The organism is Turicimonas sp. TL08 (assembly GCF_054660695.1).
The window spans coordinates 57,672-115,342 of record NZ_BAAGDP010000006.1; the positions used below are offsets into that span (position 1 = coordinate 57,672).

The 57,671-nt window shown below is 44.4% G+C and carries 52 protein-coding genes (2 of these 52 cut by a window edge); 15 read left to right on the forward strand and 37 right to left on the reverse strand.

From position 1 onward, the window contains the following. The 3 genes from ACYQ4O_RS04495 to ACYQ4O_RS04505 form a co-directional block, all read left to right on the forward strand. Window positions 1–173 carry the final stretch of an ABC transporter permease gene (locus ACYQ4O_RS04495; RefSeq protein WP_460174871.1) on the forward strand. It extends 1,048 nt beyond the left edge of the window, so 173 of the gene's 1,221 nt are visible here — the last part of the coding sequence; the start codon falls outside the window, past its left edge; the stop codon is at window positions 171–173. 353 nt (window positions 174–526) lie between these two features. Then, a complete protein-coding gene (locus ACYQ4O_RS04500) occupies window positions 527–787 on the forward strand; it encodes a hypothetical protein (protein WP_460174872.1) in 261 nt (86 codons plus the stop codon). Window positions 788–885: 98 nt separating this feature from the next. After that, the gene (locus ACYQ4O_RS04505) at window positions 886–1,164 is read left to right on the forward strand and encodes a hypothetical protein (RefSeq protein WP_460174873.1); all 279 of its coding nucleotides are present in this window, start codon (window positions 886–888) and stop codon (window positions 1,162–1,164) included. A 191-nt stretch (window positions 1,165–1,355) separates the two neighbouring features. Here ACYQ4O_RS04505 and rimO read toward each other — a convergent pair whose 3' ends face one another. The 5 genes from rimO to ACYQ4O_RS04530 are packed head-to-tail and all read right to left on the reverse strand — an operon-like array spanning window position 1,356 to window position 5,588. Further along, window positions 1,356–2,690 (reverse strand): 30S ribosomal protein S12 methylthiotransferase RimO, encoded by a 1,335-nt coding sequence (gene rimO, locus ACYQ4O_RS04510; RefSeq protein WP_460174874.1) that lies wholly within the window; start codon window positions 2,688–2,690, stop codon window positions 1,356–1,358. A gap of 7 nt (window positions 2,691–2,697) precedes the next feature. Further along, window positions 2,698–3,033, reverse strand: a complete 336-nt coding sequence (locus tag ACYQ4O_RS04515; RefSeq protein WP_460174875.1) for a rhodanese-like domain-containing protein — start codon at window positions 3,031–3,033, stop codon at window positions 2,698–2,700. Beyond that, window positions 3,026–3,616, reverse strand: coding sequence for a hypothetical protein (locus ACYQ4O_RS04520; RefSeq protein WP_460174876.1), 591 nt, complete (start codon window positions 3,614–3,616; stop codon window positions 3,026–3,028). The genes ACYQ4O_RS04515 and ACYQ4O_RS04520 overlap by 8 nt, the downstream gene beginning before the upstream one ends. Continuing rightward, on the reverse strand, window positions 3,591–4,373 hold the full coding sequence (pgeF, locus tag ACYQ4O_RS04525) for a peptidoglycan editing factor PgeF (protein WP_460174877.1): 783 nt from the start codon (window positions 4,371–4,373) through the stop codon (window positions 3,591–3,593). Before pgeF ends, ACYQ4O_RS04520 begins: the two co-directional genes overlap by 26 nt. A gap of 6 nt (window positions 4,374–4,379) precedes the next feature. Continuing rightward, window positions 4,380–5,588 carry an RluA family pseudouridine synthase gene (locus ACYQ4O_RS04530; RefSeq protein ID WP_460174878.1) on the reverse strand — a complete coding sequence of 403 codons (1,209 nt, stop codon included), beginning with the start codon at window positions 5,586–5,588 and terminating at the stop codon, window positions 4,380–4,382. Between ACYQ4O_RS04530 and ACYQ4O_RS04535 the strand changes: the two genes are divergently transcribed. After that, window positions 5,589–6,410, forward strand: coding sequence for an outer membrane protein assembly factor BamD (locus ACYQ4O_RS04535; RefSeq protein ID WP_460174879.1), 822 nt, complete (start codon window positions 5,589–5,591; stop codon window positions 6,408–6,410). Window positions 6,411–6,428: 18 nt separating this feature from the next. Continuing rightward, window positions 6,429–7,010: a hypothetical protein gene (locus tag ACYQ4O_RS04540; protein ID WP_308513888.1), complete on the forward strand. Its 582-nt coding sequence runs from the start codon at window positions 6,429–6,431 to the stop codon at window positions 7,008–7,010. 3 nt (window positions 7,011–7,013) lie between these two features. Here the strand turns inward: ACYQ4O_RS04540 and ACYQ4O_RS04545 are convergent, their stop codons facing one another. The 5 genes from ACYQ4O_RS04545 to ACYQ4O_RS04565 all read right to left on the reverse strand — a co-directional run bounded on the left by ACYQ4O_RS04545 (window position 7,014) and on the right by ACYQ4O_RS04565 (window position 15,596). Next, the gene (locus ACYQ4O_RS04545; protein WP_460174880.1) at window positions 7,014–9,035 is read right to left on the reverse strand and encodes an ATP-dependent DNA helicase; all 2,022 of its coding nucleotides are present in this window, start codon (window positions 9,033–9,035) and stop codon (window positions 7,014–7,016) included. Between the two features lie 128 nt (window positions 9,036–9,163). Then, window positions 9,164–9,988, reverse strand: a complete 825-nt coding sequence (locus ACYQ4O_RS04550) for a hypothetical protein (RefSeq protein WP_460174881.1) — start codon at window positions 9,986–9,988, stop codon at window positions 9,164–9,166. A 5-nt stretch (window positions 9,989–9,993) separates the two neighbouring features. Continuing rightward, a complete protein-coding gene (gene lpdA, locus ACYQ4O_RS04555; RefSeq protein WP_460174882.1) occupies window positions 9,994–11,424 on the reverse strand; it encodes a dihydrolipoyl dehydrogenase in 1,431 nt (476 codons plus the stop codon). Window positions 11,425–11,433: 9 nt separating this feature from the next. Beyond that, on the reverse strand, window positions 11,434–12,708 hold the full coding sequence (gene odhB, locus ACYQ4O_RS04560; RefSeq protein ID WP_460174883.1) for a 2-oxoglutarate dehydrogenase complex dihydrolipoyllysine-residue succinyltransferase: 1,275 nt from the start codon (window positions 12,706–12,708) through the stop codon (window positions 11,434–11,436). Between the two features lie 38 nt (window positions 12,709–12,746). Continuing rightward, window positions 12,747–15,596 carry a 2-oxoglutarate dehydrogenase E1 component gene (locus ACYQ4O_RS04565; protein WP_460174884.1) on the reverse strand — a complete coding sequence of 950 codons (2,850 nt, stop codon included), beginning with the start codon at window positions 15,594–15,596 and terminating at the stop codon, window positions 12,747–12,749. 330 nt (window positions 15,597–15,926) lie between these two features. On the opposite strand from ACYQ4O_RS04565, the gene ACYQ4O_RS04570 reads away from it, so the two are divergent. From ACYQ4O_RS04570 to ACYQ4O_RS04590, 5 genes are all read left to right on the forward strand, one after another. After that, window positions 15,927–16,829 carry a ZIP family metal transporter gene (locus ACYQ4O_RS04570; protein WP_308513894.1) on the forward strand — a complete coding sequence of 301 codons (903 nt, stop codon included), beginning with the start codon at window positions 15,927–15,929 and terminating at the stop codon, window positions 16,827–16,829. A gap of 140 nt (window positions 16,830–16,969) precedes the next feature. After that, complete coding sequence (locus ACYQ4O_RS04575; RefSeq protein ID WP_460174885.1) at window positions 16,970–17,245, forward strand: type II toxin-antitoxin system RelB/DinJ family antitoxin; 276 nt, start codon at window positions 16,970–16,972, stop codon at window positions 17,243–17,245. Continuing rightward, complete coding sequence (locus tag ACYQ4O_RS04580) at window positions 17,235–17,513, forward strand: type II toxin-antitoxin system YafQ family toxin (protein WP_460174916.1); 279 nt, start codon at window positions 17,235–17,237, stop codon at window positions 17,511–17,513. Before ACYQ4O_RS04575 ends, ACYQ4O_RS04580 begins: the two co-directional genes overlap by 11 nt. Window positions 17,514–17,984: 471 nt before the next feature. Next, a complete protein-coding gene (locus tag ACYQ4O_RS04585) occupies window positions 17,985–18,974 on the forward strand; it encodes a malate dehydrogenase (protein WP_460174886.1) in 990 nt (329 codons plus the stop codon). Window positions 18,975–19,049: 75 nt separating this feature from the next. Continuing rightward, window positions 19,050–19,472: a putative toxin-antitoxin system toxin component, PIN family gene (locus ACYQ4O_RS04590; RefSeq protein ID WP_460174887.1), complete on the forward strand. Its 423-nt coding sequence runs from the start codon at window positions 19,050–19,052 to the stop codon at window positions 19,470–19,472. Here ACYQ4O_RS04590 and nagZ read toward each other — a convergent pair. From nagZ to ACYQ4O_RS04695, 21 genes are all read right to left on the reverse strand, one after another. Further along, window positions 19,464–20,534, reverse strand: a complete 1,071-nt coding sequence (gene nagZ / locus ACYQ4O_RS04595; protein ID WP_308513898.1) for a beta-N-acetylhexosaminidase — start codon at window positions 20,532–20,534, stop codon at window positions 19,464–19,466. The two genes, ACYQ4O_RS04590 and nagZ, sit on opposite strands and share 9 nt — an antisense overlap. Then, complete coding sequence (acpS, locus tag ACYQ4O_RS04600; protein ID WP_308513899.1) at window positions 20,527–20,928, reverse strand: holo-ACP synthase; 402 nt, start codon at window positions 20,926–20,928, stop codon at window positions 20,527–20,529. Before acpS ends, nagZ begins: the two co-directional genes overlap by 8 nt. Then, window positions 20,925–21,446: a DUF805 domain-containing protein gene (locus ACYQ4O_RS04605; RefSeq protein WP_308513900.1), complete on the reverse strand. Its 522-nt coding sequence runs from the start codon at window positions 21,444–21,446 to the stop codon at window positions 20,925–20,927. Before ACYQ4O_RS04605 ends, acpS begins: the two co-directional genes overlap by 4 nt. 4 nt (window positions 21,447–21,450) lie before the next feature. Next, entirely contained in the window at window positions 21,451–22,149 is a 699-nt protein-coding gene (gene recO / locus ACYQ4O_RS04610) for a DNA repair protein RecO (RefSeq protein WP_460174888.1), read from the reverse strand. After that, entirely contained in the window at window positions 22,142–23,041 is a 900-nt protein-coding gene (era, locus tag ACYQ4O_RS04615) for a GTPase Era (RefSeq protein WP_308513902.1), read from the reverse strand. The genes recO and era overlap by 8 nt, the downstream gene beginning before the upstream one ends. Window positions 23,042–23,053: 12 nt before the next feature. After that, window positions 23,054–23,734 carry a ribonuclease III gene (gene rnc / locus ACYQ4O_RS04620; RefSeq protein WP_308513903.1) on the reverse strand — a complete coding sequence of 227 codons (681 nt, stop codon included), beginning with the start codon at window positions 23,732–23,734 and terminating at the stop codon, window positions 23,054–23,056. A gap of 11 nt (window positions 23,735–23,745) precedes the next feature. Beyond that, the gene (gene lepB, locus ACYQ4O_RS04625; protein WP_460174889.1) at window positions 23,746–24,636 is read right to left on the reverse strand and encodes a signal peptidase I; all 891 of its coding nucleotides are present in this window, start codon (window positions 24,634–24,636) and stop codon (window positions 23,746–23,748) included. A 12-nt stretch (window positions 24,637–24,648) separates the two neighbouring features. Then, a complete protein-coding gene (lepA, locus tag ACYQ4O_RS04630; protein WP_460174890.1) occupies window positions 24,649–26,442 on the reverse strand; it encodes a translation elongation factor 4 in 1,794 nt (597 codons plus the stop codon). 135 nt (window positions 26,443–26,577) lie between these two features. Beyond that, a complete protein-coding gene (gene fabF / locus ACYQ4O_RS04635; protein WP_308513906.1) occupies window positions 26,578–27,804 on the reverse strand; it encodes a beta-ketoacyl-ACP synthase II in 1,227 nt (408 codons plus the stop codon). A gap of 28 nt (window positions 27,805–27,832) precedes the next feature. Continuing rightward, complete coding sequence (gene acpP / locus ACYQ4O_RS04640; protein ID WP_066591548.1) at window positions 27,833–28,072, reverse strand: acyl carrier protein; 240 nt, start codon at window positions 28,070–28,072, stop codon at window positions 27,833–27,835. A gap of 199 nt (window positions 28,073–28,271) precedes the next feature. Next, on the reverse strand, window positions 28,272–29,036 hold the full coding sequence (fabG, locus tag ACYQ4O_RS04645) for a 3-oxoacyl-ACP reductase FabG (RefSeq protein WP_308513907.1): 765 nt from the start codon (window positions 29,034–29,036) through the stop codon (window positions 28,272–28,274). Between the two features lies 1 nt (window position 29,037). Continuing rightward, a complete protein-coding gene (gene fabD / locus ACYQ4O_RS04650; RefSeq protein ID WP_460174891.1) occupies window positions 29,038–29,982 on the reverse strand; it encodes an ACP S-malonyltransferase in 945 nt (314 codons plus the stop codon). Between the two features lie 10 nt (window positions 29,983–29,992). Then, window positions 29,993–30,979, reverse strand: coding sequence for a beta-ketoacyl-ACP synthase III (locus ACYQ4O_RS04655; protein ID WP_460174892.1), 987 nt, complete (start codon window positions 30,977–30,979; stop codon window positions 29,993–29,995). A gap of 473 nt (window positions 30,980–31,452) precedes the next feature. Then, window positions 31,453–31,641 (reverse strand): 50S ribosomal protein L32, encoded by a 189-nt coding sequence (rpmF, locus tag ACYQ4O_RS04660; protein WP_066591541.1) that lies wholly within the window; start codon window positions 31,639–31,641, stop codon window positions 31,453–31,455. 369 nt (window positions 31,642–32,010) lie between these two features. After that, window positions 32,011–34,722, reverse strand: coding sequence for an autotransporter outer membrane beta-barrel domain-containing protein (locus tag ACYQ4O_RS04665; RefSeq protein WP_460174893.1), 2,712 nt, complete (start codon window positions 34,720–34,722; stop codon window positions 32,011–32,013). After that, window positions 34,697–35,212 (reverse strand): hypothetical protein, encoded by a 516-nt coding sequence (locus tag ACYQ4O_RS04670; RefSeq protein ID WP_460174894.1) that lies wholly within the window; start codon window positions 35,210–35,212, stop codon window positions 34,697–34,699. Before ACYQ4O_RS04670 ends, ACYQ4O_RS04665 begins: the two co-directional genes overlap by 26 nt. Further along, on the reverse strand, window positions 35,196–35,456 hold the full coding sequence (locus ACYQ4O_RS04675) for a hypothetical protein (protein WP_460174895.1): 261 nt from the start codon (window positions 35,454–35,456) through the stop codon (window positions 35,196–35,198). Before ACYQ4O_RS04675 ends, ACYQ4O_RS04670 begins: the two co-directional genes overlap by 17 nt. A 158-nt stretch (window positions 35,457–35,614) precedes the next feature. Continuing rightward, window positions 35,615–35,899 carry a hypothetical protein gene (locus ACYQ4O_RS04680; protein ID WP_460174896.1) on the reverse strand — a complete coding sequence of 95 codons (285 nt, stop codon included), beginning with the start codon at window positions 35,897–35,899 and terminating at the stop codon, window positions 35,615–35,617. Then, a complete protein-coding gene (locus ACYQ4O_RS04685) occupies window positions 35,896–36,375 on the reverse strand; it encodes a peptidase associated/transthyretin-like domain-containing protein (RefSeq protein ID WP_460174897.1) in 480 nt (159 codons plus the stop codon). Before ACYQ4O_RS04685 ends, ACYQ4O_RS04680 begins: the two co-directional genes overlap by 4 nt. An 80-nt stretch (window positions 36,376–36,455) precedes the next feature. Next, a complete protein-coding gene (locus ACYQ4O_RS04690; RefSeq protein WP_460174898.1) occupies window positions 36,456–40,784 on the reverse strand; it encodes an autotransporter outer membrane beta-barrel domain-containing protein in 4,329 nt (1,442 codons plus the stop codon). A gap of 1,342 nt (window positions 40,785–42,126) precedes the next feature. Next, window positions 42,127–42,648, reverse strand: coding sequence for a YceD family protein (locus tag ACYQ4O_RS04695; RefSeq protein ID WP_460174899.1), 522 nt, complete (start codon window positions 42,646–42,648; stop codon window positions 42,127–42,129). 65 nt (window positions 42,649–42,713) lie between these two features. Between ACYQ4O_RS04695 and ACYQ4O_RS04700 the strand changes: the two genes are divergently transcribed. Together ACYQ4O_RS04700 and ACYQ4O_RS04705 are read left to right on the forward strand one after the other, a co-directional pair. Then, window positions 42,714–43,310: a Maf family protein gene (locus tag ACYQ4O_RS04700; RefSeq protein WP_460174900.1), complete on the forward strand. Its 597-nt coding sequence runs from the start codon at window positions 42,714–42,716 to the stop codon at window positions 43,308–43,310. Between the two features lie 9 nt (window positions 43,311–43,319). Next, window positions 43,320–44,054, forward strand: a complete 735-nt coding sequence (locus ACYQ4O_RS04705; protein WP_308514255.1) for an SAM-dependent methyltransferase — start codon at window positions 43,320–43,322, stop codon at window positions 44,052–44,054. A 33-nt stretch (window positions 44,055–44,087) separates the two neighbouring features. On the opposite strand, the gene ACYQ4O_RS04710 is transcribed toward ACYQ4O_RS04705, so the two are convergent. Then, window positions 44,088–44,744 carry an HAD family hydrolase gene (locus tag ACYQ4O_RS04710; RefSeq protein WP_308514253.1) on the reverse strand — a complete coding sequence of 219 codons (657 nt, stop codon included), beginning with the start codon at window positions 44,742–44,744 and terminating at the stop codon, window positions 44,088–44,090. Then, window positions 44,734–45,876 carry an RluA family pseudouridine synthase gene (locus ACYQ4O_RS04715; protein ID WP_460174901.1) on the reverse strand — a complete coding sequence of 381 codons (1,143 nt, stop codon included), beginning with the start codon at window positions 45,874–45,876 and terminating at the stop codon, window positions 44,734–44,736. Before ACYQ4O_RS04715 ends, ACYQ4O_RS04710 begins: the two co-directional genes overlap by 11 nt. Window positions 45,877–46,142: 266 nt before the next feature. Here ACYQ4O_RS04715 and ACYQ4O_RS04720 point away from each other — a divergent pair, with 266 nt between their 5' ends. Both ACYQ4O_RS04720 and ACYQ4O_RS04725 read left to right on the forward strand, forming a co-directional pair. Continuing rightward, the gene (locus tag ACYQ4O_RS04720; RefSeq protein ID WP_308514251.1) at window positions 46,143–46,265 is read left to right on the forward strand and encodes a hypothetical protein; all 123 of its coding nucleotides are present in this window, start codon (window positions 46,143–46,145) and stop codon (window positions 46,263–46,265) included. Between the two features lie 230 nt (window positions 46,266–46,495). Next, on the forward strand, window positions 46,496–49,600 hold the full coding sequence (locus ACYQ4O_RS04725) for an Rne/Rng family ribonuclease (RefSeq protein ID WP_460174902.1): 3,105 nt from the start codon (window positions 46,496–46,498) through the stop codon (window positions 49,598–49,600). Between the two features lie 121 nt (window positions 49,601–49,721). On the opposite strand, the gene ACYQ4O_RS04730 is transcribed toward ACYQ4O_RS04725, so the two are convergent. Both ACYQ4O_RS04730 and ACYQ4O_RS04735 read right to left on the reverse strand, forming a co-directional pair. After that, window positions 49,722–49,847, reverse strand: coding sequence for a hypothetical protein (locus ACYQ4O_RS04730; protein ID WP_460174903.1), 126 nt, complete (start codon window positions 49,845–49,847; stop codon window positions 49,722–49,724). Between the two features lie 106 nt (window positions 49,848–49,953). After that, complete coding sequence (locus ACYQ4O_RS04735; protein WP_460174904.1) at window positions 49,954–51,174, reverse strand: AAA family ATPase; 1,221 nt, start codon at window positions 51,172–51,174, stop codon at window positions 49,954–49,956. 201 nt (window positions 51,175–51,375) lie between these two features. Here ACYQ4O_RS04735 and ACYQ4O_RS04740 point away from each other — a divergent pair, with 201 nt between their 5' ends. Next, a complete protein-coding gene (locus tag ACYQ4O_RS04740) occupies window positions 51,376–54,651 on the forward strand; it encodes a S8 family serine peptidase (protein WP_460174905.1) in 3,276 nt (1,091 codons plus the stop codon). Between the two features lie 65 nt (window positions 54,652–54,716). Here ACYQ4O_RS04740 and ACYQ4O_RS04745 read toward each other — a convergent pair whose 3' ends face one another. Then, entirely contained in the window at window positions 54,717–56,318 is a 1,602-nt protein-coding gene (locus ACYQ4O_RS04745) for an AAA family ATPase (RefSeq protein ID WP_460174906.1), read from the reverse strand. Between the two features lie 184 nt (window positions 56,319–56,502). Then, window positions 56,503–57,671, reverse strand: the 3' portion of a protein-coding gene (locus ACYQ4O_RS04750) for an inorganic phosphate transporter (RefSeq protein ID WP_308514246.1). Its footprint extends 1,120 nt past the window's final position; the window shows 1,169 of its 2,289 coding nt (coding positions 1,121–2,289); the start codon falls outside the window, past its right edge — the gene reads right to left on this strand; the stop codon is at window positions 56,503–56,505.

Here is a 57,671-nt window from a genome sequence, read left to right on the forward strand (position 1 = left end):
GTGCCTCAATTGGACAAATCATGCCTCACTTGCTCCACTTATTTGGCCTGGCTGTGTTTTATTTGACCATTGCTTATTTAATTGCCCGAACCTACCGCAACGACTACCAAGTCATCAGCAGTCCGTACTCTTTGAAAACCGTCAAAGAACAGACTGTTCTTTCAACTAAATAATTTAACTTACGACACCAAAATAATTAGGCGGAGATAAGCTCGAAAACATACTCTCCGAACTTAAATTCCTTGTCCTAAATTATTTTTTAGTAATGCGAAGCACCTCGCTGGTAGTAAACATCCTCACGGCAAGAGAAGCATGATTGACCTTTCTCCGGTATTTCTCTACATTTTGTATATAAGAGGGTGGCATTCTTGCTGGCATCGTCATTGTTTGCAGTCCCATCGTCTCTCGCATTTTCACTATGTTTCCTTGGTAGGCAGGTAAGAGATTTTTAGTACCGAGGTTAGAGGAGAAAAAAAACTGCTGAAGGAACGTACGTCGGTATAATTCAGTTCCTGTAGGAGTACTTATGAGTAAGGATATGACTATGCATTTTATGACAAGTGCAAGCTTTCCATCTTTAGGAATGCCGAGTATCTGCACACCTCCGTACCGTAAACTTGCCTTTGAGGCAAAACCTGCTGGACTAAATAAAACAAAAACTCACGCCGAGCGCCGTCACACGCCTAATAAAGAAACTAGAGAAACCATTGAAAAAGCTCTTCGAGGTGAAGATGTCTATGGACCTTTTAAAACGTATAAAGAGATGATGGCTTTCTTAGATGCTTAAGTCCTTGTACAGCCTCAGGCCCTCCCAGAAATACATCTTAGAGCACCTGACCATTCCTTTCTGATGTCATACTCGGCTCAACTACAGGAACTTCAAAAATGGTTAGAGACGGCCTCTTTTTAGTAAGAATGTACGGTGAAAAACATGATGACCACTGGGCCTTAATGTCTTTGGATTTTGGCGTTGCCGCACAAGGTAAAACTGTTGAAGAGGCCCTTTCACGGCTTGATGAGCAGATGAAAGAATATATTTATGACGTTACTGTGGGAGAAGATAAAGAGTTTGAAAAAGAGCTTCTGTCTCGCAAAGCCCCCTTAGAATTTTTTGTTAAATACAAGTGTTCTGCCGCCTTATTGGGCTTTCTATGCATTGTCTAATCACAGCTATCAGAATCATTCAGAAGAGAAGAAAATACTTTTACCTTGCTTGGTCGGCACTCATAAACAAATCGAAAGAAGAAGCCGAAAGTAGTTTCGAAAAACCATCTCACGCCTTATCACCTTTAAAATCCTGAGGAATGCCGAAGGTAAAGAAAAGTTCCTCCAAAATCTTTCTGCCCGAGAATACTTTATTTTTTCAACGATGCGTACAAGTCGAAATCATCTGAATCCTCGACTACGACTTCAACCATGTCTCCTGGTTTAACTTCCGGCTTTCCTTCAATGTAAGTAACACCGTCAATTTCCGGAGCCTGGAATTCAGAACGAGCGACAGCCACATCATTTTCCTCATCGTATTCATCTACGAGGACCTTAAGTGTCTTTCCGACGTGCTTCTTCTGAACTTCTCTGGAAATATCCGCCTGAAGCGCCATCAATCTTTCGCGTCTCTCTTCTCTAACTTCTTGCGGCAAAGCACCGGGCAGTTCATTAGCGGCAGCCCCTTCAATCGGTGAATAGGCAAAAGCGCCGACACAATCCAATTTGGCTTCTTTTAAGAAATCGAGGAGATACTCGAACTCTTCTTCCGTTTCACCCGGGAAACCGGTAATGAAGGTGGAACGAATGGCTATTTCAGGACAAATCTTTCTCCATGCTTCAATTCTTTCCAAGTTCTTTTCGCTGCCCGGTCTTTTCATTGCTTTCAGTACGCGAGGATGGGCATGCTGAAACGGAACATCCAGATAAGGAAGAATTTTCTTTTCCGACATCAAGCCGACCCACTCGTCTACGGAAGGATAGGGATAAACATAATGCGGCCTTACCCAAACTCCAAGCTTGGCAAGCTCTTCGAAAAGCACATTAATTTTGGTTTTAACGGCTCGTCCGCCGATAAAGTCCAATTTATATTTAACATCGACCCCGTAGGCGGCAGTATCCTGAGCAATCACGATTAACTCTTTAACACCATCTTTAACCAAATTCTCGGCCTCACGAAGAATAGAGCCGATTGGTCTGGAGACTAATTTTCCGCGAAGAGACGGGATGATACAGAAAGAGCAATGATGATTGCATCCTTCCGATATTTTCAAATACGCATAATGCTTCGGCGTTAAAAGAATTCCGCCGCCGGGAACTAAACTGTCAAACGCTTCATGCGGGGGAGGAAGATTTTCATGAACCATAGCCAACACTTTGTCGGTTTCTTCCGGGCCCGTTACTCCCAACAATTTAGGGAACCTGAGCGCAACAAAGTTGCCTTCTTCGGTTTTCTTACTGCCTAAACAGCCCGTGACGATAACTTTACCGTTTTCCGCCAAAGCCTCTTGAATAGCTTCTAGAGACTCTTGAACCGCTGAATCAATAAAGCCGCAAGTATTGACGATTACCAAATCAGAATCTTGGTAAGTGGAACCGATAGCGTAGCCTTCAGCGCGGAGAACCGTGACAATTCTTTGACTGTCTACCAAGTTTTTAGGGCAGCCTAAAGAGACAAAACCAATGCGGGGGATTCTTCTTGTCATTTATAAGTTACTTTACTAATGGTTTATTAAGGGTCTTGGCGGCGTCTTCATAACCTCCTAAGTTCTTAACATTTTTGTATCCGTTCTTCTCAAGGATGTCCTTAACGGCTTCGGCACGTCTGCCGGAACGGCAATAAACCAAGACGGTGTCGTCCGGCTTGATATTGAAACTCTTAAACTTCTGCAAAAAATCAGGAGAATAGTAGTCATCGACGAGAGCACCCTCAATCTTCCCTGTCTGATTAACTTCAGGCAAAGATCTGACATCCAAAATATATTCTCCGGCCTGTGCGCTCATACAAATTCCAAGTGTAAATAAGACAATTGATAATTTCTTAATCATAGTTAGTCCTGCTTTGTGCAACGTATTGCTCAACTAACGTGAGCACTTGTTTAAATTCATTCTGGGTCGTGAACAGATAGAGCTTTCCCTTCAGACCGGCCTGTACGACAATCTTGTTGAGATTAGGATTTGCTCGGACGGAAACAATATCTTTCCATTCGAATTCTCTACTACGAGAAGAGTGTTTGTTCATATAAAAGTTATGACGAACTCCGAACAAAGATAAAAAAAGACTGATTACCAGATCTACCTCAGTATAGAGCGGGCAAGCCGATTGTCTGAATTCGGAATAAACGCCGAATTTGTCAATTCGATAAAAGATTTGACGGTGCGGCTTAAGGATCAAAATAATCGCGCAGATAAGAAATGCCAAAAAAGGCAAAATCACGAGAACCCAAGGGCTATCTAACATCAGGTCAGGATCGACTGCATATAAAAAGGCCACAGCGCCGACAAACGCTGCAGTTCCCAAAGCCCAGTCAACAAATTTCAGCTGCTTAAAGGCTGGCTGAACGTAATACCATTGGAATTCTTGAAAATCTTCCTGGTTTGCGGTCTTATTGTTTGTAGATGACTGCGCCATGTCTTCCCGTTACTTTATCTCGCCTATAACTATAAAATCTATCGGGATCACCGTATGTACTTAATCCCGAATCATAGACTTCGTTTACGCCTGCAAGTTTAAGGGTTTCGGAGGCTAAACCCGAGAAATTCAAAAGAAAACCTTTCTGATCCGGAATAAAGTATTTATCGGCAAAGGGAGCCAATTCGCTCTTCAAAAAGATGTCTTTAACATCCTGCTGGACCACAAAATTCTCGGCATCGAGGCACGGACCAATCCAAGCCATGATTTCGATCGAGGGAGAACTTAACTTTTCCTTCATTTTCCTGACGGATTCTTGAATCACGCCTGCGGCCAATCCTTTCCAACCGGCGTGGCAGGCACAAACGATCTCTCCGTCTTTTGAACACAAAAGAATCGGCAGACAATCTGCGGTCATTACAACACATCCGATATTGGGTTTAGTTGTAAAACATGCATCCGCATCTTCGGCGTCAGAGACAATTTCATCGGCTTCCAACACTCTTGCGGAGTGAACTTGATTAAGGAACCTCAGATCCTTGCATCCGAGACTTTCTACGATTTCACGATTTTTTCTGACACAGTAGGGACTGTCGCCGACATGTTTTCCTAAATTCAAACCGTTAAATCCGTCAGCACCGCCGTAAGCACCGGCAGAAACTCCTCCGTTTCTGGAAGTGAAAAAAGCTTTAACGTTGCCCGGAGCGGGCCAATTTGGCTCGATCAGTTCAATCGAAGGTTTTTGAAAATTACTCATAGAACTTTAGTCCTTTCTCTTTTCTATTTTCCAGACGGAATAATCAGTTGTATCTTCTTCGTCTCCGAAATCAAAATCATCCCAGGAGGAAATACGTCCCACGGCTTCTTCGTTCGGTGCGAATTCATCGGCTTCGGGATCCAAGACAACAACCGGATCGCCGAAAACTTCCGTCGGTCTGTCCCAAGGGCCAAATCCTAATTCATCCATCACATCGGTAAAGTCCTGCGGCGGCTCGGCAAACCATTCCATCACCTCCCCGGTGACCGGATGAACAAGCCCTAACCTGCTGGCGTGCAATGCTTGGCGATTAAACTGCGAGACCTTAGTTCCATCATCTTTCGGAACCGGAAGTCTATTACGATACAAAGGATCTCCGATCAACGGGAACCCGATGGATTCCATATGAACTCTGATTTGGTGCGTTCTGCCGGTCTGCAGGCGGCAGGCAACCCAAGAGTAAGGCTTGCCGTTGACTTCAGTAAACTGAACGAGTTTTTCTCGGGTAAGAGCGTGCTTGGCCCGTGCAGACTTACCGACAACAAACTTAATCGGGTTTCGCGGGTCTCGTTCGATTGAAGCATCAATAATTTTATCGACAGGAGCGCGTCCTCGTGTCAAAGCCCAATACTCTCTTTTTACGGTTCTTTCTTGGAGCTGTTTAACTAAGCTCAGTTGGGCTTGTTCAGTTTTAGCAACCACCATTAAACCGGAAGTTTCTCTGTCCAAACGATGGACTACACCGGCTCTCGGTAGTTTAGAGAAAGATTCGTTATAGGCAAGCAGGCCGTTAACCAACGTATCATTCCAGTGGCCCGTTGCCGGGTGAACAACTAAACCTGCCGGCTTATTGATGACGAGGATTGAATCGTCCTCGTAGACAATGTCTAAATCCATCGGAGTCGGTGTAAACGGACAGTCCTCCGGACGGCTTTTAACCGTAACGTCAACCTGCTGGCCTAAAAGCAGCTTTTGTTTGGGCTTGGAAACACTTTCACCGTCAACTAAAACGTCCCCTTCTTCGATGACGGTTTTAAGCCGTGAGCGTGAAAAATCCGGATAGCGGGAACTCAAAACCTTATCAATACGTTCTCCGTCTTCTTCTATAGAGACGACAAAAGAGAATTTTTTGTCGGTTTCTTGTTCGAGCTCCTCGACATCCTCCTCGTACTGGCTATAATCCAAGGAACTAAAATTATTATGTGGTTCTGACATATGTCATCCTTAAAATCAACTTTTAAGCGCACTCTCTTAACGATTGCGATGGGTTCCGTTATTCTAACCACTGCTTCATGCAGTTGGCTTAATTCCATTGAGGATCCGACTGAAGGCTGGTCTGCGGACAAGTTATATGTTGAGGGCAGAGACAATCTGAATGAAGGCAACTGGGAAACGGCCCGCGACTACTACCAAAAATTGGAAGCACGCTACCCGTTCGGCAAGTATGCCCAGCAAGCTCAGATTGAGACTGCTTACTCTTATTTCCGTGAAAGAGAAATGTCACAGGCCATTATTGCCTGCGATCGTTTCCTTAGACAGTATCCTGATCATCCTCTCTCCCCTTACGCAATGTACATCAAAGGCGTTGCTACATTGGACGAAGATGACGGATGGATGAATTGGCTGACAAAACAAGACCTCTCCAAACGAGATGCTCAAGCTGCCAGAGATGCGTTCGATATTTTCAAAGAATTGGTTGAACGTTTCCCGCACAGCCGTTATGCCAATGACGCCAGAGAACGCATGTATGAATTGATTCATGCGCAGGCACAGTATGAAATCAATACTGCAATGTATTACTACAAGCGGCATGCATATATTGCGGCCATCAACCGCTGCCAAACCGTGCTAAACGACTTCCAAAGCACCGACCAAGCTGAAGAAGCATTACAAATTATGAAAGACAGTTACAAAGCGCTCGGAATGGAAGGTAAAGTCAAAGACATTGAGCGTATTATTGAGGCCAATAAAAATCGTCCCTCCAAGAAGACTGTGCAGCACGTTATTCAGGCACCGCAAGTGGAGGCCCCGCAGTAATTTCTCTTAGGATTGTTGATGAAGGTTAACGTCAAGGCCCTTATTTCTATTCCCTTTATCATTTCGGCGGCTGTCGCCATGACCGGCTGCCGAACAGTCCCGCAGAATCCTCAGGAAATGACGTGCGAGGATCTCAATTATCTTGCCGATGAAGCCGTTGAAGCCAAAGGCGTACCCTTCTTTTTATCACAGCTCCAATATCCCGGTGACTGGCGTACTTGTTCCGAAACGCCTGAGTACATCGATTGGATTAAAAACGAGAGCCGCAGACGCATTCATCATGCCGGCAAAGACTGGGGCGAACTAGTCATGCTCCGCTATTTTGCCAAAGACACTCATCAGGAAGAATACAAAGTGCGAGCCGTCCTGGAAGAATGTCTGAAGCCAAAACCGAGCAAAGAAATCACTCTGCACTTCAGCGAACTGCATCCTGACGCCAACGACAAACCTTTCACGGTTGAAGCCAACTTAACAGGTCAAAGACCTCAGGATAAAGCCGCCCGTATTCTTTGCGGCTACGAAACTTATCCGGCCAAATCAAAGACTGACGACATGGCCGCACGTTGGAAAAGCTGTCAAATCAAAGGAAAACCCGAGTAAAGCTTAAAGCTTAACTTCAGCGATTTTGTCCTGTTTCTCGAGATTCATTTCTTCGAGAAATGCAAGTGCGTTCTCTAGTCTTGCAGTACGGGCAAAATCAGGAAGGCTGTTCCAAATCATTGAGCCATAGCTCTTAGTCAGAAGACGCTTATCGCAAATAATAAGCATGCCTCGGTCGTTCCGATCTCGAATAAGACGCCCGGCTCCCTGTTTTAACAGAGTAATCGCTTCGGGAAGGAAAAGTTCCCGGAAGTGATTTCTATTCTGACTCTTAAGCCAATTAGTCTTGCCTTTAATAACCGGATCATCCGGCGGCGGGAACGGAATCTTATCAATAATGACCATCGAAAGTGCTTCGCCTTTAATGTCCACACCTTCCCAGAAACTCATAGAACCAACCAAAACCGCATTGCCGTGCTCTTTGAACTGACGGATCAATTCGTTCTTCGGAGCATCGTTTTGCACCAGAATCGGAATGGTTTCATTGGCTCTTTCCACCTGAACCTTTAAAGCATCAGAAATCTTCTGCACGGCCCGAAGCGTTGTACAAAGAACAAAAGCTCGGCCTCGGTTTTTCTGAAGCAGAGGCCAAATCTTTTCTGCAACCTCATCGGAAAAATATGGTGCATTCGGTTCCGGAATTTCCGTGGGGACGTAAAGCATGCCTTGAGAAGCGTAGTGGAAAGGACTTTCCCAGCTGTGAGTTTCCGCATCTTCCAAGCCCATATCGTCCGTGAAGTGGTGAAAATCATTTTCCACGGACAATGTGGCAGAAGTCAAAATCCACGGCTTGTTCATCTCCTGCCTGTATTGCCTGAACTTATCGGCATAGGAAAGTTTGGTATCCGAGAATGTCACATTCTTGGGCGTCAGATTGAACCATTTTATAGAGAACTCATCGGGCTTTCTATCTTTCTTAACGGTCTCTTTTAGAGCTTTTTCCCAATAGTTAAGCTTTTCGAGAATCTCCTCTCCGGTTTTTACGGCTAAGGTAATTTCTTCGTTGTCCTGAGCGAATTTTTTCAGCGCCTCAATAAACCCTTGAAGCCCTAAAGCTAGTTTTTGGATAGGCTCGGCCATTAAAAAAGCATCGGTAAACTCATCCAAAGACTTCTTTGATTCTTCTTCCGCTCCAAGTATGGTTGCTTTTAAGCGGACATCGTTGCAGCGATTAAAGATTTTTGTCTGATAGTCTTTCCACTCATCTCCCTTCGGCACCAAACGAGCTGCCGTAACATAAGCATCTTGGGCGAAGTTTTTTACTTCAGACATTGAGATACTTTCTGAGAAGAAACTTGTTGCGATGCCCGGTAATTGGTGAGCCTCGTCAAAAATAACCATATCGAAATCAGGAAGAAAGTCCACGAAGTCTTGGTCATTGAGCTCCATGTCAGCCAAGAACAAATGATGGTTGATGATGAGGACGTCTGCTTCGCGGGCTTTTTCTCTGGCCTTCATCACGAAGCAGTTTTCGTAGTCCGGACAGTTTTTGCCGATACAGTTTTCAGAAGTACTAGTAACGGCGCGCCAAATGCCCGAGCTTTCCGGGACCGTTGTGATGTCGCTTCTTTCTCCGGTTTTCGTGATTTGCACGAATTTTTTTATTTCGAGCAAATGCGCCAGTTCTTCTCTTGTCGTGCTGGCGTTTTCAACCATCGCATGTTCGAAACGAGAGAGACAGATGTAGTTGGCACGACCCTTTAAAACGGCAATTTTTGCCCCGACGCCAAGGGCTGTCAGCACGGCGGGGACGTCTTTCTCAAAAAGCTGGTCCTGAAGCGTTTTTCCGGCCGTCGAAATCAAAACTTTTCCCCCATGGATAATGCAGGGAACAAGGTATGCAAAAGTCTTCCCGGTTCCCGTACCGGCTTCCACAACTAAGCTTTGCTTTTTTTCCAACGAATCTGCAACGGCTTTAGAGAATTCGATCTGCGATTGTCTGGGGGTATATCCTTCGGTTACATGAGCAAGACAACCGTCCGAAGCAAAGACCTTCTCAACTTCTGCTTTTAATGTTTTATCCATGGACATCTCCTAGGAGAGGAATTTTAACATTGAGGATTTTCTGAAGTTGTCACAGTTTTTTGACAGCAAAAAAGCCATGCCGGCATTTGGATTTCGTTCTGTCAGCATGGCTCTTAATCGTTTGAATTTTAAGGCTTAAGGCTGTTCATGAGGCTCTTTTGATTTTGCTCTTCTCTAAGCTTTAACTGGCGCTCGTATTCTTTAGCCCTTTCGGCTCTCTTCTTCGCGTTTTCAAGTTTGCGCTGTTCGATGGCCTTTCGGCGTTCTTCGCGCGCCGCTTCTCTTTCCTGTTCATCCATGGAAGGAGGCGACGGCTGATTGGCTTCACGCTCTTCTATACGCTCCTGACGCTTTTGTTCTCTTTCAGCAAAAGCCTGTTCATTAGCCTGCTGCTCTTCCGGTGTGATTACCCTCGGCTTAGCCGTGGGAGCGTGACCGGAAGACTTTCTGTCGGGCAAAGGACGCTCAACCTTCGAATCAACGGTCTGGACGCCGGACAAATCGATATCACTGTCAGGCTCGTCGGAAACCGGCTTAGCGGCCCGAGAATTCTTGATGATGGCTTCCTGTCGGGCAACCCACTCTTTGCGCTGTTCTTCTTTAGCGAGACGAGCAGTTCTGGCTTCGTTGGATTTTTTTACTCGAACGAAATCACGAGCAGTTAACCAAACGGATTTGGCTTCGGCCTTCTTTTCTCTGACGAGACGACTGTTGTCAATGAGACAGGAATTAACAAAAAATTTACGGTAGCAAAGCTTATCCTCCTGTTCTTTCCATGCATCCAGCTCTTTGATTTCCTTTTTGTAGGCCTCAATCACCTCGTCAGCTACAGCTTCAGAAGTAATCGATTGGGGCGGGAAACGTTCCGAGAACGAGATAGGATTCAGCTCAACCGCCAAGGAGGCCGAGGATAAACCCGCCAGTAAAGTCAAAATAATGAATTTCTGTCTCATGTTGTTTAAATGTTAATCGCACCTTTGTTTACAGCAAGGGCCGCTTCTTTGACTGTCTCACTGAAAGAAGGATGTGCCTGACAGATAAGGGCCAAATCTTCGGCAGCCGCACGGAAGGCCATGGCTTGCGCAGCTTGAGCGATTAATTCGCCGGCACAGACGCCGACGATATGGACACCCAACAGCTCATCCGTTTTAGCATCAGCCAAGATCTTAACAAAACCTTCGGTCTCGTCGGATGCTCGGGCTCTTCCATTTGCCGCAAACGGCACTTGACCGGTTTTATATTCTTTTCCTTCGGCCTTGAGCTGCTGCTCTGTCTTACCGATCCAAGCGATTTCAGGTTCAGTGTAAATCACTGACGGAATCAGCCCTAAATCGACGTGGGCCTTTCGGCCGATAATGCGTTCAGCTACTGCCACACCCTCTTCTTCTGCCTTATGAGCAAGCATCGGACCTCTTACGACGTCACCGATTGCCCAGACACCCGGCAGATTAGTCCTGCATTCATCATCTACCTCGATAAAGCCGCGGTCATCCAACTTCAAACCGACTGCCGGTCCGTCAAGAGTTGCGGTGTTCGGAACACGACCGATAGAAACGATAAGTTTTTCAACCCACATTTCCTGAAGCTTGCCTTCGGAATCTTTGTAAGTGACGCTGACTCGGTTATCTTCGGTTTCAACTTTTTCAATGCGGACGCCGAACTGCATCTTGAGACCTTCTTTGGTGAAGATCTTCAGGGCTTCCTTAGAGACGGCAGAGTCAGCCATAGAAAGCAGTGAAGGCACAGCTTCCAAGATACGCACTTCAGAACCTAAGCGGTTCCAGACGCTTCCCATTTCCAAACCTATGACGCCGGCGCCGATAATACCTAAGTTCTTCGGAACTTCCGTCAAAGACAAAGCTCCTTCATTAGAAAGAATAAGTTTTTCATCGAACGGGACACCCGGAAGCTGACGGGGAACACTGCCTGCAGCAATGATGACATTGCGGGCAACTATGCGCTCATTAATCGGCTCTCCTACCGCAAGAACATAACCGTCGTCGCATTGGCTGACGAAAGATCCTCTGGCGTTGAAAAACTCGATTTTGTTCTTCTTAAAAAGATAAAGAATGCCGTCATTGGTCTGACGAATCACTTTGTCTTTTCTTGCCATCATCTTGGCTACGTCAATGGCCGGTTCACCGACCGTAATACCGTGGACTGCGGCTTCCTCTTTAATTTTTTCAAACAAGCCGCTGCTTGCCAGCAAAGCTTTGGACGGAATACATCCGACGTTAGTGCAAGTACCGCCGGGAGCAGCTTTTCCATCTTTTTTCCACTCGTCAATGACACAGACCTTCAATCCGAGCTGAGCAGACCGGATGGCTGCTACGTATCCGCCGGGACCTGCGCCGATAACGGCAACATCAAAAACTTTCATTTCAGACATCTCAACTCCTTAGATATCAAGCAGCAAGCGAGCCGGATCTTCCAAAGCATCCTTCATGGCAACCAAAGCTAAAACAGCTTCCCTGCCGTCGATGATTCTATGGTCATAAGACAGAGCAAAATAGTTCATCGGACGAATCACAATCTCACCGTTTTCAACGACCGGGCGCTGTTTAGTGGCGTGAATGCCGAGAATAGCTGACTGCGGAGGATTGATAATCGGAGTTGAGAAAAGAGAACCGAATACGCCGCCGTTAGAAATGGTAAATGTTCCTCCGGTCAGTTCACTTAACTCGAGTTTACCGCTGGCCGCACGCTTAGCGAAATCAGCGATTTGACGTTCAATCTGTGCAAAGCTCAATTGGTCTGCGTCTCTGAGAACAGGAACAACCAAACCGCGCGGAGAACCGACGGCTACACCGATGTCGATGTAGTTATGGTAAATGATGTCGCTGCCTTCAACGGAAGCATTAATAATCGGATACTGCTGAAGGGCGTAAACGGCAGCCTTCACGAAGAAACTCATGAAGCCTAGTTTGATGCCGTATTTTTTCTCAAAGCTTTCTTTGTATTTTGCTCTGAGAGCCATTACCGGTCCGAGATTAACTTCATTGAATGTCGTCAAAATAGCAGCGTCGGACTGAGATTTAACCAAACGCTCGGCAACTCTGGCACGAAGTCGGGACATCGGAACGCGCTTTTCCTCACGCAGAGAAGAAGGCTGAGCAGAGACGATGCTTTGCGGTGCGGGAGACTGCACTTGTACCGGTTTAGCGGCAGGCTGCGGATGCGTGTTTCGAACGTCTTCTTTCGTAATTCTTCCGCCTTTGCCTGAACCCACAACGTCAGCCGGATTCAAGCCTAAATTTGCCATCATCTTGGCTGCGGAAGGCATAACTTTAACGGACGGCGCGGTAGTTTCGGCTGCAGCGGCAACTGCAGCTGCGGCGGGTGCTGTTGGCTGAGGAGCCGGTGACTGTTGGATCGGTGCCGGCTGCTGAGGAGCAGCTTGTTTCGGAGCAGAATCTTCTGCGGAAGCAGCTGCAGAGGTATCAATAGTTGCCAGCAGCTGACCGCCTGTTACGGAAGCACCATTGCCCTGCTGAATGGAAACGAGCACGCCGGATTCCGGTGCGGGAACTTCCATCACAATTTTGTCGGTTTCGATTTCAATCAGCACTTCATCTGCGCTGACACGGTCCCCTACTTTCTTTTTCCATTCAATCAAACTTGCTTCGGAAACAGACTCTGAAAGTTCAGGAACGACTACTTCAATAATGGCCATAAATATTTCTCCACTAACTGGAATTTTTAAACTGTTCGCTATTTGATTTGAATAAGACCTTTCAGAGGTCCGAAAGCATCCGACAGCAGTGTCTTAAGCTGCTCAATATGCTTGCTGGCATATCCGACGGCAGGCGACGAAGAGGATGGACGTCCTGCATAGCCCAGACGGCAGCCGACATTCATCGCAGCCAAAATTCTCTGCTGAATATAGGACCAAGCGCCCTGATTCTGCGGTTCATCCTGAACCCAAACTACTTCGTTCACATTCGGATATTTTTCGAATTGGCTGTTGAGTTCTAATTGATTAAACGGATAAAGCTGCTCGATTCTGATAATCGCTACGTTGTAAGCAGCAAGTTCCTGACGGCGTTTTGCCAACTCATAGTAGACCTTGCCGGTGCAAAGCAGAATTCGGGTGACGGAATTTCTGTCGAGATCTTCAATTTCTCCGATAATTTCTTTGAATTTACCCTCAGAAAGTTCCTGCATCGGAGATGTTGCGGCTTTGTTTCTCAACAAGCTCTTGGGGGAGAATACGATCAAAGGCTTGCGTGTTCTGCCGACCATCTGACGTCTTAACAGATGGAAAATCTGAGCTGCGGTTGTCGGCTGAGCGATAACCATATTGTCGTCGGCTGCCAACTGCAGATATCTTTCTACACGAGCCGATGAGTGTTCCGGTCCCTGACCTTCATATCCGTGAGGAAGAAGCATTGTCAGACCGGATTTTCTACCCCACTTGGCTTCGCCGGAACTGATGAATTGGTCGATAACTACCTGGGCACCGTTTGCGAAATCCCCGAACTGCGCTTCCCAAATAGTCAGGCATTCAGGAGCCGCACCAGAATAACCGTATTCAAAACCTAATACAGCTTCTTCAGACAAGATGGAATCGATAACGGTGAATCTTCCCTGAGTAGGAGACAAATGTTCCAGCGGAATCCAAATACCCGTATCCCAAGTACCGCGGTTTTGATCATGCCAAACAGCGTGTCTGTGCATGAAAGTACTTCTTCCGGCATCTTCACCGGAGACACGGACGGAATAACCGCCGGTCAGCAATGTGGCAAAAGCCAAATGCTCCGCCAAGCCCCAATCGACGTTAATCAATCCGTCTTTCATAGAGCGGCGGTCCGTGAGAACTTTTTCCAAAAGCGGATGAACTTTGAAGTTTTCCGGTTCGGTCGTTATGATTTCCGCCAATCTCTTTAATTCTTGAACCGGGACGGCGGTATGAACACGGTCCTGCAAAGAGCCGTTATATCGTGACCAGTTGACGGTATGAGATGTTTTTGCAGAAATGGAAGGAGCAAATTCTTGGATGGTTCCCTCTTCCAGCTGTCTGCGGTAATCAGCAACAAAAGCTTTTGCTTCGTCTTCTGTAATCACACCTTGAGTAACCAGTTTTTCAGCGTAAACAGCTCTAGTACCGGGGTGAGCAGCTACCTTGCTGTACATCAAAGGCTGGGTGAGCGACGGGGTATCTTGTTCGTTGTGGCCTAATCTTCTGAAGCAGACGATATCAACAAATACATCTTTATGGAAAGTGTTTCTGAATTCCATGGCCAGACGTGTTGCCATCACTACTGCTTCCGCGTCATCGCCGTTAACGTGAATGACAGGAGCCTCAATTAATTTAGCCGGGTCAGTGCAGTAAGTCATCGAACCTTTGTCGCGCGGATCGGATGTTGTAAAGCCAATCTGGTTGTTGATGACCAAGTGAATTGTTCCGCCCGTACCGTAACCTCGAGTATCGGCAAGGTTCAAAGTTTCCATGACCACGCCTTGGCCTGCGAATGCGGCGTCACCATGAACCAATACGCCTAAAACTTTCAAGCCTTTCGGGTCGTTGAGTCTGTCTTGGCGAGCACGGACACTTCCCATCGCCACCGGATCAACGATTTCCAAGTGAGAAGGATTAAACGCCAAGGCTAAATGAATCGGGCCGTTCTTAGTAACGACGTTGCTGGAGAAGCCGTTGTGGTATTTCACGTCACCTGCAGTCAAATCGCTGCTGGCGTATTTCCCTTCGAATTCTGAGAAAAGTTCTTTGGGAGACTTACCGAGAGTGTTGACCAAAACGTTCAATCGGCCGCGGTGAGCCATACCGATAACCATTTCTTCGATACCGTATTCTGCGGCTTGTTCTACGACAGCATCCATCGACACGATGAAGCTTTCACCGCCTTCCAAGGAGAAGCGCTTCTGACCGACGTACTTAGTATGGAGATATCTTTCCAACCCTTCGGCGGCTGTCAGTTTTTCAAGAATCTTTTTCTTTTCGAGGGCCTGATAGTTCGGAGTTGAACGAGTACTTTCAATCCTTTCTTCCCACCATTGTCTGATAGCCGGATCGGAAACGTACATAAACTCATATCCAACCGTACCGCAGTAGGTTTGACGCAGAGCATCTAAGATCTCGCGAAGCGTCATCTTTTCGGAGCCGAAGAAAGTATTAGCGGCGGAGAAAGTGACGTTCATATCGGCTTCGGTCAATCCGTAAAAAGCCGGTTCCAATTCCGGCACTTTCGGCAATTCTTTTCTTCTTAGCGGATCCAATACGGCTCTTCTGGAGCCTAAAAAGCGATATGCACTGATTAAAGACTGAACTGCAACCTGTTTACGGGCGATTTCCAATTCACCGTCGGAATGGCCGACAACACCGGAAACTCGTTTCTGAGCCAATGCGGCGATGATGGGGGTATGGGCCACATCATGAGTCCCGAGTTTGCCGTCAGAAGCAGGAGAATTTTGCAAGTTATCAAAGAATTGACGCCATTTATCGTCAACAGAGGAAGGATCTTCGAGATAGTTCTCATAGAGCTCTTCAACATACGGCGCGTTGCTTCCAAAGAGATACGAGGTTTCTTGTAAATCTTTTATCAATTTTTTCACCTTTTAGGCACTTCGCAAAGTGCATTGGGTACGAGAAATAAGGCCTGCTAAATTCGATCAATTATAGACGTCAGGTAATTTAGAGAAAACATTTTTATGAACTGCCTTTGCCCATGTCTTCTCTCTTTTGCAGGATAGTTTCTTTCTATTCATGACTTAATACCTGAGCTATCTCACTCCAAGTAACCTTACACTTTAAGAATAAATTTATTAGAACATTCTGGTATTTCTCTTTCTTCAAGTTTATTCCCAGAATATGGATTTGCCGTTCGCACAATAGGCGTGCGAAATTATGATTTCTAAAGATAGGAGGAGTTTGGAATGTCTCAGCAGCTCACAGTCCGAGAGTATGCACAAAAGCATAAAATTTGGGCGGCAACCATCATATTTTTGACCGTTCTTGTGATGTTTTTCTGTCTTCAAGGACTGTACCAGATGGTTTTTCTACATTCCAAACCTGTTCTTTATGCGTTTACTGCAGGAATGGTAGGGTTCCTTGCTACATCCATCGGCTCCTTGCCCGGATTCTTTTTGAATAAACTGAATCTAAAAACTGAAAATGTCATGCTCGGAACTTCCGCAGGCATGATGCTGGCTGCGGCTATCTTTTCTCTTCTCCTTCCAAGTATTGAAGCCAGCGACAAGCTATTTCAAAACCATACGATTGCCATGCTTTGGGTCATCTTCGGCATGTTCCTGGGCGTCTTTATGCTTTTAGGCATTCATGCAATCACACCGCACGAGCATCTCACTACCGGTAAAGAAGGCCCTGAAATGAATGTCAATGCCGGGATCTGGCTTTTCGTACTTGCCATCATTATTCACAATGTTCCGGAAGGTCTGGCCTTAGGTATTTCTTTTGCGGCTGAGGATACCGACATCGGGATTCCATTTACAGCGGCTATCGCCCTTCAAGATATGCCGGAAGGACTTGCCGTAGTTCTTGCGTTATGCCGCACAGGCATTTCCAGACTCAAGGCAGTCAGCGTCGGTGTTCTCTCCGGACTTATGGAACCTATCGGAGCATTATTGGGAGTGAGTCTTACTTCTCAGCTCGGTTATGTTTATCCGCTTGGTTTAGCTCTATCCGCAGGAGCCATGATTTTTGTAGTTTCTCACGAAGTTATTCCGGAAACACATAAGAGCGGACAGCAACTGTCAGCTACCTTCGGCATTATGGTCGGTTTCTGCCTGTTAATGCTAGTTGAACAGATGTTTGATTAATGTTTTAGTTCTCCTGCCTCTTTTAAGTGCCCTTCTCTAGTGAATCATCCTCGGATTATGCTTCATATGGTTTCACTAATATTCTTCCTTCCTTTCTCCTTTATGATTGTGTACGCAAACTGACCATCGAAGGATAAATAATGTCTTCTAGTTTTCTAAAAGTGCGTCTTGATGAAGATTTGAAAAAAGAGGCAAGCGACCTCTCAAAGAGCATGGGGCTTACAATTTCCGAGGCAGTCAGAATGTTTCTAGTCACTTTTGTAAAAGATCAAAAAGTTCCTTTTGATATAGAAAAACCTAACAAAAAAACGATTAAAGCATTGAAAGACGCTGAGGAAGGAAGAACGACTCGATACGCTTCGTTTACTGATTTAGTTAAGGAAGTTGACCAAAAACTAGAAAACGATAAATGCTGAACCAGGGAATCACCAATTCTTTCAAGAAGATTTGAAAACTTGCCGACGACGAATTTTAGGTATTCAAAAGCTTGACTATATTTTTCAAAAACTTCTTCAAGAGGAAGACGCCTCTTTGTTTAAAGATCTTGCAGTTATTGGAAATTGGACCAATGATCGAGAACTTCACATTCAAGCTGACTGGCTTCTGATATACAGAAAGACCCCCGAGGGAATCATTGCAGTGCGTACCGGAAGTCATGCAGATCTTTTTGAAAAACATCACTAAGGCTCTCAAATCAAACATAAAACCGTTTATTAAAAAGCAGTGTCCAGCGTGTTTTAACCATCAGAAAAGAGGAAATACTTTCGTAACTTTCCTTCATTTCAGCAGATGAACTTTGGAACGAAATTCAAAAATCCTTCGAAAGTTTTACTTCGTTCCTATCTTTCTTCTTTGGAGCAAAAACGAGCAAAATGCGTTCTTCAAAGACGGTGCTTCCTCGCGTTTTCTCAATATCTGAAAAATACGATTTATTACCAAGAAGGTGCACATCATTGAAAAATAGAAAATTAAATAATGCAAGACAGAGGAGGTGTAATTTTCTTCAGGCTGTTTTGTTTTATTGGATAGGACACGGTCGATTCACTCGTCCTGGAGAGCACATTAATTAATTTATCTCAACATTCTTTTTTGATCGGATTGCGTTTTATTATTAATAGATTATCCAACGAATTTAAGAAAAAGGATGCTTCACAAATGAAAAAACCTGTCAAAGTTGTTGTGACCGGTGCAGCCGGCCAAATTGGCTATTCTCTTTTATTTAGAATCGGCGCCGGAGATATGCTCGGTATGGATCAGCCTGTTGATCTGTGCATGCTTGAAAGAAATACAGAAAGCTCTATGAAAGCCGCCAAGGGCGTCAAGATGGAATTAGATGACTGTGCTTTCCCATTGCTTAACAGCATTACTTCAACTCCTGACCTTAAAGAAGCATTCAAAGACGCACAAATCGCTTTGTTAGTCGGCGCCCGTCCCAGAACTAAGGATATGAACCGTTCCGACCTCCTCAATGCCAACGCTCAGATTTTCATTGAACAAGGCCGAGCCATCAACAACTATGCTGACAGAAACATTAAAGTTTTAGTTGTCGGAAATCCTGCTAATACGAATGCCTACATCGCCCGTAAGTGCGCTCCGGACATCAATCCGAAGAACTTCACAGCCATGATGAGATTGGACCACAACCGTTCTTTGACTCAGTTGGCTCAAAAGACCGGCTGCAAAGTTACAGATATTGAAAAATTCTGTGTTTGGGGCAACCACGGCAATACCATGTATCCGGATATCACTAACGCATTGATCGCCGGCACGAAAGCTGAAGACTTGATCCCGACTGACTGGTATCTCGACTACTTCATCCCGACAGTAGCTTCCAGAGGAAGCGCAATTATCGAAGCCCGCGGGCACTCTTCCGCAGCTTCCGCCGCTAATGCCGCTATCGACCATATCCATGACTGGGTTTTAGGCACAGGCGACAAATGGCAGACGATGGCAGTTCCCTCCAACGGCGAATACGGTATTCCCGAAGGCTTGTGCTTCGGGATGCCGGTAACCTGCAACAACGGCGACTACGAAGTTGTTAAAGGTCTTCAATTGACAGACTTCGAACGCGAACATATTCTTCAGAACGTTAAAGCTCTGGAAGCAGAAAGAGCTGTTGTAGATGAGCTCATCGCCAAAGCTTAATTAATTCATTGTCACAAAGCCCGGCTCAGCCCGGGCTTTGTCTTTGAGAAGAAAAGAAATAAAGGAAGGAACAAAATGAATGTAGTTTTAGACACAAACTTTATTCTGGATGTTTACTTCTTTAAGAACAAAACTGCTGTCAGCTTATTTAATCAGCTGGAAAAAGCAGGAGCCAGTTTCTATAGAAACACCGCTACTATTGACGAACTTAAACACGTCTTGGATAGGGAAGAGTTTTCTAAAGGAAACGCGTCTCGGGCTGAAATCTTGGACAATTGGTCTGCCGCCAGCATCAATTTTGAGTCTCCGTCGCCATCGTCATTAAAGTGCCGCGATCCTTTAGATCAAAAATTCATTGACTTGGCAGGCTCGGTTGCTCCGAGTTATCTCATCAGCAAAGACAAAGATATTCTGAGACTTCGAAGAAAAGCCTCCAAACTCAGAATAAAGTTTAGGAGGCCCGATGAATTCACAACTTTCTGTAAGCTGTCAGATTGATTGATTCGAATCCTTCTTGGCTAATTCAGCGTTAAAGTCATTGATAAGCTTTACGCAAGCCTGATAATTTGAACTCAACACCAACCCTTCTCTGCTTGGGAATTTGCCTTTAGGCTGCAGGCGTCCGAGTCTTTCATCAAAGAGTTTAGTTCTAATCCAACGCTGGTTGCTCAGTACTTTTGAAACTCCTTCCGGATCGTTGCAGATTAGAACCATATCGCATCCGGCAGACAAAGCTGCCTCGCAGCGCGCCGTAATATCTCCGACTTCTGCAGCGCCCTTCATGGAAAGGTCATCGCTAAAAATCAAGCCGTTAAAGCCTAACCTTCCTCTTAACTCGTCTTTGAGCCACTTCTTAGAGAAGCCCGCTGGCGAAGAATCTACTTGCGGATACACCACGTGTGCAGGCATAACGGAAGTCAGCAGCGTACCTAAAGACTGATAAGGAGCTTCGTCGTTGCTTCTGATATCAGAAAGAGGTCTGTCGTCTTCAGGCAATTCAATGTGAGAATCTGCCTTGGCATAGCCGTGACCGGGGAAATGCTTGCCGCAATTGGCCATCCCGGCTTCTGCCATACCGCAAATTAAAGCCGTGGAAAGAATGGAGACAACCTTCGGATTTCTGTGGAAAGAACGGTTGCCGATAACGGTGCTTTGTCCGTAGTCCAAATCCAAACATGGAGCAAAAGTAAAGTCAACTTCGCATGCACGAAGCTCAGCTGCCATAACCAGACCACAGGCGCCTGTCAAGGCATGGGCTCTTTGCGGATCGGTGTCATACAGCTCACCTAAAGACTTCATGGACGGAATCTGAGTAAATCCTTGACGGAATCGTTGGATTCTTCCGCCTTCATGATCCACTCCTATCAACAGCGGCGGATTCCTTAAAGCATGAATATCATGGGTTAAAGTTCGAAGCTGCTCGATATTTTCAAAGTTTCGGGTAAATAGAATGACCATCCCGACAAGAGGATGCTGAAGGGTTTTAATTTCTTCGTTGGTCAGCGTCGTTCCGCTGATATCGACCACTAACGGACCTAACGGTCTTTCAACTTTATCCATTATTTTTCCTTTCACACACGGCAACAGCCATGCAGACTTTATCAGTATCGCTGAGCGAAATGAAGCAGTCGAGCCCCATTTTCTGCACTAACTCTTTAAGCTCTCCGGAGAAAACTAAATAAGGAGCGCCGAGTTCGTTATTCTTTACAGAAATGTCCGTGAGCCTAACCTGGTCACGTATTCCCGTACCTAAAGCTTTGGAGAATGCCTCTTTTGCTGCCCAGCGGGAAGCCGCAAAAGCCAAACCTCTCTTGGAATTTCCGGCCTTTCTTTTATGGTAGGTCTCAAGCTCGGAAGAACTAAGGACCTTTTCTAAGAAAGCCTTTTCGTGTCTTTGCAGAACTTTCTCAATCCTTTCAAGTTCCACAACATCACATCCAATGCCGGTTATCAATTGAGCTCCTTCAGCACATCCACGTTGTCATTGCATGGATTACCGTATTTATTTGCTTTTTTCTCGCCCGGCAACGACATAAAGATCAACGGAATCACGGACATTGCCACCACGGCCAAAGTAATTGGAAGCGCCGGAATTTCTTGGAATGCCACGCAAATGGTCATAAAGAAAGTACCGAACTGCGGAAATACGGACAAAAAGCCGGGCTTGCCCATATCGTGAAGACGTCTGACGCCAATAGAGGCACAGGGAATCGCTACGTAAAGCCATCCGATAAGGAGAAGCGAAAAATACACGATTACCGTCGTGGCAAGTTTTTCGCAAATCCAGTAAACGATGCCTAGAAAAATAAACGAAAAGATATACATCGCCCAGAAACGGGAGACACCGGTGCGTCCTTTTAATTTAAAGAAATCACGGTTGAGATCGATGTAGAGCCATTGAAAAACTAAAGGGAAACGGTCAATGTAAGAACCAAGTTCAAATGGATTTTTTCCGGGAGTCGGGTTACGCATAAATTTAAAACTTCTTCAGCTCGCTTAATATTTTGCGAGTATTCACAGGTTTATCGTCTAAATAAAAAGAAATCACGTCCCGAATAATACCCTTAACTTCTTTTTCTTGGGCTCCTTCTTGAATCCTGCGTTCCCGCATTGCTGCCAGCGTACCCCATGCAACCCCTGTAGACTCAGGGGTTTGCGCGCTTTGAATCCAATCGCCGCGGACAAACTGGTAATTAGTGCCTTCCCTAGGCTCAGGTACTCCGTAGCCTAGAGTTTCCAACAAATCCAGCTCAAAAATTCGCAAACTCACATGCGGCTTATTTTTATCCGCTAAGTTCCTTAAGGTTGTGAAGTAAGAATGAAACAGCTTTGGAACCGGTTCCCTCTTGGGCAGAAGACGCACCAGAATTTCATTCATGTAAAAAGCCGACATCAAAACAGTGTCCGGAAGCATCAGCGTCCCGTGCCACTCGCACTTTGTCAGTGTTTTGATATCACCTTTTCCGCTGAAAGAAACAGCAAGAGGGCAAAAAGGACACAACATACCGCGGTATTGCGACATGGGCCTTTTTGCCCCTTTGGCTACTAAAGAAAGCCGGCCGTAGTCTCTGGTCAGAGCCTCAACAATTAAACTGGTCTCCTTCCACGGGTAAGTGTGGAGAACAAACGCAGGCTGATGGCTGACTCGATTATCCGGCTCTCTTTGATTATTCATATCCCAGTGATTTCAGTACGGCTGCGTCGTCACCCCAACCTTTGCGGACGCGAACCCATACTTCAAGATATACCTTTTTGCCTAACATTGCAGAAATATCTTCTCTGGCAAGTCTGGAGATTTCCCTGAGTTTGGAACCTTTTTCTCCGATGACAATGCCTTTGTGGCTTTCGCGGTTAACAATCAAGGTAGCGAAGATTCTGGCTCCTTGATCGTTTTCTTCCCATTTGTCAATCATGACGGCAACGCCGTAAGGAAGTTCATCACCGAGCAAACGGAAAGCCTTTTCACGAATAATTTCCGCTGCCAAGAAGCGCGGGGACTTATCGGTATAGATATCGTCTTCGAAGAGCTTATCGCCTTCAGGAAGGAATTTTCTGATGACTTGAAGAAGAACATCAAGCTGGCGGTTCTTTTCAGCACTAACCGGAACAACGTCAGCGAATGGGAATTTCTTCATTGATTCTTGGATCAACGGCAAAATCACTTCGCTTTCCTTGACTTCATCTGTCTTATTAATAGCAAGAATTACATTCTTGGCATCGTGAGGAAGCAGCTTCAAGACTTCTTCATCTTCCGGTTTCCAGCCGGTGGATTCTATAACCATGACAACAACATCGACATCAGACAAGCTGCTCTTGACAGACTTATTCATTCTGTTGAGAAGTTCGGAGGAGTGTTTTGTCTGAAATCCCGGCGTATCCACGAAGATGTACTGTGCATCTTCCGTGGTAAGGACGCCCATGATTCTGTCTCTGGTGGTCTGAGGTTTCTTGCTTGTAATGCTGACCTTCTCGCCGACAAGAGCATTAATTAAAGTGCTCTTACCGACATTCGGGCGTCCGATTACTGCAACATATCCACTGCGAAAGTCTTCAATTTTTTCTGTCATAACTTAAAGCCTTTATAAATTCTTAATGGCTTCGGTCGTTAGAGCTTTCTGAGCGGCCTCCTGTTCTGCTTGGCGACGGGATCTTCCCACGCCGGTAGTAACCACGCCAAGCTTGGAAATCACAGCCTCGACAACAAATTCTTGTTCGTGGGCTGCGCCTCTGACATCAACGACCTCGTAAGACGGAAGCCCAAGATGCTTGCTTTGCAAGACTTCCTGAAGCATTGTCTTGGCGTCTTTACCGAGAGTGGCTGCAGTTAATTGGCTTAACATCGGCTCATACAATCGAATAATGACAGTTTGCGCCTGTTCGAAGCCTCCGTCGATGAATATCGCCCCAAATATGGCCTCAACTGCATCAGACATCGTTGACGGACGTCTGTTTCCTCCTTGGTGCATTTCACCCTCGCCTACGCAGAGGAATTCCCAGACGCCGATTTTCTCTCCGATTTCAGCTAAGGTCTGCATTTTGACTAAATTGGCTCTAACCCTTGAGAGAGAACCTTCATTAAAGTGATCCTCTTTCTGAAAAAGCGCATAGCCAATGACACATCCCAAGACTGAGTCACCTAAAAACTCCAGTCTTTCATTGTGCTCGGAGGAAAAAGAACGATGGGTAACAGCCCGTTTCAAGTATTTTTTATTCTTGAAGGTGTACCCGATTCTTTTTTCCAATTCTTCTAATGGAAGCATTTTCTTCCTCCTTAGTCAAAGAAACCGATTCTGCTTGGTTTAGAGACGTTGAGCCAAACCATAAAGGCTTTGCCTACGAGATTCTTTTCCGGTACAAAGCCCCAATAACGGCTGTCCTCAGAATTATCACGGTTATCGCCTAAAACAAAGTACTTGTCCTTAGGTACGGTACAGACCAATCCGCCCGGAACGTACTGGCAAGCCTTCGGATCAGTATGGGTCGGAAGAGCGTAGGCTCCTGACGGTGTGTATTTGTCTGTCAGAATCTTATGAGTTGTTTCTCCGAGCTTTTCTTCGCTCTGAAGAAGTTCCTGCATCTTGTGTTCATCAAAATATGTACCGTCATCTTTCAATGGGACAGGAACGCCGTTGACTTCTAATTTCTTGTTGATATAAGAAATTTTATCGCCGGGCAAGCCGACTACACGCTTGATGTAGTCAATATTCGGGTTAGGCGGATACTTGAACACGACAACATCGCCTCTCTGAGGTTCACCAACGTCCAAAATCTTGGTATTCAAGACAGGAACGCGCAGACCATAAGTGTATTTGTTGACCAGAATCATATCTCCTGTTTCCAGGGTCGGCATCATGGAGCCGCTCGGGATTCTGAACGGTTCAAAGAGGAAAGAACGGAGAACGAAAATAAAGAAAATAATCGGGAAAAATCCTGCTGTGTATTCCAACCAGCGAGGACGTTCCTTGGCACGAATCAAAATGGCATTTCTAGCAGCTTCAACCGTTTTTTCGCCTCTTCTTAAAGCTTCAGCGTTATCAGCATCAAAAGCTCTCAATTCATCCTGAGCTTCCTTTTTTCTGGTCGGAGCCAGTACGAATACATCCAGCAGCCAGAAGCAGCCGGTGACCACTGTCAAAATAAATAAAATCAGTGCAAAATTCATTTCTAACTCTTACTATTTGTCGTCTTGTTGAAGGATGGCAAGGAAGGCTTCCTGCGGAATTTCCACCGTACCGACCTGCTTCATACGTTTCTTACCGGCTTTCTGCTTTTCGAGCAATTTACGCTTTCGGGTAATATCGCCGCCGTAGCACTTAGCCAAAACATTCTTTCTCAAAGCCTTAACGTTCTCACGGGCAATGACGTTAACGCCGATAACAGCTTGAATTGCCACGTCATACATTTGACGAGGAATAATGCTGCGCATCTTAGAGACAATTTCACGGCCTCTGGCCACCGAGTTGGCTCGGTGAACGATGGAGGACAACGCGTCTACTTTGTCTCCGTTAATCAAAATATCAATCTTCACAACATCGGCTGCTCGATACTCTTTGAACTCGTAGTCCATAGAAGCGTAACCGCGGGTCAAGGACTTGAGCTTATCGAAGAAATCAAGAACAATTTCTGCCAAAGGCAAATCGTAATGAAGATGGACTTGTCTGCCGTGGTAGGCCAAATCGAGCTGAACGCCTCTCTTTTGGTTGCAGAGGGTCATAACCGGACCAACGTATTCATCCGGCACGAAAATTGTAACGGCATCGATTGGCTCGCGGATTTCAGCGATTTTTTCGACGGGAGGAAGCTTGGACGGGTTTTCAACGTGGATAACGTCGCCGTTTCTCATCAGCACTTCGTAGACTACGCTAGGCGCCGTCGTAATGAGATCCATGTTGTATTCACGTTCCAATCTCTCCTGCACAATATCCATGTGAAGCAAGCCCAAGAAACCTGCGCGGAAGCCGAAACCTAAAGCCTGAGAGACTTCCGGCTCAAAATGCAAAGCCGCATCGTTGAGCTGGAGTTTTGTCAATGCATCGCGCAAAGCTTCGTATTGATTGGATTCAACAGGATAGAGACCGGCAAACACCTGGCTCTTAACTTCTTTGAAGCCCGGAAGAGGCGCTGAGGCCGGTTTTTGAGCCAAAGTAACGGTATCTCCCACGCGAGCGTCTTTGAGCTCTTTGATGCCCGCAATAACAAAGCCTACCTGCCCTGCCGTCAATTCATTTCTTGTCTGAGATTTCGGAGTGAATACACCGACCTGCTCAACCAAGTGATTAGCGTTCGTGGCCATCAAATTGATTTTATCTTTAGGCTTGATTGTGCCGTTAACGACTCTGACGAGCATCACCACACCAACGTAGCTGTCATACCAGGAGTCGATAATCAATGCTTGCAAAGGTGCATCCGGGTCGCCCTTAGGAGCCGGGACTCTCTCGACAATTCTTTCTAAGATTTCATCGATACCCATACCGGTCTTAGCCGAAGCTTCAACGGCATCGGTAGCATCGAGGCCGATCACCTCTTCGATTTCTTCTTTTGCCTCGTCAGGATTTGCACTTTGCAAATCCATCTTGTTGAGAATCGGCAGAACTTCAACACCGAGTTCTATGGCGGTGTAGCAGTTAGCCACGGTCTGAGCTTCCACGCCTTGGGTAGCATCCACCACCAATAAGGCGCCTTCGCAGGCAGACAAGGATCTGCTGACTTCATAGCTGAAGTCAACGTGTCCCGGGGTATCAATCAGGTTGAGCTGATAGGTTTTGCCGTCTTTGGCTTTGTAATTTAAAGAAGCCGTTTGGGCTTTAATCGTAATTCCACGTTCTTTTTCCAGGTCCATCGAGTCGAGAACCTGAGATTCCATCTCTCTGTCTGAGAGTCCGCCGCATCGCTGGATTAAGCGGTCAGCCAGTGTAGATTTCCCATGGTCGATATGAGCAATGATGGAAAAATTTCTAATATTTTGCATATCTCTCTATTCGGTTGAGCCACTTGTCCGGATGGATCCAAAACAGATTGAATCCATATGGACAAGTTGTTCGAAAAAATGCGAAAGGGTACGTCCTAAAAACGTACCCCAACAAACTACATTTTTGTAATTAAGTTATACGGAGCCGAGCACCAAAGAACCATTCGTTCCACCAAATCCGAAAGAATTTTTCATGGCATAACGGATCTTCATATCTCGAGCCGTATTAGCGCAATAATCCAAATCGCACTCAGGATCCTGCTCAAAAATATTAATTGTCGGAGGAGAAACCTGATTTTTCAGTGCGAGCAAAGAAAATACGGTTTCAATACCGCCGGCACCTCCGAGAAGGTGTCCGGTCATGGATTTTGTCGAATTGACAACCATGTTCTTAGCGTGGTCGCCGAAAGCTTCCTTAATCGCCTTTGTTTCGTTGATATCTCCCACCACGGTAGAAGTACCGTGAGCGTTCAAGTAATCAATTTCATCGGGATTAATACCGGCTTGTTTAATGGCGTTGAGCATGCAACGGCGAGGACCGTCGGAACTTGGCGTGGTGATATGGTGAGCATCAGCAGTGAGGCCGTAGCCTAAAATTTCACCGTAGATAGTTGCCCCGCGTTTCTTAGCAGATTCGTAATCTTCAAGAACCACGACACCGGCACCTTCACCGAGGACAAAACCGTCTCTATCCTTATCAAAGGGTCTGGAAGCCGTTTCAGGGCTGTCATTTCTTCTGGATAAGGCATGCATTGAGTCGAAACCGCCAACGCCTAATACGCAAACGGTAGATTCTGCGCCGCCGGCGATCATGACATCGGCATCTCCGCGCTTAATCATCCAGGCCGCTTCTCCGATACTATGAAGACCGGTAGTGCAAGCCGTAGAGTAAGCTACGCTCGGGCCCTTCAAGTTCTTCATGATGGAAAGCTGTCCGGAGACCATATTGGCGATACTGCCGGTAATCAGGAACGGGGAAATTCTTCTAGCGCCTCTATCAATGTACATCTGATAGTTGCGGCAGATTTCCGGCAAACCGCCGATCCCGCTGCCAATGGCACATCCGGCCCGCAAAGCCAACTCATCGTCGATAACAAGTCCGCTGTCTTCCAGAGCCATCAAACCGGCAGCAACGCCGAAATGAATGAATCTGTCGAAACGTCTTGCTTCCTTTGCGGGAAGGTATTTTTCTACTTCAAAGCCTTTAACTTCACCGGCAATCTGAGAGCCGAAAGCGGAGGCATCAAATTGAGTGATCTTTGAAACGCCGGATTTTCCGGCAAGAGCATTTTCCCAGCTGGTTTTTGCATCATTTCCCAGCGGGCTGACCATGCCGATGCCGGTTACGACAACTCTACGCATTCAACTCTCCTTGAGGTGCTTCTAATAATTAGGCCTTCTTGTTGGCCTTGATGAAGTCAATAGCGTCTTGAACTGTCTGGATTTTTTCTTGTTGTTCGTCAGGGATTTCGATACCGAAGTTGTCTTCCAAAGCCATAACGAGTTCAACTGTGTCGAGAGAGTCAGCACCGAGGTCTGCGATGAAAGCGCTGTCATCTTTGATGTCTGCTTCGTTAATGCTCAACTGTTCTGCAACGACTTTTTTGACTTGTTGTTCGATATTGTCCATTTTTTACCTCTATTGGTTTATAAAAAAATATGGTTTGCCTTCATAAGGCCTAATTTTGCTATTTTACCAGAGCCTATTTAGCTTTGTACTACTCAAAAAGGCCATTCTTGTTTATAAACTGATCGGCCTTTCCGCAATTACAACCCTCCATTTACGAAATCGGGTACGGCCGACTTCAGGCTCAGGATTCTTTAATTTTTTACATGCGCATTCCGCCGTTAACTTCAATCACTTGTCCGGTGATATAGGAAGCGGCATCAGAAGCAAGGAAAACGGCTGTATTAGCGATGTCTTCGACCGCTCCGAGTCGACCCAAAGGAATCTGTGCAGACAAAGCTTTCTTCTGATCGTCAGAAAGAGCGTCGGTCATATCTGTGGCGATAAATCCCGGAGCAATGCAATTAACGGTAATGCCGCGGGCGCCGAGCTCACGAGCGATAGACTTACTCATCGCTATCAAGCCGGCTTTTGCAGCGGCATAGTTAGCCTGTCCGGCGTTGCCCATCATACCGACGATAGAAGAGAGGTTAATAATCTTGCCTTTACGAGCCTTCATCATGCCTTTCAAGAAGCAGCGGGTCAAACGGAAAGTGCCGGTGAGATTCGTTTCGATGACGGCATCCCACTGTTCGTCTTTCATTCTGAGAGCAAGAGTGTCTCTGGTAATACCGGCATTATTGATAAGAACACTGACTGCACCGAATTCTTTTTCGACTTCGGCTGCAAATGCATCGGTTTGGGCTCTGTCGGCAATATTTAAAACCTTGCCGCAGCCCTTTAATCCAAGTTCTTTGGCCTTAGCTGTAATTTTTTCAGCTCCGGATTGGGATGTCGCAGTCCCAATAACGGTAGCTCCCGCCTTCAGGCAAGCTTCAAAAATCGCAGCTCCAATACCTCTGGAAGCACCGGTAACTACGATAGTTTCCCCTTCTAATGCATTGGGTGTAAAAATAGATTTTGTCATTTTAGTTTTGTTCCTTTGTTTGTTCTGCTGCTTCAGCCAAGGCCTTTTGGCTGTTTAGAGCCATTGCCTTGACGTCAGGAGTAATTCTCTTGACCATGCCGCTCAAAGCAGCTCCAGGGCCACACTCATAAATCATAGTAACGCCCAATTTAGCCATTTCTCTGACGGTTTCTGCCCAGAGAACGGCACTGGCGGCCTGCGCTGCCAAAGCTTCTTTAATGTCTTTTGCGTCAGTTCTTGTTTTAACGTCAATATTGTGCAAAACCGGAATGCTCGGAGCTTTCACTTCTACTTCTTCCAAGCGGACTTTGAGCGCATCGGCAGCCGGCTTCATTAAGCTGGAATGGAAAGGACCGGAAACTTTTAATTGAAGAGCGCGTCTTGCACCGGCTTCAGTTGCAAGCTGCATGGCTTTTTTAAGAGCTTCAACTTCGCCTGCGATTACAACCTGACCCGGGGTATTGAAGTTGACTGCTTCGACAACGCCGAGGTCGGAAGCTTTAGCACAGATATCTTTAACTACATCATCGGCCAATCCGAGAACGGCAGCCATAGAACCTTGTCCAACCGGAACGGCTTTTTGCATTTGTTCTGCACGGTAGCGGACCAATTTCAGAGCTTCTTTGAAATCCAAAGCACCGGCCGCAACAAGAGCAGTGTATTCGCCGAGGCTGTGTCCAGCCATTACTTCAGGCTTTTTGCCGCCCAACGCCAAGTAATAACGGTACATTGCAATACTTGCGGCTAAAAGAGCGGGCTGAGTATTGACAGTTAGATTTAAATCTTCAGCAGGTCCCTCTGCGATTAATTTATTTAAATCAAATCCGAGGGCTTCGTTAGCTTCCTGCATAGTTTCTTGGACGACAGGTTCGTCCTTTAAGGAATCCAACATTCCTACTGCCTGACTTCCCTGTCCCGGGAATACAAATGCAAATTTTGTACTCAAGTTATTCTCCTTAGTATTTCAACAGAACGCTGGCCCAAGTAAATCCGCCGCCAACGCCTTGAAGCAACAGTATGTCGCCTCTTTTGATTCTGCCTGAGGAAGCAGCTTTATCTAATGCTAACGGGATACTGGCTGCTGAAGTGTTTCCATGAGAGTTGACGCTCACCATCATATTCTCAGGGTTGATTCCGAGCTTATCGGTGACCATGCTCATGATTCTCAAGTTTGCCTGGTGAGGGACAAACAGAGAGACATCACCGGGCTTCAAACCGGCTTTTTCCAGAACTTCCCTGCCGCTTTCGGTCATTTTTTCGACGGCTGCCTTAAATACGGCTTTACCGTTCATGAAAATGTACGGATTTCCGACAAGTTTTCCGTTTTCAATTCTTCCGTCTGCGCGGAGAACTTTTTCTCCAAGGGCTCCGTCAGCCTTCATTGTGTAAGAAAGGATTCCCGGCTCAGAGGACGCTTCCAAAATAACAGCCCCTGCTCCGTCACCGAAGAGCACGCAAGTAGTACGGTCCTGCCAATCCAAGATACGCGATAAAGATTCGGAACCGATTACCAAGACTTTTTTGAAGTTTCCGCTTTTGATCATAGAGTCTGCAGTGCAGAGAGAATAAGCGAACCCGGAGCAGACGGCCTGCAAATCAAAAGCAGCTGCATTAGAACATCCGAGAGCCGCTTGAACCTGACAAGCACAACTCGGAAAGATATTATCAGGGGTTGTTGTAGCAACTATGATTAAATCGATATCTTCAGGAGAAAGATTTGTTTTAGACAACGCCGACTTTGCGGCTTCGACAGCAAGAGTTACCGTCGTTTCTCCCTCAGAGACGAGATAGCGCTGTTCAATTCCGGTACGAGTTTTAATCCACTCGTCGCTTGTTTCGACACCTTCGACACTTAATCTTTCAGCGAGTTCTTTATTAGACACGCATTGCTTAGGCAGAGCGCTGCCGGTAGAAAGAATTCTTGAAAAAACTGTTTGTTCCAATTTGGAAATCCTATTAAATCGTTGGCCGTAAGGTTACAACAATCTTTGGTCTGAAAAGAAGCTCAAAAAGCCCAATTTGTCATTGCACTCAAACAATTGAGAGAAGTTAACGTTAAATTAGTGCAGCTGTTGCTAACTTGGCTATAACTTCGCAAAACGGCCTAAAAGTCGCTAAATTTAAATTGCTAAATAAAGTAACAAAGCCGATAACAGACAGAATTATCAGTCCGTGACGAGATTTATCTTCCTCTTCCAAGATCATCCTTGAGTAAGGCAATTGGAATCACTTGTTTGACTTATTTCCACCTTGTCAGACAATTTTCGTCGAAGAGCACAGTGCTCAAGAAAGCCGAAATAAACTAATGGCAGTAGTAGAAAATCTTCCACTACTGCCATTTTTTTCGGTTAATTAGCTTAACTCAATGAGTCTCAAACTCTCCGACGTGGGGCCGAGCGAGTGCTAATTAAGAAACTTATTCTTCGTCGCCAGCCTTAGTTGCAACTACTTTCTTACCACGGTAGAAACCTGTGGCAGAGATGTGATGACGACGATGAACTTCACCAGTTGTCGGTTCGACAGCAAGTGGAGGATTTGTAAGGAAATCATGTGCACGATGATTCCCGCGCTTGTTTGTTGACTTTTTATTTTGCTGAACAGCCATGGTTAAACCCCACGAATTAAAAATAATTTTTAAGCGAGTAAAGAAAACCTTTTTCGCCCATACGAAAGTTGCGGATTTTACATCAAAAATAGCTATCAAACAACTTAGAGCGTGAGATAACTATTGAGTAGATAAAATTCCTATGGAAAGAATGACGTTACTATGTAAAAAGGAGAAGTGCATTACGCCTTCTAATTTACAGTAACAAAATTTTTATGCCGCTTTGAGTACCGAGCTCTTCCGCATTCGCTGAGAGCCTTCCTCAAGTCAAATCATTTAATCTTTCGCTTATTCTACTTCTTAAAATGCCTTCCATTATTCCGAGCAAGAATTAGAAAAATGGAAGGCTTTAATTTATAGGCAAGAGAATCAGAACACTATTCTTAGACCAATGTCAGCTCGGTACTCTTGTTTGACCTTTGCTGCAAAGGAGCGTTTTACCTGTGCAAATCCCTTCACATTCTTACCGAAATTAACAGATGTGCCAGCAACAACTTCGCCCCAGGTGTCCCTCAGACTGACGTTGCTTTGATTTTTAACCGGGCCCAAAGAATAATCCGCTTTGTACTTAGCCGTAAAGTCTCTTAAACCTGATAGTCTGACGAAAGTTTGAGCATTTTCGCTTCTATATCCTGTCTGAAGGCCGACTCGGCCTATTAAACTATTTACCCTCTTAACCTTGGCCTTCACCCCAGTATCGGTCTTATAGGTAACGGAATTAACACGTCCATAAGTCAGCTGCAGTTGTGGTTCAATGAACCAACTATCGCTTAAGAAGAACTGTTTACCGTATTCTGCTCCGATTTGATAGCCGAACGTATGATAAGAGCCTTTGCTTATGTAGCGATACTGATCGGAAATGGCCGTGAATTTATTATTCATCCGACTAGCTTTGAATATGACATCAAAATATCCTGCATTTTCAAATTGCTTAGTTCCGTAAAGAGCCACGCTTCCTAACCAATTCTTGCCTTTCCCGGAATTAGCTAATTTTCCGTCACCGTGGATATATTCAAAAGAGCCGCCGACGGTCCAGCCAAAGGCTCCTCCAATGTTTCTGTCTAGTCCTAAGGTAATGCCGTAGTATTTATTACTCAGATAATTGCCGGAACTTGTGTATTTATTCTTTCCAGCGATTCCTCTGACCCACATACCCTCCAACTCAGGAGTCATTCTGACCTCTCCCATTCTCTGAGAAAGGGTTTCAGTGTTTTCTCTCCAAATAAAGTAGTTTGCAATACCAACTGACTCTAAAGAAGCCATGGTTGAAGTCTTCCCATCAGGCATAGGCAATGGACTGGGAGTAGATATGTCGTGAGATGGCTTATCTTGAGAGGGACTGTCTTTTGGGTTATCTGCGGGATCATCTTTGGGACAGTTTCCTAATTCTTCACAGCTCTTCTGCGGAACGCCATCTTGCGCAGAAACAGTCTGTGCCTTTAATACCGATGGACTAGTGGTTTGCGCTTGAACTGTTGCGCCAAAAGAGTCAAGTACGGTATCAACCGTCTCTTTATCTTCGTCATCAACGTTTGCAGCGTATAAAGCGAGTCCATCTGTTGGGGCCGTCCTAGCTCTTGCCATCATCCTTGTACTTGATTGAACTTTCGCTTGTTGGGCAGCCGCTTCAACCGGGTCAACCATATTTGTTTCTAACCCATACAAAGATTTTCTAATATCGTCGTTAATGCCCTTAATTGCCTCGGGAACCACCCCTACGTTGGCTGAATTTTCTAAGTAAAAGTCACCTACATAACTCTGTGCAGGAATCAAAATTCCTTCTGCAACATTGATGGTTACTGTGCCACGTACTGAACGGTCAGAAGTCGCTCCAACATTATCAACATTTGCCGCATTCAGAACATTCTCCTGAATACCGATTTTATTGACTTTGTCGTATAAAGCTAGGTTAACAAGATCATTTTTTGAAAGATTTGCTACTGCATCTTTTCCAATAATTAAGTGGTTAGCAACATCCTTAACCAAAATTCGTGAATTTTCTGCCTTTTGCAAATACAAGTGAGCAAAATCATTCACCGATCTTTCGGGCTCTTGGGCTACAGCCACCTTACTTCCTTTGTCTACATCATAGTTGACAAGGAAGTTAATGCTGCTTCCAGGGCTGACGTTTTTAATAACAACGGGGTTCTTAGTAACCTTCAGGGCATATCCTCCGGTACCTTCAGCCTCCATTGCCGCTTTGAATTCAAATACGGCATTCCCTTTGAACGTTCCGTCAACAAACGCGTAAGAATTAGGCTCTTCGAACGAAATAACATAAGGTTTATCGGATGAACCTGCCTCTAAAACAAAATGTTCTAAAGCATTTTTATCTGCGATTCCCAACCCGGTAGCTGCATCATAGGAGGCTAGAAAAGAACCCGTGTAGCCATTAGCAGCCGTTTTTGGAGAAACATATAAATTTGAATTTTTCCCAAGAGTAAGTTGATTTCCCAACTCTGTCGGAGTCAGTTTTAGAGTGACACCACCGTCGGCAACCAAACTCCAACTACTCTTTGTATTCACATCATTTACAAATCGATGTCCCAAAACTGCGACATCACCTCCGTCGACTCTAAAGGTTCCTTTTAGTTCAGTGACGGTTGCTCCTTTGCCGGCTGACACATTTCCATATTGAAAATGTGGAGTGACTACAACCCCGAAACCTTTTTTATCACCCGTATTACCAACAATAATTTGGGAGCCCTCACCTTCATTCAGAGAGGTAATTGTTTGTCTACCTCCCAAGTTTACGACTGCAGCCACCAATGGTGCTTTTGTATATGAACCGACAACCACCGGCTCCGTCCCTGTCGCGGAAGGTACTCCTTCAACTACAACTTTATCCCGAAGACCTATGAACTGTCCTCCGGTTTCTAAAGTTTCGGCATTTATCCATACGTTAGAATGGTTAAGAAGACCAGCGATAATGCGGTACTTATTGTCCGGAGCTGAGACATTAATAGTCCCAATTCTAGAAATTTTCTGAGTTTGGGAACCAGTCCCTACGTTAAAAACAACTCCGGTCTTAGTTGCAAATAGTTTCTCAATTTCATCAATTTCTTGCAAACATTCTGCCATCCTCCGTACCAAGATTTTCTATAGTTCCCGAAAATTTTTGAACTATGGAATAAGATTTGTCAGCACCGTTCGAAGTAGATAAATAGAATCCTACTCCCTGCCCTGCAATCGGCGTAGAGTCAGTTTTAGATTTAACTAATGAAATAGTCCCTATATTTATTGGTGTGTTTTCCTCTATGCCTGCTATTTCCTGGCTTGCATTGAAAACTGATGAGCCAACGGTTTTGAAGAAGCAGTTGTAATCAAAACCATTTTTCTTGGAGTAGTTGACTAATTGCAATTCTTCTATGTTTGCCGATTGGATCTTCTGCTCAGCTCTCATAGCTTTGGAACTAATAGTCATATTAAAGATGCCGGCACTCCCAGTTGAATCTTCCCAACGAAGAGTTTTTAATGGATTTTGTATAGTGACAGACTGCGCCGTTACAGCCGATGTACTTCCAGCGACCTGAGCCAGTGGTTTATTAATTACTCTACTGGCAGCAGGCAAAAAAAATGGTCCCTTCCGGTAGTTCAACGCTAATTTCTGTTTGTGCGCAATTCGTACCGTTATACCAGGACCCCGGCATGTTATAGGTTAATGTTGTTGCGTTCCATTTTGCCGTATAGCTTCCTGTCATAAAATTCTTTTCATTTAAAATAATTTTTGAATAGACTGGAGAGGAAATTTGCATCAGTACCAAGCACACAGCTACCGCGGTGCCTGAAAGTTTAAATTGAGTATTTTTCATCATTGCCTTCTCTGAAAAAATATCTGGAAAACTCAACTCGAAATCTGTTGAAAAGAAAAGCAAGGTTCGTCTGCATCCCATTGCATTGACGAACCTCAGAACTCACAGCCTGAGGGTATCGAGCTGCGACAGTCACGGACTGTATGTGGGAAATAAACAGGTCACTGAGGAATGCACCTAAAAACAACAGTGGAATTCGAGTAACTAAAACGTCTTTCGTCTTCTTTTTTCACGCTTATGCGCTCAAATTTTTGGTTCTTCTGAATGCAGAAGTCCTCTGCATTCTTTAAGAGTTCTACAGTCAGAAAATCTCCTGACCAATGTTCTTCGCTGATAGCCGAAATTTGAAACTGGCCATCCTCTATTTCTGCAATCCCCATCTGCTTTGGAGAATGAACACAGCCGGACACAACTAAAACCGTCACAAGAAGCAGAATTTTTTTCATTTGAGTTCCCTCCTCTTGGATTTATTTTCTTGAGGTTCCGAAGAAATATTCAGCTGGGCTTCAAGAGGCGTTAAATCAATAGATACTTTTCCGGGATCCAGCCGATATAGATGAGTTGTCTTCGGATCAAAAAGCAACCATCCAAGTAAAAATCCATTAAAGGTATTGCCAAAGACGTACCAAGCGTTGTTATGGAAAGTGAGGGTCAGGTCTGCTGCGCGATAACCGCCCTTTTCGATATGAATTGAATAATCGTCACCTTTAAAGAATCCTCTGGCTTTTGTAAGCTCTTCCTTAAATGGTGTAAGGCCTTTGTAGACTATTTCTCCACTGCGATTTGTAATCATGATGGAAGCGCCCGAAGGATTGGTTTCAATTTCCACCAACTGAGTCGAAGAAGAAAAAACAGAGGCACATCCGCTAAGCGCCAGCAACGCTAAAGCGCCCGAGGACATTAGCAGTGTTCTTTTAAGCATAGAATTTCCTTGGTTGGCCCCTCCCCTGTGTCTAGAGGAGGGGAAACGTATAAAATGTGGATATATGAAGAGTTTGAAAGTTAGAAGACGTAGCGAATTCCGGCGTCTACTCGATACTCTTGTTCCAGATCAGAGGCAAAAGATCTCTTGGCTTGTACAAATCCATACGTATCTTTGCGGAAGTTGTATGTACCCCCGATGGTAATTTCGCCCCAAGTGTCTTTCATACTGATGCGGCTCTTGTTCCATGCTCCATGGTCCAAGTGGTAACGAGCTTTATATTCGCCTTTAAATTCCCGTAAGGCATCAACTTTGACAAAAGCGCTTCCCTTTTTACCTTCTTTACCGACGCCTATTCCGGCTCGGCCTATCAAACTGTTAAGGTTGTGAACATCAACATTCAATGCATTGAACGTTCTGTACTTAACGCCTTTGATATGGCCGTAGGTAAGCTGGAGCTCAGGATCGATATACCAAGTCTTGTCTTTATTCAAGTAATGCTTGTTGCCATATTCGACGCTAGCCTGGAAAGCATATGTGTGGTATTTGCCTTTTGACAAGTAACGGAACTGATCACTTATAGCGGTAAATTCATTGTTTAAGCGACTGCCCTTCACAATAAGATCCAAATATCCGCCGTTTTGGAATTTTCTCGTACCGTAGAAAGAAAGAGTACCGATCCAGGTGTCGCCACTGCCACCGTTGGCCAACTTACTTTGTCCCTTCATGTAAGTCAATCCGATGCCATAAATCCAATCCGTTGCCGGTACTCTTCTGCAGGGAGCTCCCTCTCCGTCAACTTCACGACATTTATATTCATCGGTAAAGGTTTGATGAACTCTGTCTAAACCAATCTGAATTCCGTAGTACTTATTCTCGAAATGGCGTTTACCTTTATCCCACTTGTTCTTCCCAAGGATTCCACGGAACCACAATCCTTCCAGTTCGGGATTATCACGGACTTCCCCTAAGCGTTGATAAAGGGTTTCGTTTTCTTGCCTCCAGAGGAAATAATTAGTTAACCCAATGGAATCAAGAGCATCCATTGTTGAAGTTGTACAGCCGTTCCCGACATCCAGAGAACCGTCCGGCTTTGTCGGAGGCGTAACATCATCCCATGGATTTGGATTGACTGGCTTCGGATCTTCTGGAGTTGGATCAACCGGATCCGGTGCACAGTTGCCATATTTTGTGCAATCATCTTCGGGAGGTGTAACTTTCTCCTCAACTTTCGTCACAAAAGTATCGACTTTCCCATAAACCTCACCCATATTGTCGATGCCATCTTCTTCGACTTTATTGCCTTCTTTAGGATCTTCAGTATCGTCTAATGCTAAAGCGGCAATTTTTTGAGTTGCTGTCCTAGTAGTTGCGCCGTTTTTTTCAGCTTCTTCTTTACGCAACTGTTCAGCATTCTTCAAAGGCTCGGAGTCAGCTAAATTGCTTGTATCGACATCCAATTTACTATTGAATTCATTGGTGTATTTATTACGGTCATACTGTGCCAGGAATTCATGGAAAATTTCATTATCGTTAAAGCCATAAGGATTATTAGCATCGTAATTGTCCTTATTCTCGATGTAGTACTCAGTTACATACGTTCTCTGAGGAGTAATGATGCCCTCTGGAATAGTAAATGAGACTTTTCCCGCTACCATGTTATTCACCGGGCTTCCCGTGAATCGATTGTGCGTGGATGAAACTTTTTCTGTTGTAATCGTCTGCTCAACCAGTGTGCCGTCGTCCAGCGTAAATTTTTTCGTTTCTGTATTTGACTCGAGAGTCTTCTTTTGCGGATTAATCTTATCTAGAAACTCATCATGATCATCCGTAATTTTAGTCTGTGTTCCATCACTGCCAGTCTGTCCGGTCTTTTCGTTCAGAACCGATTGATGCGGCAGAAGAACATGCTCATCTGTCCAGCTATGGATAAATACATTGTTAGCTGCCTGTCTCAGAATATAAATGGCATTTTCATCAAAATACTTCTGTATTTTCGGTTGCTCAGAGGCAAATGCAACTCCCGGATAAGCAGCATCCAAATCTTTTCTTAGACTTGAAGTATCAATCTTAAGGTTCAATCTACTAGATTCTCCTGAAGTTTCCTGAGCAATCACTTTATGAATAATCACAGGATTCTTATTAACAATCAGCTGATTTCCCTGATCAAAAACTTTCTTGTAAGCCTTTTCTACTTCGATGCTGTGCGTATTCACACCCTCATCTGTCAGAACCACATAATCTTGGCCTAAAGCATCTGTTTTAAATTCTCCAAATTTTTCTAGTTCTTTCTTCTCATCAGCCCCTGCCGCTTTCCACTTGTTTAATAATTCATTTTTGTAGTTAGTCAGATAAGTTTCACTATTCTCTTTAAAGAAATCGGTGCGAGAAGTCCATTTATCATCACCTTTGAAATCCAGAGCACTGTGGAAAACGATTGTGCCGTGACCCAAGTATGCACCCTCGACATTCAGATAGCTATTTTTTCCTTTAAACTCAATTTCGTACGGATGTTCTACACCCTGACTGTCTGTTACTGGGCGTAATTGCAGGAACGCACGAACTTGATCGGGTCTTAAAATCGTTGAGGGCTTTGAATTAGCAACTAAAGGTGAACGGTCTGTCACAATTATATTGTTGCCGTCAGCAATAGTCAGTCTGTTTTGAATTTTTTCCGATGAACTCCCTGTAGCCGGATAAAGTTGACCCTCCAATCTAAGACCGACTGATTTTGAATACTTTCCGCCTTGTTCTCCAAAGACAGCAATATCACCGTTGTAAACCTCAAAACTTCCTTTCATCAAGGTCTCTGTAAAGGACCCTGCTATCTTCGTCGGATCTGGATTAGTTTGGTAGTGAGGGAATACCAAAAGGGCATATGTACCGTACCTGCTGTTGTTATCAGTTGCTGCTCTCATTTGCGTCTTGGCTGACAGTAATACAGGCTGATCCGGATTCGTACTTATAATTTCCTGGCGCCCGCCTCTATTTGCAATGGCCGCATAGGTGGAAAGCGTCTGAATATACTGATGGGGAGGAATGGCCACGGAAAAGCCGTCCACAACAATACTGTCGGAAACATAAATCCTTTGAACGGAATTATTACTATCATTTTTGCCGCCGATATTGGTTCGGTTGTAGACCCCGATAGCTCCGGTGAACTTACCGTCACCAAAGACCTCAATTTTTCCTACTTCAACATTTTGTGTTAATTGTGCTTCGAAGGTATTTCCTTTGATGTCGTTGATAATGCGTGCATTCACAGCATGAATTTCATTGACTTTACGAATATCTTGCAAAAAATACTTAGTACTTCCGCTGGTTTGATCATGCTCCTGAACAATACCAATTCCCAATGGATGTAATGAGGTACCAAGACTCTGGATAACTCCCTCAAATTTTTGTTCTAAGCGATTATATGAATTCGACGTGCCTCCTCCGTATGAGCTAATACCATGGGTCGTATGCGGGGAACGAGGATTTGTCACTGTTCCTGCCATCACAATGTTAGCTTTATCTAGGTGCCATCCATCCTCTTCAAATAAAGTCACAGAACCGGGTACGTGATCACTAGCTGTAGCTATGGCTCCAACATTACCAGTGACTGTCTGGTAGGTATACATACTGCCTTTGTAAACAAGCATGAAAAGCACATTACCTTGAGGCGTCCAACTTTCATCGGTAGGAGCAATGTAATTCTCCAAAACGTTTCCATTCCAACCGAACTCGCCCAGATTTACCTTTTGAGTACCGGCACTGCGCAGACTTATCAATGCGCTCGTGGAACCCTGTTTTTCGGTTCCATCTCCCCACGAAACACCAGTCACCGGAGAATCGAAGTTATAGGTACCGGTAGAATTAATCAGACTGGCTCCTATTGTGCTTGTTGAAGTTGCAGAAATAGGTAAAACAATACTCACTTTGTTATTGACCTTATTTCCATCAAAAGTATCAGGCACATAGACTCTGGTTATTTTTCCTCCGGCTCCCTTTAAGCTGCCTTGCAATTCCATGAGAGTTGAACTGACTGAGTTATCCGCAGTTATGCCATAGAGTTCAGCCATTTCTTTATTGTTTGCGAGCTTAATCCACTCTTCAAAAGTGGAGCCTGCCCACAAAAATGACCAGTCTTGTCCTTCCTTAAAACCATAAGTGGTGCAAGTAGCTTTTGAAAAATCAGAAGTCCCGGTAACTGCGCCGGTTGAGTCTCTTTCAATTAGTTCTCCGTCCAAATACGGATTATTTGGGGATAGAGGATTGGCACTCCATTTTCCTAAGTATTCATAATTGGAAATTGTTTGTGCGTTTACGGACGGATTGAAGGCTGCCAGCAACACAGCCACTACAACCGGTGAAAGCACAAAGGATTTAAAGGTTTCTTTATAAGAGTTTTTCTTCGAGACAGTCATTTCTGGCTCCAAAGTTAGATTTGGAACGAGGAGAGAATGAAAGTATTTACAAAACGTGAATGTTCCTTCCTACAGAAAGGAATTAACCTTTCTTATCACCTCACCCCGTACCAAATAATTCATTTACTGGGTTTAAAGGCTTTTAAGAAAAGATTGATAATTTTCAAATCCAAGCCAAAGGTTGCTGGCAATAACACTTTTGACTAAACGAAGTGTCTGCAGCATACGTGCGAGCAAGGAAATTGGCTTTAAAAGATGGAAAATCACCTTTTTTTCTACAAAGAATGATCCGAAATGGCAGACAAATTGCCTATTGAATTTAGAATCCGAAACTTTTGAAGAAGTACCGGTGTGTACACTAACCGGAAGCTCTTCCTTGCCGGCCAAGGCTCTCACTAAGCAGGAATTAAAAAGGAGGTCAAAATTATTTCCGCAAAGAATTCTTTTTAATCTTTGAGAAGTTTTATTACCAGCTGAAAAAGATTGAGCGCAATAACTTAGTTTGTTAAAAAATTGACGTTTGCGCAGTCGAGAAATGGAGAAAAAGGGCAGGTGTGTAAGAATCAGGTTATTGCCGAAAAAGCTACAACCCCCCCCCTATACTTCCGGGAGCTGGCCTTACAAACAAAGCCAGAAATGAATTTTCTAATAACATGATGTTTCCTCAGATTTCAGACGGTATAAGTCTTTTGTTTTTCATACCCATTATGGTGTAGATGTTGCAAGATGTAATTCGGGTTTTCTCCAGAAATTCGTAGAATCCCAAATATTTGTATGACAATTGAATTCCGTTCAGCGCACCAACCTTACAAATTAAAAGGATTTTCTTTTGGTCTTTACCTTAATTTTTATTCAATAATCTTGCTTAAGAGGAACGAGGAAAATTATTTATAAAATTCAAAAAATTAAATCTCTTTGTTTTTGAGAAAGACGCGAAATTAATTACTTATATAAAAATCATTACTTGTGCAGGGGGTACTAATTTCAGTTAAAAGACCTTGGACTTAACGTACAAATCAGATTTTCCAAAGTTGCTTTAAAGCAACAATTCTCAATAAATAAAAATGTAAAAACTTTACTTATTTAAAAGACTTTTCCGCGTCTTTTAACATTTTTGTTAGCAAATAAACAAGCTATTTCTCCTTCAAAATCGTATTACTCTGCTTGGTTGCCCTTTATTCCTCCTTGGAAATGATGGAAAAAGGAAATTAAAAACATCGTCAGTTTCTTGACATATTTGTCAACGCTCTGCCAACCTTAAGTTTCGGATTGCCCGATTTCTAAGATAAAAAAACAGGCCCACGAATAGAGCCTGCGAACAAAATAAAAAATTTTCTGAAGATTACTTGCTGAATTTCATGCCTTTTAATTTTGCAAAAGGATTTTCTTTTTCTACCGGTCCATTATCTTTATTCAACTTCTGCTTATCCAGACAAGCATAATCATGAGATGGAACCAAGGGAATGGAAAGAATAATTTCTTCTTCAATCCAGTCCATCACATTAAGTTTTTCGCTGCCGACGACAACTTCAGTGTCGTCATCTTCTTCGATAGGTATGGTATCGGCTTCCTCTTCGGATTTAGCAAATCTGAAAACTACCTCTCTATCAATTGGAACCTCAACAGGATCATTGCAGCGGTTGCACGGAACGGCAACTTTACCGTGAAGCTCCATAATGGCGCCTGGCCAGCCTAACTTGCCTATCATGCCGGTAATAACATAATCGAAAATATCGTCATGATTGGATGCAGTTTCTGCCAATCTTTTCATATCGCCGACTCTGACTTTGCCTTCGATTTTCCTTTTATCTCTGGACATTCTGTATACGTCTACATAGTCGGTCGACTTGAGTAACTCTGTCATTTGCGTTCCTTTTTTCGATCTATCCGGTTTTAAAATAAGGCCTGTTTACAACAAATGGCCTAGCTATGACTTCAAAACCCTCTTTAATTCTTGGTTCCAGCTCTCCTTACCGCAAGGAATTGCTGGAAAGATTACATGTGAAATTTACCACTGACTCCCCTCAGGTGGATGAAACTCCGCTCAAAGAGGAAAGTCCGAGAGATTTATCTTTACGCTTATCGCGCCTAAAAGCCCGTGCCGTCGCACAGAAACATCCGGGATGTGTCGTCATCGGTTCCGACCAAGTATTGGATCTGGAAGGGAAATGCGTCGGTAAACCAGGCAACAGAGAAAACTGCATCAAGCAGCTCGAGGAAATGTCCGGTAAAACCTTAATTTTCCATACGGCAATGACCGTTATCGATGCAAACGGTTTAGGCCACTCTGCTGTTGTCGATACAACCATCAAGATGAAAGAGCTCAAGAGAGAAACGATTGAAGCCTACGTTGACCTCGAACAACCGTTCAATTGTGCAGGTTCCGCCAAATTAGAAAAACTCGGGATCTGCTTAATCTCCTCTTTCCAGTCTGACGACCCAACAGCCATTATTGGTTTAGGTCTAATTGAATTGACTTCCATGCTGGAAAAATGCGGCATCGAAGTTCTCCCCGGACTTAAATAAGGAAATCTCATGGCTGGCTGCCTCTTTATGCTTCCCGTTCCGATTTCGGATAGCCCTGCAGAAGAATCTCTGCCGGCCTTGACAATCGAAACAGCAAAACGTTTGGATTATTTCTTGGCTGAGAACGCCAAGTCTGCCCGTGCTTTCTTAAAGAAAATCGGACACCCTAAACCTATTGCTGAACTGAGTATCGTAGAGATAGGTCACCGGCCCGATCCGGCTCAAGTTAAAAAGTGGCTTGAGCCATTGGCAGCAGACCATGACATTGGGATTGTCAGCGAAGCAGGCTGCCCCGGCATTGCCGACCCCGGGGCACAAGTTGCTCAGAAAGCCCAAGAAATGAACTATCGAGTTCGTCCTCTGGTAGGCCCCTGCTCAATGATTTTGGCTTTAATGGCATCCGGCATGGACGGTCAGAATTTCAGATTCTGCGGTTATCTTCCGATAAAAGAACCGGAAAGATCCAAGACCATTAAAGACTTGGACAAAAGAAGTACCTTTGGCTCCGGAGAGACTCAGTTGTTTATTGAGACTCCGTATAGAAATAATCAAATGCTCAAAGATCTTTTGGCCTCCTGCAGTCCTCAGACACGAGTACTCGTTGCAATGGACATCACAGGCCCGGAAGAATTTATTAAAACCAAGACCGTAGAGCAGTGGAAAAAAGAAAACCCGGAACTGCCGAAATTGCCTTCAATTTTCGGAATTCTCGGACCTCAGAAGCCGGCAAGAAGAAACCGGTAGCCTGTGTCGATCAACGATACAGGCGCACCTCCTCTATTTCAATTCTTCAAGAGTTTTCTGAAGTTCTTGAACCGTGTTCACAATCTTAGTCGGATGATACTGTTCCAGCTCTTTTCTGCTCATTGCGCCGTAGGAAACGGCAACGGTATCAACACCGGCATTCTGAGCCATCTTTAAATCATGTTCAGAATCGCCAATTACAACTGCATCTTCCGGCTTTAAGCCATATTTTTTCAGTAATTTGTTGACCATCTGAGGCGACGGCTTTGGTTCAGATTCTGACGGACAAATATTGAAATCAAAGTACTTATCAAACCCAAGCATCTTATCCAAACGGTCAAGGCTTGCTCTACCCTTCCCAGTCGCAATGGTCAAAATAAACCCTTTCTCTTTAAGAGAAGCAAGCATTTCTTCAATGCCGTCGAAATAACCTGCTTCTTTTGCACGAGCAAAGAAATACTTATTGAATCTGTCTGTGAATTCCTGCAATTTAGAAAGAGACTTGTCGCCGGATACCTGCTCATAAATAACAGAGAGACTGAGACCGATAGTTTTGCGGGCAAAGTCTAATGTAATCGGCTTCCAGCCCATTTCATTAACGGCGTTTACTTCCGCCTCGGACAAATATCTAATGGAATCAAAAAGTGTTCCGTCAAAATCAAAAATAAGGAGTTTTTTCTTATTTTGCATTTTTCTCTAATACTTCAATAAGTTGTTTACATTCTGCCGGCAGCGGACTTTCGATGATAAGTTTGTCTCCGGAGATAGGATGATTTAATGTCAGTCGATGCGCATGGAGGAACATTCTCTTAAACGGAACTCCCAAAAGTCCTTGCTCGACTTTGGCATTAAAGTCAAAATCTCCGTATTTGTCATCGCCCACCAACGGAAAGCCGGAAGCTTGAGCATGGACACGAATTTGATGAGTGCGCCCCGTCTTCAGTTCAACTTCCAAATAAGAAACCTGTCCGAATCTTTCAATCAAAGTAAAAATGCTGTGGCTCGGCAGTCCTTCTTCTTTATCAACCCTGACTCTTCTTTCTCCGGAGGCCGTTAAAAATTTATGCAAAGGAAGTTTGACGTGCTGCCTGTCGTTTACCCAATCTCCTTTGACTAAGGTAAGGTAAACCTTTTGAACCTCGCCTTCACGCATCATTTCATGGAGACGAACAAGAGCTTTTCTTGATTTTGCAAGAATAATCGCTCCTGAAGTATCTCTGTCGAGCCGGTGAGCCAATTCTAAAAACTGATCCGGTCCGAAAGTCGTTCTCATTCTTTCGATTAAACCGTAAGAAATGCCGCTTCCGCCATGACAAGCCATGCCCGCAGGTTTTTCTACAATAAGAATATCTTTATCTTCAAAAAGAATGTTGGGCATGTCTTCCGATTTAATCGGAGGAACATAGGTATTAGGCTTTTCTTCCACGCGAATAGGAGGAACACGAACCAAATCACCGGTTTTTAGTCTAGCTTCTACTTTTACTCGGCCTTTATTTATTCGGACTTCACCGTTTCTGACCATACGGTAGATATGAGACTTCGGCACGCCTTTTAATAAAGTAATCAAAAAGTTATCCAATCGCTGACCGTCATTGGCCGGTGAAACGGTCACTAAACGAGCTTTCAAATTTTGAGGTTCAAGCTTAGACGGCCCGACAGGCTTTTGTTGTTTTTGGACGCTTTGCTTCTGCTCCTTCTGGGCAGAACGGATTTGCTCCAGGATATCTTTGCCTTTCCTTGTTCGGCCTTTTGCCTCAGGCCGTTTTCTATTCGTAACTTCTTTGTCCGTTGCTTTTTTTTGCAGATGGCGCTCTGTGCTCATTTGTTTTAAAATCCTCATCCGAGACAAATTATTAGCCGTTTGAAGGTGCCGCTAAGACTATAAAGCTCTTGTGCTTAGGCCTCAAAGCTCGATATAAGACACGTTGTTGTCACTAATAATTCTCGTCGCTCGTAAGCGTTGATTGTAGCCTTTTCGGACAACTTTAATTTCCGCCTGCTAGGAAATTGAGATCCCGGACAGCTCATCACGCAAAATGTTGAACATAAATCCGAGAGATTCGAGAACAATTTCTCAATGGATCTTCGGTGGCGTTTCTTTTATTAGAACGTCTTGCTGTAAAGAATATTTTTTGTTTTGCTGTGCAGCGTCCGGTTGATGCTGCAGGCAGAGAAGAACTAGAAGTTGTAGTTGTTGTTATTGTTTTTTAACTGGTAGAGGAAAGTAATTGAGCGTTTCCAACAGGGGAGAAATTCCGGCCCGGGATCCAAGAATCCTTTGGGGGCCTATCTCTCTATGCATAAAATCTGAAACGGAAAGCTCAGCGGATGCCCACAAATTACTAGCTTACCTTTTAACTAAACGTCCTCATCAATCTTTCACCTAGAGACATATTCTTTCAGCACGCCTGTGATCCGCGTCAGTGATCGAGGAGTGCCCAATGAAGCGCATGTTATTTAATGCCACGCATCCTGAAGAGCTGCGTGTCTGTATCGTTGACAGCCAACAACTGATCGACATGGATCTGGAGTCGTCTGCCCGCGAACAAAGAAAGTCAAATATTTACAAAGGTATTATTACCCGTGTTGAACCCTCTCTGGAAGCCTGCTTCGTAGACTACGGAGAAGAAAGACACGGCTTTTTGCCTTTTAAAGAAATCTCTAAAGCCTATTTCAACGAAGGTGTCGACTACAGAACAGCTACTATCAAGGAAGCCGTTTCCGAAGGCATGGAACTCATCGTTCAAGTTGAAAAAGAAGAAAGAGGAAACAAGGGCGCTGCTCTGACAACCTTCATTTCTTTGGCTGGCCGCTATCTTGTCTTGATGCCGAACAATCCTCGCGGAGGCGGCGTCAGCCGCCGCATTGAAGGCGAAGAAAGAGAAGAGCTCAAAGAAAACCTCGGCAAGCTTCAGCACCCGAAAGGCATGAGCCTTATCGCTCGTACCGCCGGTATCGGCAGAAGCGTTGAAGAGCTTCAATGGGACTTGGATTATCTTCTTAAACTATGGGAAGCGATTGATGATGCAGCTAAACCGCAATACGATGACGGCAAAGGCAACATCGTTGATACCGCCACCATCAACGGCAGACCATTGAAGAGAGTCAATCCGGCTCCTTTCTTGATCGTGGAAGAAAGCAACCTGGTGATTCGCGCCATCCGCGACTACTTCCAGCCGGAAATCAGCGAAATTCTCATTGATACCGACGAAATCTATGAACAGGCCCGTCAATTTATGAGCCATGTCATGCCGGACATGGTCGACAGAGTCAAGAGATATCACGACGACATTCCTCTGTTTACCCGCTTTTTAGTGGAAAAACAGATTGAAACGGCTTATTCCCGCACGGTTCCTCTTCCCTCCGGCGGCGCTATCGTTATCGACCACACCGAAGCTTTAGTGGCTATCGACGTTAACTCAGCCAAGTCCACCAGAGGCGCCGATATTGAAGAGACAGCTTTCAAGACCAATATGGAAGCTGCCGAAGAAGTAGCCCGCCAGATGAGATTGCGCGACCTCGGCGGTTTGATTGTTATCGACTTCATTGATATGGAGAATCCGAACAATCAAAGAGAGCTTGAGCAGAAGATGAAAGAGGAGCTCAAGAACGACCGAGCCCGCGTCCAAGCTGCCAAGATTTCCCGCTTCGGCTTAATGGAAATTTCCCGTCAAAGACTACGTCCGACATTGTATGAAGGCAGCCACATCACCTGCCCGAGATGCAACGGCGTCGGTGTTATCCGCGACACAGAATCCAGTGCAATTCAAGTTCTTCGTATTCTTCAGGAAGAAGCTCTTAAAGACGGTACAGCCGCTATGCAGGCTCAGGTCCCGGTTGATGTCGGCACATTCCTTCTCAATGAAAAGAGAGACGATATCGCCAAGATTGAATCTCGTCACAAGATTAAGATTTTCTTGATTCCAAACAAGAACTTAGAAACTCCTCATTATCAGATCGAAAGAATTCGTCCTGATGATGAAAGACTTGATTCGGTCCTTCCAAGCTACGAAAGAGTTGAAAGCTTTGAAGCCGAAACCGATGAGCCTTACTCCAGAGCTCCTCAACAGCATACTTCCGACAGACCTAAACAAGTCCCTGTTATCAAAGGACTTCCAGCCCGCGAAGAAGCTCCGAAGCATGTTGACTCCAAGAGCAAAGCTCAGCCGAAAGAAAAGAAACAATCTTTCTGGCAAAAGGTTATCAGCTTCTTTACCGGAGCCGAAGAATCTACGGAAGAACAGGCTAAGAAGGAAAAAGCTAAGAGCCGCAAGGAACAGAAGACTTCTAAGGCTCAGGAAAGAAAAGCTAAACCGACAAGAGCCGAAAGAGCAGAACGAAAGAATGCTGCCAAAGGCAGAGATCAGGCTAAGCAAGATAGATCCGATCGTTCTGAAAAAGCAGAAAAACCTTCTCGCTCTGCCTCTAAAGCCGAAGGCAAGAGAGACAGAGGTGAGGAAAGACGAGCTTCTAAGAAAGCCGAAACCATGCCTCAGCAAACTCCTGCTCCAGAGAGCAAACCGGAAGAAACAAAACTTCAGAGACGCTCTGAAAAAGAGGCTCAGCCGCAGTCAAGACGCACAAAAGAAATTGCAAATGTGCCGGCTTCCCTTCCCTCCAACGATGAAGCGGAAGTCACTGCAACTTCGTTAGTTGCGGCAGAAGTAATTAAACCGCAAACTGACTCCGTCAATGTTCCTGCTCAGTCAAAGGAATCTGATAATAAAGTCAAAGCCTCTGCTCCGGCTGCTGAAACGGCCCCTGCCAGAAAGCCAAGACGCTCCAGAAAGGAAAAGGCAGAATTATTTGACCAGGTTGAAACTCCAAAACCGCCGGTTGCGGTTGACCCGGTTACAGCCGCCGTTGAAGTCGCAGTGATGGATCAGGTTAACGCTTTCGTTCCGCATCAAGAAGCCGCAACAGTTTCTGTACCGTCTTCAGAAATTCCATCCGTTAATGTTTCTGACTTATCTCTCGGAGAAAAGCCTGAAAAACAATTCAGACACAATCCGTACAGAACACGCAGAGGCAGGGGAGAAAGAAAGCCGCAGACTGAAAAAAACACTGAACAGGTACAACCATCCGCAGAAGTAAAAACTGTAGAGGCTGCTCCGGCTCAGCAGGCTGAAACTTCTTCTTTACCGGAAATTCACAAGCCCGCTCATGAAATCAGCTTCAAGGCGGAATCTTCGGTTCCGGCGCAGCCCGTTAAGGAAGAACCCAAGCAGGAAGTTAAGACAGAACCAGAAGCAGTGAAAAAATCAACGGATGCTACTGCTCACGCTCCAGCGCCTATCGAAACTTCTGCTCCTGTCCTGGAGTCTATCCCCACTCAGGTAGAAACAGCCAAAGAAAAACCAGCAGCTAAGCCTGCCGAGAAAGCTAAATCAGCTGAGGAACCAAAACTTGAACTTGTATCTACCAAGGCAACTGATGGACCAACTGTAGAGGTTCAGAAGCCGAAGTTAGGCAGAAAGAGAATCAAGAAGACAGTTTCTGAAGAACCGTTCGTTTTAGAACAAGTTCAGACAACAGCTAAAGAATAGCCTTCCCTGACTTTAGAGCCCGCTGCAAGCGGGCTCTAATTTTTTAGATTTTGTCGGACTACCTTCGACCTAATCTCTGCTCGGTATTAACCGAGCAAGTTTTTATGCTTGGCTACATTAGCTAATTATTAGCAAGCATCAAGGCTTCATTGACTATATGGGACTTTCCGTCAACATCTTTCGTAAGAAAGTACGGAGCACACCATATAGAAGATGTGTTTTTTCCGGAAGAGAAAACTATTGCCATTCACTTCAATTCGAAACGGTCTTCCGGTGGAGCTCTTTAATTTGTTTTTCGGCTTCTTTGAGCTTTCCGTCGGCACTCTGCCCACTGTGCTCTACTGTTTTTCCTTTTAACATTTTTCCAGATAAAGTTGATCCATTGCCGTCCTTACCTCAAGGTTTGGATAATCTAGATATGCGGTTGTTCCTTGGATTTTCTTTATGGTCAAATATCCGGCTTGGACCAAGAGTTCCATATCGGATAAGTTTTCAACATCCGATGATCCGCCCAATACCTTTAGAGCCACAGATTTCTCACTCCCATATTCTTCAGGCTCTTTCAGAGTATGTGACTGAAGAAACTTAACTAGGACATTAGGCTTGCCTGCGCTCTCAAACCAATAATCCTTAAAGCGTCTTTCAGGTGATGAGAAAAAATGCAATAAAGACCAAGGAGCAAATACCTTTTGTCTTGCTGTTTCTTCAAAACAAAAACCGTCATAGTGGTCAGTCAGTTCTTTTAGAAGGTCTTCCCTATCAAGCCCTAACTTCTCAGAAGCAGATGTTAAATACCCAAGAAAATACTTCTTAACTTCCTGATGTGTAAAACCAAGGAGTGAGCCATACTCCGCGGCAAACGATATGTCCGATAAATTATTTAATTCCGGAAAAATGCTAGTCCTAACGAATTTTGTTATTCCTGTAACGAACAAAAAACGCAAGGCAGCATCGTTTGATTTTAACGTTGCGTAAAAACGAGAAAGTTCTATTCGAACATCTTCAAAAAGCTCTTTTCTGTCTAAGCACGAGGTAAGCGGAGCATCGTACTCATCTATTAACAACACTACAGAACTCACAGGATGCTTCTTAAACCAAGTAGACAACTGACTTATGAGCGACGTACCGTAAAGTTCAAAACGAAATCCGTAAGGAGCAAAAGCTTCAACTATTAAATCGTGATATTGGAGTTGAAACTCTTTGAAATTTCGGAAACTTTTTACTTCAGAAAAATCTAATCTCACAACCTGGTAGTTTTTATCTTCTTTCCAAAGTTTTTCAATCTCGAGACCATGAAAGTCTCTCAGTCCATACTTGAATAAAGACTCAAACGTGGAAATCAATAAGGATTTTCCAAATCTTCTCGGCCGAGCTAGAAAAAACTTCCCTCGGCGTGAGGCAAGACAATGGATATACCTAGTTTTATCTACATAAATTTCATTGAAATTTCGAAGAGCTTCAAATGAAGACGTACCGAGCGGCAAGCTTTTCAATAGTTCCGTATCCATAGGAGTTTCCTGTCTGGTCATTTTCATTATATAAGCCCAACCTTGGTTCGTTACATGGCATTTCATCTATGGCTACCATCAGGAATTAAAACAGAACCTCTGTTTGAGAACATTGGCATTACCTTTCTTCCGTTTCTCGGTCTTTCAACAATGCATTTTTAACTCACGCCAAGCTTCCTCCAAAGACTTGGATTCATCGGGAAATTCCGAAGGGCTTAGTGAAGTTACTTTAGTTACCATTTGACAAAGCAGCCCAAGGAGGACGGAATGAGGAATCGCTTTTTTCCCCGGTTAAACTATAAAAAAATTGCAAAAGGAAACATTCTTCCTTCAAAACCTCATACTGCGCGAACTTGTGTCGAAAGAAAATTTTCTCCGGCTTTAAAGCTGCATGTTTTGTCTTTCTTTTCTGTTTTACTTTTTCCTATTGCCGCCAGTGCAACAACAGAACAAGATTTTAAAACCACGGAGTACTATGCCTCGAACGGCTTGGACCTGATCAACGCTGCCTCGGCTTATGCGCAAGGATTCACAGGCAAAGGCATATTGGTTGGATTATTAGACACGGAAATGCAATCCTACCATCCGGAATTATCGGGAAAATTTGAGGTATTCGAAGCTTTAGACAAAGACGGCAGTCAAATTCCACTTCCAACTATTTGGGATGACTCTGTTAGCCATGGGACACATGTTGCCTCTATCATGGCAGCAAAAAAAGACAACGAAGGCATGCACGGCGTGGCCTTTGATGCAGATGTAATCGGTCAGGTATACATCGGACTTAGAGACTTTTATTATCCAAATGACAAACGTTTCTTCCAAGATCATCCCAATCTCAAAATTCTTAATAATAGCTGGACTGCTGCTGAACTCCATAAAGACACTTTACCAACCGGAGAGCTTTACTCAGTTGAAGAAGCAAAAAGGCTTTCGCAGGTCATGGGAGAGCGTCCACACTCAGGAAGCCTTGTCAACTGGGCCCTAAATAATCCAAATAGCCTTGCTGTTATAGCTGCCGCCAATGACGGATGGATTCATCCGTCATTTAACGGAATGCTTCCGCGGTATTACGGTTCTGAACTTGGAAATTGGATTACCGTTGTTTCTGCCAATCCTCTTGATACACGCCGAGAAAACGGAAAGATTATTTTCGGACCAAGCGGTCTATCCTTATTTTCAAACATTGCCCGCGGAGCTGAACTTTTTACTATTACAGCGCCCGGAAGCAATATTTGGGCGGCAAACGTTGTTGACGAAAAATACGTCTTCAAATCCGGTACCTCTATGGCAGCTCCTCAAGTTTCCGGGGCTGCTGCCCTAGTGGCTCAGGCATTTCCATGGATGACAGGAAAACAACTGGCCGATACATTACTTACAACAGCCAACAGTAACATTGAATGCCCAGACATTCTGGTTGGTTTCGATAATTCGATAGAAACAGTTTTGGTTTTTTATTACGTTTCGGATAATAGACCTACCAAAGACCAGCTTATTAAGGCTATCACGGAAACCTACCAAGCTGATCCCGATTCCTGGCCAACATATTCCTTGGATTCACTTATCAAATATTTCATCGAGGACCACTATGAGAACGACGGTTCGGAAAAACTCGATGATAAGTATGTGAGACTCGTCAAGGTAACCAAAGAAGAAGTATTCGGTCAAGGCTTGCTTGACGCCGGAAAAGCAGTAAACGGAATTGCACGTTTGGACGTAAACCGAATGAAGGCAGAAGACATCCGCTCTTATTCAGAATTCGGCAGTGAAAAGTTTGCCTTTGAAAAATTCAATACTCAAGGCCATACCGCCTTCTTCAACAACGATATTTCGGAAAGGCTTTGGGACGACAAGTACCATCACGATGAGTACAAAGAAGGAAAGTTTAGAGCAACCTCAACTTTTACCGGTCTAAAGCCGGGATTGATTAAACAAGGCAACGGCATTTTAGTTTTATCAGGCACAAATACCTATTCGGCTCCAACAATTGTCGAAGGAGGCGTTCTGGATATTAGTAAACGGCCTGATCGTTCAGGAGGAACTCTAGTGAATAGTTCTGTCTTAATTCAAGACGGAGCTGTTCTCTTAGGTAACGGAAGGGTAAACAACAAGGTTATCAATCACGGTGCATTTATCCCAGGTGATTTTGTTGATCCGTTCACTGTAGGTGAATACATCCAAAGCCCGACAGGAAATCTCCTCATCTTTGTTAGCAATGAAGGTAAACACAACAGTCTGAAAGTACTTCATGAAGCAAAAATAGAAGGGAATGTCTTAGTGGGATTAGAAAGTGGGTTTTACGTCAATAACAGTCTTTATAAATTCAATCTTCCGGACTTTATCGATGTATCCGATCCCGCAAAATTAACGCTGGATTTAACGGAGATTCGACTCTTCAAAAACTCCGGAACATTAGAAGTCAAATTAGAAAAGGATAAAGATTTCTTCACTTTAAAAATTTTACGAGCTTCTGACAGTTACTCTCGACACGCTAATTCACCAGCTCAAAAGTCCCTCGGGGGTGCACTCTATGCAGCAGCGTCTCAAAATTCCTTGAGCCCAGGTTTGCGTAACTTTATAGAGTTACTAGACTTTTCAGACGCTGGGAGCAATGAGATTACCAATCTTCTCCAAAACACTTTACCAAATTTGTATTTAAATACTCAGAAGGCAGACTTAGAGCAGCTTCGAACCATTAACAACCTTCTCTTCTCCTGCCGAACTGAGGACGGTTATTGGATTAAAGCTTTAGGTAATCGAGGCTCTTCCGATAGTTCCACCCTTCTCAACGGTTCTAGGACTTATCAATACGGCGTAGTAGGCGGTTATAGAACCAAAATTTCTGAACAGGTCAAAGTCGGAGTCTTCATCGGAGCAACCCAACTACAGCTAAAGGAAAAGAATAGCGGAAGCAAATATGACTCAACCAGATTTTTGATTGGAGCTGAGGCTCAATATTTGCCGCAACAGATTGATGGATTAACATTTTTTGGCTCTGTATTTGTCGCAGGCAATGACGCCAAAGCAACAAGAAAGTCATTAGGCAGTGCTTACAAAAGCCAATGGGTAGGCATTGGATTCAGTTCTCAAGCTGGTGCTGAATACTTAACCGGTCCAGAAACCATTAAAGCAGGTCCTTTTGTATTGGCTGATTTCAACTGGTCAAGAACGCCTTCTTTCACGGAAAAAGGCTCAGGCATTCCACAAACGATTGCCTCCCATCAGAGAGGAAACTTTTCAAGCTTGCTCGGCCTGAAACTTCAAGGAAACACTCAACTCAAGCAAACCTCTATAACCTCAGATGTATGGATTGGTTGGCGTCATAGCTATACAACCAGTCCGGCTAAGATTTATACAAAATTTGCCGATGCCTCTCCGAGATTTTTTGCCGAATCTGACAGATTTCATAAAGATTCTATCGAAGGATCTTTCCAGGTCAGTTTCGATCAAACGACTGGATTTTACGGAGGTATTGAAGCGTGGGGCTCCAAATCCAAGGATGTCCGAGACATAGGTATCAACCTTTTCCTTGGAAAGAGATTCTAGAGATTAGAGCACGTTTAACCGACCAAAAATATCTTAGAACGGCGGAGTCTATTTTGATAAGATATTTAATTTTTCAACTCTTGCCATTTAACGAATTGCCGTTCTTTGATTGAGTAAACAAGCACTACCTGTTTAACAATTCTTTGCCGGGCTTGTTCACCGTAGTGTTTTCTAATCATTTGCTCCAAGCCTTCTTCAAGCTTGTTTTGAGACCTCTCTCCTTCTCGAACTATCTTTAACTCAAAAGTCCAATATCTGTCTGATACGGCAACTTCCAAGTCACTTCTGCCGTAAGCATTATGATGTTCGATTTTTGGCTTTAGTCCAGCGCCAGCAAGGTATACCTGAATAAAAGCTCTCAGAGAAGCTTCATCTCTGACTGGATATCTTTGGTAGTCAATCGACAAGAACAAACGGTTAAGAATATGAAATACCGATTCTGCAGATTCTTCGGAAAGAACTTTTACAATCGATCCGGCTCCTACTTGTCCAGCCACTCTTCCATTTAGCATTAACTCAACGTAGAGTTGAGCCATGGCCCGGCTTACTTCCAAGTTTGGATAATCCAGATAGACAGTTTCTCCATCCTGAACAGCTTTGATAGTCAAATATCCGGTTTGGAACAAGAGCCCCAAATCAGAAAGAGTTTCCACATCGGATGCTCCGGAAATTGATGAAAGAGAAATCGTTTTGATACGCCCATATTCTTCCGGATTCCTCAACGAGTGTGACTTTAAGTATTCCAGCAATACAGCTGGCTTTCCTCCGCTCTCAAACCAATAATCCAAAAAGCCGCTCTCCGGCTCTGAGAAAAACTTCAACAAAGACCAAGGAGAAAATACCTTTTGTTTTGCGGTTCTTTCAAAACAAAACCCATCGTAATGAACGATTAACTCGTTTAATAATTCTTCTTCCGAAAGGCTCAGACAACAGCTTGAGCGTTCAAGATATCCACTGAAATATTGTTGAATTTCTTCTCGTGTATAACCAAGCAAAGTTCCAAATCTTGGGCTCAGAGTCAAGTCAGTTAAATTATTGAGCTCAGAAAAAATGTTGATTTTATTAAACTTTGTTTTACCTGTAATGAATAAAAAACGAAGAACTCGATCATTTGATTTCAGAACCGAATAAAAGCCTGAAAGGATTCTCCTGATATCTTCGAACAACTCTTTGCTGTTAAGACAAGAAGTTAACGGAGCATCGTATTCATCTATTAAAAGTACCAAAGAATTGGACTCTTGAGCTTCCATCCAATGAGCAAGTTGATCGCTAACTTCTTGATTTATATCAGGTTTAAAAACAAATCCATAAGAAGAAAATTTATTGGCGATATGGGCGTTAAATCTATCTCGGAAAGACTCTGAACTATCGAAATCTTTCAGTAACGAGAAATCAAGCCTTACAACGTTGAATGTTTCTTTCTCCTTCCATAATTTCTCTATGGCCAAATCTTTAAAATCTCTTAAGCCAAATTTAAATAACGATTCAAAAGTAGAAATAAGGAGTGACTTTCCGAATCTTCTGGGACGAGCCAAAAAGAACTTCTCAGGAAGACGAGCCATCTCAAAAATCAGCTCTGTCTTATCAACGTATATTTGATCACGAAGTCTAAGCACCGAAAAATCTGATGTGCCTAGTGGCAGAAGTTTTAGCTCTTTGGTATCCATTATGCACGGTTCTCCATTTAGACTCTATTTTAATCTGAAGCCTTTACCTCAACCTTCTTTTCTTATTCCTGTTAGATTTTTAAGCAAAATCCTCCGATTTTTCTCGATCTTCTCAGGGGACTTTCCCAAAATAAAGCGAAACCGGCAGCTTTTGGCTGCCGGCTTGTTTTTCCTAATGAGTTAATTAGGTAGTTTCAGGATTAGTTGGAGAAGAAATATTTCCTTCACCTTCATCCTGCAGCATATGGTTTAGTTCTCTCTGAAGCAGAACAATAACGGTATAACGGTTCACGACTTCTCTGTAGAACTGTAGAAGAGCCAAGTAAAGCTCGGAACGATGCAAAGGCATTTGATTGATATCAATCTGCTTCATCAATTCAAGCTGATAAAGATTGACCTCTTCTAAGTTTGTATTGGATAACCTCAGCAATACTTCGTCAGAGGTTGAGCCCGTAAGGATAAAGTTATCCAAAGTCTTCTGAAGACTCTTCAAATCACTGATGGACTTCAGAAGATTATTTCTCAGTACGCCTTTGAAGACAGAGTGAGAGTTGGCAATGTGATCGTCCATCTGGCTCACTACCTTTGTTAAAAGCTGAGCCACGTCCTTCATGTTGGAGAACGTACGGTAGTAATAGTTTCGGGCGTCGTAGTCACCATCTTTTCCATGAATAATCATCAGATAGTATTGGCTTCTCATACGCACGATACGATCGAGCAATGCCTGAGAGCGGCTCTTGCACTGTCCAAGCTCAGACAAATCTTCCGCTAACAAGGCCTTAACAGCATCGGAGAAGATATTGATAGTCTGTTCGAGGTTTTTGCCGATAGCATTGTTAAGACGAGTTCTAATCTCTTCACGGGTCATGTTTTCGTCAAGGAACTCTTCTGCTTGCTGTTCTTTCTTGGAGCCTGCCAAGAAGTTAGAACGAATTAAAAGAGTAACAACTACCAAGCCCGCAGGAATCATGAACCATGCGCCGAGCCATAAGCAAAGGAGAGCAGCAATACCGCAGGAAATGAAGGCGGTAAAGGCTGTCAAGAACCATCCGCTGATAACGGCTAAAACACCGGAAATACGATAAACCGCTGTTTCTCTATCCCAGGCACCGTCAGCCAAAGAGCTTCCCATGGCAACCATAAACGTGACATAGGTAGTAGACAAAGGCAGCTTGAGGGAGGTCGCCGTTGCAATCAAAATACTGGCCAGCACTAAGTTAACAGACGCTCTGACCTGATCGAAAGGCAATGGAATCTCACCCTTTTGCAAACGAGGCTTTTCTAGTCTGGTATCAATTGCTGTTAGGACGGAACGAGGGAGAATTTGATTAACAATCTTATTGACGCTCAAAG

What these genes read in the sequence shown, in the direction of transcription:
- ACYQ4O_RS04735 (WP_460174904.1), bottom strand. Translation starts at nt 51,174, where the DNA reads ATGAAATGCCATGTAACGAACCAAGGTTGGGCTTATATAATGAAAATG.
- era (WP_308513902.1), bottom strand. Translation starts at nt 23,041, where the DNA reads ATGACAGAAAAAATTGAAGACTTTCGCAGTGGATATGTTGCAGTAATC.
- ACYQ4O_RS04705 (WP_308514255.1), top strand. Translation starts at nt 43,320, where the DNA reads ATGGCTGGCTGCCTCTTTATGCTTCCCGTTCCGATTTCGGATAGCCCT.
- lepB (WP_460174889.1), bottom strand. Translation starts at nt 24,636, where the DNA reads ATGAATTTTGCACTGATTTTATTTATTTTGACAGTGGTCACCGGCTGC.
- ACYQ4O_RS04590 (WP_460174887.1), top strand. Translation starts at nt 19,050, where the DNA reads ATGAATGTAGTTTTAGACACAAACTTTATTCTGGATGTTTACTTCTTT.
- ACYQ4O_RS04680 (WP_460174896.1), bottom strand. Translation starts at nt 35,899, where the DNA reads ATGAAAAAAATTCTGCTTCTTGTGACGGTTTTAGTTGTGTCCGGCTGT.
- ACYQ4O_RS04715 (WP_460174901.1), bottom strand. Translation starts at nt 45,876, where the DNA reads ATGAGCACAGAGCGCCATCTGCAAAAAAAAGCAACGGACAAAGAAGTT.
- ACYQ4O_RS04585 (WP_460174886.1), top strand. Translation starts at nt 17,985, where the DNA reads ATGAAAAAACCTGTCAAAGTTGTTGTGACCGGTGCAGCCGGCCAAATT.
- rpmF (WP_066591541.1), bottom strand. Translation starts at nt 31,641, where the DNA reads ATGGCTGTTCAGCAAAATAAAAAGTCAACAAACAAGCGCGGGAATCAT.
- ACYQ4O_RS04515 (WP_460174875.1), bottom strand. Translation starts at nt 3,033, where the DNA reads ATGATTAAGAAATTATCAATTGTCTTATTTACACTTGGAATTTGTATG.
- ACYQ4O_RS04740 (WP_460174905.1), top strand. Translation starts at nt 51,376, where the DNA reads ATGAGGAATCGCTTTTTTCCCCGGTTAAACTATAAAAAAATTGCAAAA.
- rimO (WP_460174874.1), bottom strand. Translation starts at nt 2,690, where the DNA reads ATGACAAGAAGAATCCCCCGCATTGGTTTTGTCTCTTTAGGCTGCCCT.
- ACYQ4O_RS04535 (WP_460174879.1), top strand. Translation starts at nt 5,589, where the DNA reads ATGTCATCCTTAAAATCAACTTTTAAGCGCACTCTCTTAACGATTGCG.
- ACYQ4O_RS04605 (WP_308513900.1), bottom strand. Translation starts at nt 21,446, where the DNA reads ATGCGTAACCCGACTCCCGGAAAAAATCCATTTGAACTTGGTTCTTAC.
- ACYQ4O_RS04550 (WP_460174881.1), bottom strand. Translation starts at nt 9,988, where the DNA reads ATGAGACAGAAATTCATTATTTTGACTTTACTGGCGGGTTTATCCTCG.
- ACYQ4O_RS04520 (WP_460174876.1), bottom strand. Translation starts at nt 3,616, where the DNA reads ATGGCGCAGTCATCTACAAACAATAAGACCGCAAACCAGGAAGATTTT.
- ACYQ4O_RS04505 (WP_460174873.1), top strand. Translation starts at nt 886, where the DNA reads ATGGTTAGAGACGGCCTCTTTTTAGTAAGAATGTACGGTGAAAAACAT.
- ACYQ4O_RS04725 (WP_460174902.1), top strand. Translation starts at nt 46,496, where the DNA reads ATGAAGCGCATGTTATTTAATGCCACGCATCCTGAAGAGCTGCGTGTC.
- recO (WP_460174888.1), bottom strand. Translation starts at nt 22,149, where the DNA reads ATGAATAATCAAAGAGAGCCGGATAATCGAGTCAGCCATCAGCCTGCG.
- ACYQ4O_RS04665 (WP_460174893.1), bottom strand. Translation starts at nt 34,722, where the DNA reads ATGGCAGAATGTTTGCAAGAAATTGATGAAATTGAGAAACTATTTGCA.
- ACYQ4O_RS04690 (WP_460174898.1), bottom strand. Translation starts at nt 40,784, where the DNA reads ATGACTGTCTCGAAGAAAAACTCTTATAAAGAAACCTTTAAATCCTTT.
- pgeF (WP_460174877.1), bottom strand. Translation starts at nt 4,373, where the DNA reads ATGAGTAATTTTCAAAAACCTTCGATTGAACTGATCGAGCCAAATTGG.
- ACYQ4O_RS04530 (WP_460174878.1), bottom strand. Translation starts at nt 5,588, where the DNA reads ATGTCAGAACCACATAATAATTTTAGTTCCTTGGATTATAGCCAGTAC.
- odhB (WP_460174883.1), bottom strand. Translation starts at nt 12,708, where the DNA reads ATGGCCATTATTGAAGTAGTCGTTCCTGAACTTTCAGAGTCTGTTTCC.
- nagZ (WP_308513898.1), bottom strand. Translation starts at nt 20,534, where the DNA reads ATGGATAAAGTTGAAAGACCGTTAGGTCCGTTAGTGGTCGATATCAGC.
- ACYQ4O_RS04500 (WP_460174872.1), top strand. Translation starts at nt 527, where the DNA reads ATGAGTAAGGATATGACTATGCATTTTATGACAAGTGCAAGCTTTCCA.
- ACYQ4O_RS04570 (WP_308513894.1), top strand. Translation starts at nt 15,927, where the DNA reads ATGTCTCAGCAGCTCACAGTCCGAGAGTATGCACAAAAGCATAAAATT.
- fabF (WP_308513906.1), bottom strand. Translation starts at nt 27,804, where the DNA reads ATGCGTAGAGTTGTCGTAACCGGCATCGGCATGGTCAGCCCGCTGGGA.
- rnc (WP_308513903.1), bottom strand. Translation starts at nt 23,734, where the DNA reads ATGCTTCCATTAGAAGAATTGGAAAAAAGAATCGGGTACACCTTCAAG.
- acpP (WP_066591548.1), bottom strand. Translation starts at nt 28,072, where the DNA reads ATGGACAATATCGAACAACAAGTCAAAAAAGTCGTTGCAGAACAGTTG.
- fabG (WP_308513907.1), bottom strand. Translation starts at nt 29,036, where the DNA reads ATGACAAAATCTATTTTTACACCCAATGCATTAGAAGGGGAAACTATC.
- ACYQ4O_RS04545 (WP_460174880.1), bottom strand. Translation starts at nt 9,035, where the DNA reads ATGGATAAAACATTAAAAGCAGAAGTTGAGAAGGTCTTTGCTTCGGAC.
- ACYQ4O_RS04730 (WP_460174903.1), bottom strand. Translation starts at nt 49,847, where the DNA reads ATGGCAATAGTTTTCTCTTCCGGAAAAAACACATCTTCTATATGGTGT.
- lepA (WP_460174890.1), bottom strand. Translation starts at nt 26,442, where the DNA reads ATGCAAAATATTAGAAATTTTTCCATCATTGCTCATATCGACCATGGG.
- ACYQ4O_RS04575 (WP_460174885.1), top strand. Translation starts at nt 16,970, where the DNA reads ATGTCTTCTAGTTTTCTAAAAGTGCGTCTTGATGAAGATTTGAAAAAA.
- ACYQ4O_RS04695 (WP_460174899.1), bottom strand. Translation starts at nt 42,648, where the DNA reads ATGACAGAGTTACTCAAGTCGACCGACTATGTAGACGTATACAGAATG.
- lpdA (WP_460174882.1), bottom strand. Translation starts at nt 11,424, where the DNA reads ATGTCTGAAATGAAAGTTTTTGATGTTGCCGTTATCGGCGCAGGTCCC.
- ACYQ4O_RS04700 (WP_460174900.1), top strand. Translation starts at nt 42,714, where the DNA reads ATGACTTCAAAACCCTCTTTAATTCTTGGTTCCAGCTCTCCTTACCGC.
- ACYQ4O_RS04675 (WP_460174895.1), bottom strand. Translation starts at nt 35,456, where the DNA reads ATGATGAAAAATACTCAATTTAAACTTTCAGGCACCGCGGTAGCTGTG.
- ACYQ4O_RS04685 (WP_460174897.1), bottom strand. Translation starts at nt 36,375, where the DNA reads ATGCTTAAAAGAACACTGCTAATGTCCTCGGGCGCTTTAGCGTTGCTG.
- ACYQ4O_RS04745 (WP_460174906.1), bottom strand. Translation starts at nt 56,318, where the DNA reads ATGGATACCAAAGAGCTAAAACTTCTGCCACTAGGCACATCAGATTTT.
- ACYQ4O_RS04540 (WP_308513888.1), top strand. Translation starts at nt 6,429, where the DNA reads ATGAAGGTTAACGTCAAGGCCCTTATTTCTATTCCCTTTATCATTTCG.
- ACYQ4O_RS04710 (WP_308514253.1), bottom strand. Translation starts at nt 44,744, where the DNA reads ATGCAAAATAAGAAAAAACTCCTTATTTTTGATTTTGACGGAACACTT.